Raw genomic sequence first — 43,700 nt, 5'->3', positions numbered from 1 at the left:
CTGCCCGGGTGACTGGGTAGGTCTACTCACCATTTCTGCCGTTTTTTCATCCCTCAGTGGCAGCAATTTTGTCTCAATAACAGATACCGTCTGCGCCATCGGTAAGGTCATATGTATCCCAGTGCAATCTTACCACCATGAACTTTTGCATTTATTAAGCTCACAATATAAATCGATTTATTCCTGAATTAGATGAGGAGTGTCGAGTAATATACTTTTTAAATAATTTTATAATTATATTAAGTTTAATGACACCAATTTTGTTATAAAAATATCTTATACAATTGAGTTGAGTAAGTATTAATATCGCTATTTATGTTTACAGCATAATATAACAACTTCTATTTATTATCTTTTTTTGAAATTATTTTTTGTTTTTTTGTGATTAATTCCGCGAATTTTTTAAAAAAAATTGCAACTTAATTTGGCACTGGTATCATAAAGTCAATTGAAAATTATATTTCAATTTAACCAGTTGAAACATTATCTTATTTTTTGTTATTTAGTATTTACCATTTCGTCGACGGTTTATATATATTTAAGATTTTTGAAAAAAATGATAAATTATCATAATGTTAATGCTTTTAATGTCATTATTCGAATCATTGTCTTATTCTCTCATTCTAGAAATAGTAAACCTTACTTAAGTTTTATGAAAAATATTATAGTGGTCGATTTACCCGATAGTATAAATAACATTAAGAATAAAAAACTCAGCCCTTCGCCAAAATGAGTCTTTTACCGATGCCCAGCATCTATTTTATGAATTTATTTATGGAGATGCCGACATAATCGTGACATTTGACTGCGTTTAAAAAGTTTCGCTAAAGTGCTTTCCAAAGAGTCAAAAATACATGTGTTACTTCTATATGATTATTTCGTAATAGTGGGATACTAAATCTGGCAAAAAGCCAGTTTAGTAAGGTGTTATCACGATAACTGTATTAAAATAAATAGATTAAATTAATCACAAAAAATAAATCCAATAAATTAGGTGTGGAATGACGGTTTTAATCATGGAAAATCCTATTTTCGAACTATCTAGATCACAGCAAGCCGTTTTCAAAATGGAAGCATTTCATTTGACTGGCTACCCGTTTTATTTGAGTGTTGCAGTACGTTTAAACGGGAATATTTCTCTGGACAGACTGACTCAGGCCGCTGAAACAACCCAAAATTCAATGGATATATTTCATATTGGATTCGTTAATGACCATGCGGAAACAGATCACTTGGCAACACAGTGGCATGGCATCCGGCGGCTCACTCCTCATGCGGAAGTCATACAAGTAGATTTTAGCGGTTATCCGGACCCTAAACGGGCTTTTGAAAGTTGGGCGGAGCGCCAGACGTTAATAGAAGAAGATTTATCACTGACACCAGTGCGCGTTTTTGCTGTGCGTTTTCAGCCGGAACAGACAGGCTGGTTTATTAAGGCGCATCATGCGGCTACAGATGGTGAGGGATTGTCAGTACTGATAGAACATCTGATGAGTGCGCTGGAAGAAGAAGAGCCGGATACGGAATATCTTCTATTTTCGGTCAACGCGGAGGGTGAGCGGAATTATGAAAATTCCCGGCGTAGGCAAAGAGATGAAGCGTATTGGCGAAGTATTTTCAGTGACAATACCGGTAACGAAACGGAATCCGCTAATACCGGTAAAATAGCCAGCCGTTATCCGATCGGTGACTATCGCAGGCTAACGCCTCGATCCCGGCGTGTACGTCACGAACTGAGTGAAGCTGAAAATGATATGCTGCGCCAGTTTAAAAGTCGTGGCGGCTCTATTTTCAGGTTGTTTTTCGCGGCGGTTGCGTATACACAAATGGTTATTGAAGATGGTAATGGTGCTTTATTGCAGGCACCGATGCTTAACCGCTGGAGTCATGAAGAGAAACGCTCTGCCTCTATGGCTGTGGCACCGGTTTTGATCCCCGTATCTCGTGAAGCGGGGGAGACGGTGACAGATTGTTACCATATGCTTAAGCCGCGTTTGCAAAAAGCGGTTGCCCACTCACGTTATGCGCCAGGCGCCCGATGGAATGAATTTGCATCACAAGATTGGAAACGAATCATTCCCGCTTTCGGGGTTTCTTATCAAACTGGCATTTTCCGGAAAACTGTCTTAGGTGCTGACGTATCAATTGATCATATGCAAGCAGTAGAAGCCCTGTTTGCGACCATTCATATCCATGACCGCTTTGAGGGTGGGAACTTCAAACTTGAAGGTGATTTCCGCAAGATATGGTCATTAGATCAATGTCACATGTTTCTGAAAACAGTCACTGATTATGCAATGGAAGCTGCCTGCGAAATTTTGGCGCAACAAGAAGTCACACAAACACCATTAGGTGAAAAAGAGCAAGAAACCCACTCTTGGAAAGAATCCCAGACAAAACCGATCGGCATTCATTTATACCATGCGTTTGAACGTTATGCTGATAACCTGTTATTCAAGCAGGGTGCTGATGCGGTAACTTATCGTCAGGGATTGCAATGGATTAACAAGTTCAGAGAACAGTTGCGTACCATACGAAATGGGCATGATGAGCACAATCCGGTATTTATTCTGGGAAGACGTACTCCTGAAACTGTGCTCGCTTATCTGGCTTGCCTGATTGAAAATGTGACGGTAGTTCCCGTTTGTCCGACCATGCCTTTAGCCAGATTATCGGCTATTGCCCGTAATTCGGGGGCATCTCTCTGCATTTATACGGAAACCGACCATCACCTTGCAGAAATGCTGGGCTTGCGTTTGTTACGTGTTTCCTTGGATAAGGCAGGGCTTGATGTTGCATTGAATCCAGTGACATGGACAGAACATACACACTGTCACCCTGCTTATATTCTCTATACCTCAGGATCGACCGGAGAACCTAAAGGCGTGGTGATTTCCCCGATGGCGCTGGCCAATTATGCGTTGGCGGCTAAGGCGGCTTACGCTGCGCAGACTCCATTTAATGCGCCTTTATTTACCTCCTTTGGTTTTGATTTAACCCAGACCGCTATTCTGGTTCCGGTTTTGTCGGGCGGATTTATCCAGCCTCATGAACAAGATATCCGTGATAACCCTGAATTGCTGCAAACGTTACTGGCTGATGAGTCATTGACGGGCGTTAAATGCACGCCATCCCATCTCTCATTGCTGATTGAGCACAGCCCGGAAAGAAGTCATCCGCTGACTTTTGTTGTGGGTGGAGAAAATTTGTCTTCTTCTCTGGTGAAGAAAGCACTCGATTATTTTCCTGTGGGAAGCAAAGTAATCAATGAATATGGGCCGACAGAAACAACAGTCGGATGCTGTATCTGCTCAGTGAGTGGGGGAGAAAGCTCTCCTGACGGTAATAACAAGATAAACACCGCAGTTATGCCTATCGGTACAGCGTTGGGTAAAGCAGAGATGTCGATAAAAGATTCTTGGGGGCAAAATATGCCCCGTGGATTCAGGGGTGAAATCAGTATCAGTGGTCCGGTGCTGGCCACGGGATATCTCAACGACAGTATCCAGACGCAGGAAAAATTTGTGTGCGGTGCTGATGGCTTAAGCCGTTGGTATCGTACTGGTGACTTGGGGTTACAGGACGAGCAAGGCATATTTCATTGCCTTGGGCGTATTGACGATGAATTTAAGATACGTGGCTACCGGATCCACCCCGCGGAAATAGAGAAAGCAGTGGAAAGTGTACTGACGAGTGTTGGGGAAAACGACAACTATAGTTGGGAGTTGAAGGCACTGAAACTGGTGGTTGATGAAGCGGATGGGTATGAAACAGTCGCTTTGTGCAGCAGTCAAGTCATACCGCATGACTGCCCGGAATTTCAACGTAGCCTGAAAACAAAAATTCCTGATGCTTGGTTACCAACGCTATACTGTACCGTACAACCCTGGCCGATTAATGCGAATGGTAAAGTTGATATGGCGGCGCTGACTGCCGCAGCTCAGGCAACGTTGATGGCGAGTGGTTCTTCCCAGCTCGGTTCAGCCAATACACCAAGCCAGAATGCGTCGGGAACCTATCAACTGCCAATCTGGTTAAATGCAGATTTTCTGAAACCTATCTGGCCCCAGACCGTCGATCTTACCACTTCATTTCTGGAACAGGGAGGAGACTCGATCAAAGCGATCAGGCTCGTTGCATTATTAGCCAGAGAAGGGATTCGGATTGCTGCAAGTGAACTGTTAACGTTGAATTCCTTGGGCTCTGTGCTTGAAAAAGCCTGCGTAGCGGCATTGGAAAATGAAGTCACCAATTCGGCTATCTCAGAAGAGATTGAAGCAAGCTGGATTAAGTTCTTACCAAGTACCCGTTGGTTCCGGCAACAATGTTTTAAACACGGCAATCGTTTGCAACAAGGCATGGTGCTTGAGTTGAAATCTTCGCTCTCGGCTGAAGAAATAAACGCGGCTGTCTCAATGGTTAAAGCAAGGCATAAAATTTTTGCTTTGAGAGCAAATCAAGATTTGAGTGAGTTTTACTTTGCATCTCCAGAACCGGAGGTGTATGACGGTGATACCGTGACAGAAGACGAGATTCTGGCGCCGGGTGAACACCTTGAAGACCGATTGAATAAATTGCAAGACCGAGTTTGTCTGGAGAAACAACCCAGCGTGCATTCGGTCGTATTTGATCCGGTTTCACACAAAAATTATCTGTTTTGGGTTTGTCATCACCTTATTTGCGATGTGCATTCATGGATTTTCTTATTGGATGAATTGGAGCAGGCTATTAATGATTCTTCATTCCAGACTGCGAACGCAGAGGAAACGATCCATGAGCAAGGCGCATTCCTTTGGGGTAAATGGTTAGGAGAGCACGTTCCTGAAGTGGATGATGTACCTTATGACGATACCTTCCATCACTCCTCGGTGACTCCGGTTACTTTGGCGCTGTCAATTTGCGGTCATGATTTGCGATTGATGGAGCAACGCTTTAAGGCTGAGCGTTCACAATTGATCGCGGCTGCTTTGATGGACGTTATGCAAGATAACGGAATATTGCCTCCGCTGCCTGTAATCCTGTTTGAAAACCATGGGCGTTTATTCTCTGAAGCAGGCATTCCCGCAACCCGGAACACGGAAATGGCGAATGCGGTGGGTTGGTTTACCGGCTTTAATCAGTTGGCTCTTAACATTTCATCAGAGCACCCATACCGACTTTCCCAAACTGCTTTTTTGCGAATATTAAAGTCGGGTCTCTATGAAGATAAACAGAGCTGGAAAGTGCAGTTGGGGCTGAGTCATCCGGGAAAACGACCACACATGTGCATCAATGATATTGGATCGGGATTAGAGGGACGCGGAACATGGGCGCATTTCGATCTGGTTCAGTCCTTGTCGGGAGGTTTCCGGCATCCTGACGAAAAGAGTGTGACCGACTTTGACATCCTCATTCGTGATTGCCGTGAGTCTGGTTCTGTTTTAGTTGAATTGAGGTTGGGTATTCCCAACGCTAATGGTGATGATGCGCAGCATTACTTGGCACAATTAAACGAAAAACTATTATTGAGCGAAAAGCAGCTATTAAACGAAAAACGCTTAGCCTGGTGTGATAGCAAACATGAGGTATCCCGTGATTTGCAGGCTGATCAGTGTTTGGAACAGCCATTAATACCTGCCGATTTTCCTCTTTGTCAACTCTCACAAGCGGAGCTTGATCTCATTATTAAGGGAGCCTCAGCATGAGAACCGCTATCGATTCAGCGAATACAGTATTCAACGCTAATTATATTGAAGAACTGCTACAAGTGACGCCTCAAGCGAATGGGTTACTGTTTCACGCATTAAAAGATGGAAACAGCGCTTATCACATTGGTGTGGCATTCAGCGTGAAGGTGGATGTCGATAAAGAAGCCCTCCTTGAAGTATGGCAGCAGATACAGCAGTCACAGCCCGCTCTCAGGTCGGTTTTTGTCTGGGAAGGTATTCGCACTCCCCATCAGGTTATTTATTCTTTGCCCCGAATTCCGTTTGAATACACCCGTGTTGATTCGACGGCTCCCGTCCCGTCAATTAAACAGCGTTGCCTTGATTGGCTGGCATATTCTAAAGCCACTCCTTTTGCATTGAACAAAGAAGTGTTTCGCATTGTTGGCTTCCACGATGTTAAGGCGGGAACGGTAAGTCTGGCCTTCTCTTTTCACCATATTCTGATGGATGGCTGGAGTAGTTCGCTGTTGATTTCCCTCTGGTTGCAGGGATTGCGTCGGCAAAAAATTGTTCCTCTGGATGCACGTATCTATTCACAACAACTCTGGCAGGGATTAAGCCGGGAAACGTTGATGTCCGGTCGCAAATATTGGCGAGAGGTGTTTCAACATTTGCCTGATGGAGAGTCTTCTGCAACAACCAAACTCTTGGATGAACCCCTGTTCCGAACTACTGGTCACAATGTGGCTGAGAAAGCAATAAATGAAAAAATCGTCGTAAGTAGCCTATGGAGCGAAGAACGTAAATCGGCTATAGAATCACTTTGCCGCCGCGCGGGGGTAACGTCGGCCAGTTTTATTTATCTATGCTGGGCATTGACGCTGGCTAAATTCACCTTCCAAAAAACCATTACGTTGGGCTGTACATTTTCTGGCAGAGGCGGAGCTTTGACGCAGGACATTGACCGTCAGCCCTTAGGTCTGTTTATCAATACCGTACCGCTTATCCTTACGCTTGAAGGTAAGTGGAATATAGAAGCTGCTTTGCGTTCTGTTTTTCAAGCGCTACAGCAGGCGCAACAATATGAAAAAACGCCGCCTTTATTGATCCGTGAGGAAGCGGGAATACGTGAAGAACTCTATGACTCTATTGTGGTTTTTGATAACTATCCCATTGATGCCACATTGAAGGATACCCGTTGTGGCGCATTCGTGACGGATTTATACAGTGAAGAAACGACGCATTTCGGTTTGACATTAACCGTTTCTGGTGTGGAACAATGGTTAGTCGAACTCAGTGCCGGAGAGGTTTTCACGGGGGCATCTGATGCAGTAAAAATGGTGTTTAATGGGTTTGAATCGTTGGTGGAAGATCTGATTAATCACACCACAGATACCTTGATTGAAGATCTCATCTTAAAATTTAGTACAGAGAGCGCTGAAGAAGTGTCTTTGCGCATCGGGGAGATCAACGAACAAACGCCGGATATCAATTTATTGCTGACAGGTATTTATCAGCGTCTTAGCGAGTCTCCCCAAGGAATCAGCCTGGTCGATGGACAAAATAACATCAGCAATTGTGAGTTATTGAAAGGAATTAGTAGCGTACAAGAACAGTTACGATTATCGGGTTTTATTCCGGGAGACAGAGTTGCTGTCCATCTTGAAAAAGGATTGTTATCGACTCAGGCAATACTCGCAATATTATTCAGTGGGGGCAGTTACTTCTATGTCAATCCGAAAGATCCACTGCAACGTAAAAAGATGCTGTTAACTTTGGCAGATTGCAGCATTGTTTTATGTGGTGCTTCCTTTAATAAAGAACTAGGTTTTAATAAAGAACCAGGCGCAGAGAGCGGGCGTTATTTGCTGCTGGATATTGAGGAAAAGAGTTTACAGCCATCTACGGCGGAGCCAACGCTATGGACTAACCGACGGCCTGAAGATGAATTTTACTTTATATTCACGTCGGGAACGACGGGTACGCCTAAGGGGATTGCGATTCGTAATGAATCGGTCGCAAACCTGCTGGACTGGTTTATTAAAGAGACGGTGCTGACAGCCGCTGATAGAGTGCTTGGGCTGACCGATCTGAATTTCGACCCCAGCGTAGAAGATTTATTGGGGAGTTTTGTTGTTGGTGCCACGCTGATCTATCCATCGCCGAATGTGTTACTGGAGAGACAGGCATTCATTGAGCTGTTGCAGTCTGAATCCATCACCTTAATCAACTTTATTCCCGGAGCCATTGCACAGCTTATTCAGGATGCACCATTCTTGCCTGCCATGAGATTGTGGATATTTGGGGGTGAAGAATTACCCAAACGTCTTCGGGATGATTTGTTGCAGCAAGGGTATGCCGTTAGCAACCATTATGGTCCCAGTGAGACGACGGTGGATTGCCTCAACGCGAAACAATCTCTTACTGCGGATGTTGCCATCGGTTGGCCAATTCAAAATGTTATTGCCTACTGCGCTGATATATTTGGCAAACCATTGCCTGCCGGTGTTCGTGGTGAGCTTTGGGTGGGAGGCAAGGCGGTTGCCCGTGGTTACACGACGAACCCCGTTGAGACGGCGAAATATTTTGTTAAATCTAAGTACTTGGATCAATACAGTAAGCATCCTTTTTATCGCACTGGCGACATGGTTACTTTTTCCAGTGAGTCAGGTTTTCGCTATCTGGGGCGGATTGATGACCAGGTGAAGGTGAACGGTATTCGCATTGAACCGAGTGAATTGGAGCGTGTTGTTGAGACATTAGATGTGGTTAAAGCCTGTTGTCTATTGCCCGTAACAGAATCGCCCGCAATAGAATCGAAGGGAAAGCGCCAGTGGTATCTTTTTGTTGATAGCCATGAACCCCCTGCGATGTTGGAGCCTCGGGTACGAGAACATATCCGGCGTAACTTCCCGGAATCGTGGTTACCTTCACTTATTGCGGTTGTCGATGGGTTTGAACGTACCATTACCGGCAAAATTAATCGCCGAAGCTTACAGGAGTATGCTGCGCAACAACTGCAAACAAAACCGGTGGAAAATCATGTGCCATTGGCAGATCCGGTGGTAGCTAAAGTGCAGGCGGTTTGGAAAGCGGTGCTGGAAAGCCAAATGATTGATATAAACATCAATTTCTTTGATGCTGGTGGTAACTCGATAAAGATAATTGCACTCCAATCCCAGTTGCAACAAGCGTTCAATCAGGAGGTTCGTGTCACTGTCTTATTTGAGCATCCGACGATTTCCTCATTCTCAAACTGGATTAAACAGAACCGGTTGTCACCTGAACAGGTGAACTCAGACAAACAATCATCCCAAGAGCATATGCTGTCGTCATTCCAATCCGGCAAGAGCAGATTAGCGGACAGGCGACGCAAAGCCAAAGGAAGTACAGGAGAGCCTGTTTAATGAATGACGATGTATTTTATGTGCTCATAATAAATATTAATTATCACATGGGAAATAATGATAGGTCTTTATGGTCTTAATATTTCTTTTATTTACTGTTAATTGATAAAGTATATTTTCCATGTGTTTTTCATGTTAATTTCTCGAAATTAACATGAAGGTTACTTTTTGATAAATAAATTATTGCATGAATCAACTCTATTTTATTTTAAAAAATAGAGTTGATTGCGCTGTCAAAGTTTTTTGCGGAAAAATATAAATTTTACATTGGTTTTAAGGCTGTGACTTAAGGGCGGTAGCGTATCTAAATAACACTTATGGAATCGGATATTCTATATTTTGTTTTTATCTTTTTAGACAAGCTGATTTTCAATCATTAAAAGTGGGGGTAATCGTTGAAAATATCAATTATTGGTGCCGGTGTTATGGGATTAGACACGGCAATAACATGTGCTGTATATGGGCATAATATATTACTTATCGATATATCCTCAGAGGTTCTGAGAAATCTCGCTTCGCGAATTTCAAGTGAATTTCGTTTATATCGGATGCTTAAGCCTGAATTTAAATCTCTGGATATATCAGAATTGAAAGAACGGATTCAATTTACGTCATCTTATGAAGAGATTAGAGAGTGTGACTGGGTAATTGAAAATGTCAATGAAGAGTGGGCAACTAAACAAGATGTTTATAAAAAAATAGCACCATACATTAAGCCTGAAACTTATATTGCTGCAAACACAAGTTGTATATCCATCACAAAAATTGCAGCAGCGTTACCTTTTCCTCAAAAAGTACTTGGCCTCCACTTTATGAATCCCGTGCCCATAAAGAAATGTGTAGAAGTGATTAAAGGTTTCCATACTTCCGAACAAACATTGACTGAGGCAAAAAAATTCTTACAGAGCATTGAGAAAAATCCTGTTGTTGTAGAAGATTTTCCCGGATTTGTTTCTAACCGGCTTTCTCACTTATTCATGAACGAAGCGGCATTTCTCGTACAGGATAATCTCGCCAGCCCACAAGATATTGATCGCATCTTCAAAGAAGGTTACGGACATGCTATGGGGCCATTAGAAACCGCAGACCTGATTGGGCTGGATACGGTTGTTAACTCTTTGCAGGTTCTCTATGAAAGTTATCAGGACCCGAAATACCGTTGCTGTCCTCTGCTAAGGAAAATGGTTGAAGCGGGAAATCTTGGTAGAAAAAGTGGTAAGGGCTTTTTTAATTATAAAAACGCGGAATATTAATGATGGATGACTTAGCAAATAAGCCAGTAAGCAGTGATACACCGGTAAAATGTATCATCTGGGATTTAGACAATACTATATGGGATGGGGTTCTTTCTGAGGGGGATGATCTTAATTTAAAGCCAGGAATAGAAAAAATCATCGACCAATTGGATCAAATGGGTATTTTGCAGTCAATAGCAAGCAGGAATGAAGCGTCTGATGCTTTGGAAATGCTGAGTGAGTTTAATTTAAAACACTATTTTATTTATCCTCAAATTCATTGGGGTGCTAAATCTTCCTCGATTGAAAATATTCAGAGAAATTTAAATATCTCAGCGGATACATTTATTTTTGTTGATGATCAGATTTTAGAAAGGGATGAAGTTAATGCTAAATTCCCGCAAGTCACTTGTATTGATGCCTTGGAATATCAGTCAATACTTCATTTGCCTAGAATTGCCAACATGGAAATATCGGATGATGCAAAATTAAGAAGGCAGCGTTACCAAGAAGATATTCTGCGTAAAGAAGAGGAAGATGAATTTATTGGTACATCAGAAGAATTCCTCAGCCAACTCAATATGAAGTTTTATATCGCCAAAGCCAAACACGAAGATCTCCTCCGGGCTGAGGAACTGACACAACGGACTAATCAGCTTAACTCAACAGGCATAACTTACAGTAGAGAAGAATTAAATGAATTAATTCACTCAGATGAGTATGGTGTATTTGTTTTTGAATTAGTGGATAAATATGGCTCTTACGGGAAGATAGGTCTGGCATTAGTACACTATAAAGAAGAGGTTGACTATATTAAATTATTATTAATGTCCTGTAGAACGCTTTCTCGTGGAGTGGGAAGTATAGCATTGACTTATATTATGCAGCAGGCAAAAGCAAAAGGGCATAAATTGTATGCTGAATTCAGACGTACACCTCGTAATCGGCAAATGTTTGTGACTTACCAATTCTCAGGGTTTAAAGAAATAGAAAAGCTCGCTGATGAGACGATGCTCTTTGAAAACGAATTAGAGCAAGTACCTGACTTCCCTTACTATGTTGATGTCATTATAAATTAATAGGATATGATAATGAAAGACCTGGATACAATCGCCAAAGAAATTCGTGAATTTATTGAAAATAATATCTCTGTATTTGATGATGATGTTGAGTTGTCGGATGATACTAATATATTTACAAGTGGTTTGGTCAATTCACTTTTTGCCATGCGTTTACTTTGTTTTATTGAGGAAAAATGTTCTATAACCGTACCGGATGAATATATAGAACGTGAAAATTTTGTTTCAATCAACTCAATGCTGAACTTAATTAATAAAATAAGAGAGTAAGGTTTATATGATGGGACATGAACTCCATTATTTGGTGGAAGCTGCAAAGCAATTTTCAGATAATGTATTAAGACCAGCCGCAACTTTAATTGATAAGCAGGGTAAAGTGCCCGGTGAAATTATCACTGAAATGGGAGCGCAGGGCTTTTTAGGCGCGATGTTGCCCAAAGAATATGGCGGGCAAGGTATGGACCCGCTTTCTTATGGTTATTTGACTGAAGAAATCGGTAAAGGATGTAATTCAACACGCGCATTATTAACGGTTCACACAAGCTTAGTGGGTGAAACGCTTGCAAAACTAGGAAGCCAATCGCAAAAAGAAAAATATTTACCGCCAATGGCGAAAGGTGAAAAAATCGCATGTTTTGCCTTATCTGAACCGGAAGCTGGCTCTGATGCTAATGCCATCAAAACAAAGTATGAAGTGACAGAAGATGGGTTCAGAATTAATGGCAGCAAAAAATGGATTACTTATTCAGGGATTGCTGATTTATTCCTCGTATTTGCCCGTTGCGAAGAAAAAGTGAGTGCATTCATCGTCGAATTTGGGGTGAAAGGGTTAACGAGAAAACCAATGCTGGATTTGATGGCAAGCCGTGGTGCTTATTTATCAGAACTTTATTTTGATAATGTAGAAATACCAAAAGAGAGTTTAGTCGGGCGTGAGGGTGAAGGGTTTAGCTTTGTCGCTAATACAGCCCTCTATTTTGGTCGTTACAGTATCGCCTGGGCGGGGGTTGCTATTGCCCATGCCGCGTTGGAAGAGATGGTGACTTATGCGCGTAAGAGGCAACAATTCGGCCAAAAAATCGCCCAGCATCAACTAATTCAAGGCATCATTGCTGATTCAGCTACGGCATTTTATGCCGCAAAAGCCACTTGTGAAAAGATTGGCTATTTAAGGAATCAGGGTGATCACAAGGCCATTATGGAAACGAATATAGCGAAATATAATAGCTCGGCAGTCGCTATGTTGGTTGCCAATAACGCCGTTCAGGTTCTCGGAGGAAATGGACTATCCAGCCGCTATCCGGTAGAAAGGTTATATCGTGAAGCCAAGGTTCTGGAAATTATTGAAGGAACTAATCAAATTCAGCAAATGATAATCTCGCAACATGCCTTGCGTAGTTTTTATAGAAAAAATTCGATTATTGAGTGATATCTATAAGAGTACGAATCTATCAGCAAATCCCGAAAATTAAAAATTAGATATATAAACTAATCCGGGGAAATCTGAATACTTAAATTCGTAATGAATTTGATGCCTTGAGCCAATATATCATTTTCTTCTTTATAGAAATGATTAATTATTTAAATTGAATAAGCCAGCTCTTTTCATTAGCAAATGATCATAATAAAGGTTAATTATGGTAAATAATCTTACTGGTCTTGAAATTGCCATAGTTGGAATGGCAGGTCAGTTCCCTGGTGCAGATAACGTACATGATTTTTGGGAAATGCTCCGTGATGGAAAAGAAGGTATTAGCAGATTCACGCAAGAAATATTAGAAAATAATGGCGTATCGGCTGAAGAATATTTACATGAAAATTATGTTCCTGCCAAAGGTGTAATCAACAATCCATATCATTTTGCAGCCGATTATTTTGCAATTAATTACTCAGATGCAGAAAAAATGGACCCGCAAACTCGTTTGATGATTGAAACTTGTTGGCAGGCACTTAACCATGCTGGCATTGATGCCAAAAATTATCCGGGAGAAATTGGTGTTTACGCAGGAGCAGGTAATCAGTGGTCATGGTTTAAAACATTAAATACGGAATTCAGTTCTGCGGCAGAACAGTTCCATGTCGCAACATTAAATGACTCTGCATTTTGTTCCCGTATTTCCTATTTACTGAATTTGCGCGGCCCGTCAGTCACGATACAAACAGCATGTTCAACTTCATTAGTTGCCGTGCATACAGCGTGTCAGGCTCTGCAAGCCGGAGAATGTGAGGTTGCTTTAGCGGGGGGCGTCAGCGTAACGCATCCACATCAAGCTGGCTATATATATCAGGAAGGGATGATAAATAGTGCAGACGGCAAAACACGGGTCTTTGATGAACACGCGGGTGGTACGGTGTTCAGTAATGGCGTTGGTGTTGTTGTACTAAAAAGATTGAGTGATGCGATAGAAAATAACGATAGAATTTATGCCGTTATCAAAGGCAGCGCAATTAATAATGACGGCAGTGACAAAATAAGTTTTACTGCCCCTAGTACTCAGGGGCAGCAAAATGTTATTCAGGCTGCATTAGATGTCGCAGAAGTTGATCCTGACAGCATTAGTTATATAGAGGCACACGGGACAGGAACTTTACTGGGAGATCCGATTGAAATTGCCGCCTTGAAAGCGGTTTTTAACGGGTCACAATCTTGTGCTATAGGTTCCGTCAAATCAAATGTGGGGCATTGTGATACCGCCGCAGGGATAATATCACTGATAAAACTCACATTATGTGTCTATTTTAAAACGTTAGTGCCATCCATTAATTTTGAGAAAGCGAATAAAAAATTAGAATTAGAAAAAACACCTTTTCATGTTAACACGCAAACAAAAAACTGGCTCAGTAAAACTGATGAACTTATCACTGCCGGAGTCAGTGCCTTTGGTGTTGGTGGAACCAATGCGCATCTTATTCTCCAGGAATTTTGGGAGAAAATGGAACCCATTTCGATAGAACACTTAAATTATAAAGAACTTCCGAATCGAATTGAGTTTAAACCTTTAATAAAACCAGATACTGCCCGTCATCTGCTCGATGAGCAGGAAGAAAATGTCATTTTTGCAGAAAAAATCGATATTAAATCTTTGTCTAAAGAGATATTGGATATTTTAAAAGTCTATTTTTCAAATAAGAAAATTTCGAAAGAGGATAATTTCTTTGATATCGGTGCCAGCTCTTTAGATATTGTTCAGCTACACGAAAAGATCAATAACCATTATGCAATAAAATTATCAGTTAATGATTTTTATCGCTATACAACCTGCCAGAAACTTTCTGAAAAAATACACAGCTTAATCAGTGAAGCACCAGCTAAGATCATCAATAAGTCGAAAAGGGCAGCAAGAGGAAAAGCATCAGGTAGCAAAAAGAGAGTATTTAATGATTACCCGGCACATGCCATTGCTGTCGTTGGCATGAGCGGCCGATTCCCCGGAAGTCATAACATACAGGAATATTGGAAAAATATACTATCTGGCAAAGAAGGTATTTCTTTCTTTACGGATGATGAACTGATCGATGCAGGATTTCCTGAATACATTTTCAAGAATAAAAATTATATCAGGGCAAAAGGCATTATTGAGCATTCACTGGATTTTGATAAAGACGCTTTTGGCTATACAGCACGCGAATCACAATATATGGACCCACAATTCCGTTTGCTGCATGAAATAACGTGGCAAGTGCTGGATGATGCTGGATATGGTAATCCAAAATATCGCCCTGTCACGGGTCTGTTCGCCTCTTCCGGCTCTAATTACGCATGGCTGGATTTGGTAAAAGATGAAGTGCAAGACACCACCGAACAATTTGGTATTGGGTTGTTAAATGACCGGGAATTTCTCACAACCAGAATCGCTTACAAATTGAATCTTACCGGGCCGGCCGTGACCGTTCAGAGTGCGTGTTCCAGCTCTGCGTTAGCGATAACGCTTGCGTGTCAGAGCCTGCGGGTCAATCAGTGTGATTTGGCACTGGCCGGAGGGGTTTCCGTCACCGTACCGATAAAAAGCGGTTACATGTATGTCAATGGAATGGTGAATAGCGCAGATGGTCATTGCCGCCCATTTTCTGAAGATGCCAGTGGTACTGTTTTCAGCGATGGCATTGGCATGGTTGCTTTAAAAAGGCTGGAAGATGCCATTGAAAATAATGATCATATTTATGGCGTCATCGTTGGTTATGGTGTTAACAATGATGGTCATGAAAAAGCAGGATTTACCGCCCCGAATGCAAACGGGCAGTCTGCCTGTATCAAACAATCTTTAGAAATGGCGAGTCTCTCTGCCAATGACGTTGAATACTTGGAAGCGCATGGAACGGCAACATTGGTTGGCGATGAAGTTGAATTAGAAGGCATCAAAGATGCTTTAAACGTCACAAGCGACAATCCCAAAACTTGTCATATTGGCAGCGTTAAATCGAACATTGGTCACACCGATAGTGCCGCAGGTGTTGCGGGGGTTATTAAAGCACTGCTGGCATTGAAGAATAAGAAGATCCCACCCACTTGCCATACTGAAACAGCGCATCATTTATCGTTGGAAGGTACACGGTTCCGTTTGATCAATACTGCCACTGATTGGGAAGATAACAATAATATCAGAACCGCAGGTGTGAGCTCATTTGGCATTGGCGGAACCAATGTGCATATGACCGTTCAATCAATCTCAGATCAAACCAGTGACGAGCAGGATCGTGCAGAACTCATCACGCTTTCAAGCAAAAGCAGAGAAGGGATAATTAAAACGGCAGAAGCCCTGAACCGGTTTTTGAGTGCAGATGTTCATACAAAGGCGCTTTCTGATATTGCTTATACACTCCAGATTGGAAGAGGAGAATATGAATATCGCACCTCGTTTGTTGCAGGAAATATAGAGGAACTCAACACCACATTATCTGATGTTAAAGAGACAAACAAGATCGCGGAAATTTCCTCTGACCACATACCGGGTATTGTATTTATGTTCCCCGGTCAGGGTGCTCAATATATCAATATGGCAAGGGATTTATACAATGAGCTGAGTATTTTCAGAATGCAGCTTGATGAGTGCCATGAATATCTATTAGAGCAATTTGGAATAAATTTACTCGCACTACTCTATGATGAGAAGGGTCAGGAGAGTGCAGAAAAACTCCGTAACACTCAATTTACCCAGCCGGTTATTTTTGCCATATCTTATTCTCTTGCCAGGACTTTGGAAGCACTGGGAATAGAAATGAACGCAATGATTGGCCATAGCATTGGTGAATACGTTGCAGCCGCAATGGCAGGAGTCATGACATTGGATGAGGCCCTGAAACTCGTTGCTATCAGAGGCCTTATCATGCAGGAATGTGAGCCCGGAGCGATGCTGAGTGTTTCAACGGGCAGAGAAAATATTGAGCCTTATTTGACAGATGAAGTCACGTTAGCAACGGTAAACTCATCGAATGCCTGTGTTATCGCAGGGCCTCAGGGTGAAGTTGAGAAAGTTCAGAAGAATTTGATTGCACAAAATTACCGTACCCGATTACTGGAAACCTCTCACGCTTTTCATACCTCAATGATGAAGCCTGCTGTAGAGAAATTTAAACAGGCTTTGAGGGAGATAAAGTGGAAAAAGCCCAATAAAGCTTACATATCAAATGTAACAGGCCAATGGATCACGGCAAAACAAGCAAATTCTGTCGATTATTGGGTCTCGCACTTGTGTGAAACCGTCGAATTTCATCAAGGTATTCTGACTTGCCTGGAACAGTCTGAGCTGAATACTTTTATTGAAGTCGGGCCGGGCAGAACACTGTCTACGTTTGTTAAACAGATTGTTGCGGCAAATACAGATATCTCTGTTATTAATGTGATGCGTCATCCATTAGAAGAGGAAAACGACAGAGTTTATTTATTAAAATTACTTGGACAACTCTGGATGAAAGGCCAACCCGTCAATTGGCCGGCCATTTACCAAGATCTGAATCCAAAACGAGTGAGTTTACCCGGTTATCAATTTATTTCAGAGAATATGGAGCTTGGAAACTCCGGCGCCAGTTTGAATTATTCAGAAAAAGTATCTGAAATTCGAATCCCAAAAAATAACATTTCAGAATGGCTCTATGGTGAAATATGGCAGGATGCTCTCTTACCAAATAAATCGAGCCAATCTGACGTGAAAATGGCGCTCTGTTTTGTGCCAGATATTGAGTGGTGCGAACCTCTTTGTCGTCATATGAATATTGACGAAAAAGCAGTAAGGTTTGTGTTATCAGGTGATAATTACACCACTGCGAACAATGTTATTACATTGTCAGCAGGAGAAGCCAGCCATTTCGAAAGGCTGTTTAATGAATTAAAAGAGAATCAATTACAACCTGATTCGATAATATTTGCCTGGCCTTTATCGGGAAGCCATGAAGTAAAAAATACATGGTTTTCTGCCATTACTCTGCTTCAGGCATGGACAACAGTCGGAAATATGTGTGATTTCCGTTTGTTGCTGGTTAATACAGAACAACCTGAATCCAATATGCTCAATGGCTTAGTAAAAGTCATTACGCAAGAAGTCAGCAAATGTCATCCCAGATTAGTACAAATTGACACGACTGAATCGATTGAAAAAACCTGTGAGATATTAACTGAAGAATTATTAGCAACAGATGAGCGCTTTATTGTTCGTCGGACAAAAGAGGGTTGTTCAAAACAAGTCTATGAGCGGCTTGCAGTAAATCCACTGAAAGAACACTCGCTCCTTAAACCGCAGGGGATATACCTTATTACCGGAGGATTGGGAGATTTAGGGCTTTTATTTGCAGAGTATCTCCTGAAAGAATATCGGGCGACAGTGATACTTGCCGGACGAAGGGAATTACCTGATCAGCATGAATGGAAACAAGCCATTAAATCGCATTCGCCATCCTTCGAAATATTGCAGCGGCTCGATAAACTTTCCGATCTTGGTACAGGAAGCTTGGCTTATTATGCTGCCAATGTCGCTGATAAGTCTGCAATGCAACGTTTATTAGCGACGATCGCTGAACAATATGGTGAATTGAATGGCATTATCTGTGCGGCTGGTGTCACGGAAGGAAACTCATTTCAGGGCATTAATAGGATAACGCTGGACGCCTGTTTACCACAATTAGAAACCAAAGTTGAGGCTTATAAGATTCTGGCAGAATTAACAGAAAATCAGCCGCTGGATTTCTGCCTGCTTTGTTCTTCAATTGCTGCGGTGCTGGGAGGATTGAGTTTTTCTGCATATAGTTCTGTCAGTGCGTTTGCTGATTCTTTTGCGAAGCAACAAAACAAGAAAGGTAAGCCCTGGATTAGTGTTAACTGGGACGGATGGGTTTTCGAACGTAATGATGCGGGTGATGCGCTGGGCTCCTCATTGAGTCAGCTTTTAATCGAACCTGATGAAGGAATTAAAATTTTAGAGCGTGTTTTACAATCACCATTAAGAGGTCAAATTATTGTTTCAACTGGTGATTTAGATAAACGTTTTGCACAATGGGTTAGCTCTTATTTAAAAACGTTCGACATTAATAAAGTCAATAAATCTCAACGAAAAACGATTTCCAAAGCTCAAATCGTAGAAACTGTCCTTTCGGTGTGGAAAGACTTTTTAAAAGTAGCACATATTAACCGTGAAGATAATTTCTTTGAATTAGGTGCTAACTCATTGGATCTGGTTCAAGTCAATAAAAGATTAACTGATGCACTCAATATCGATATTTCCGTTGTTGATATGTTTAGTTATCCCACTTCTGATCTATTAGCTGACCATATAACCAATCAGTTTGGAACAATCAGCACCGATAACGTTCAGGATGAAAACGTTGAAGATATTTATGACAGTGCTTATACAACTGAAAGCATGATTAAATCGGAAGCGATATTTGATAAACACATTGCGATTATCGGCGTAGCCGGAAAATTCCCGGGCGCTGAGGATATTCATGAATTTTGGGATAACTTATGCTACGGAAAAGAATCAATCAGCACAATGAGTAAGGAAGAGCTAATTGAAGAAGGCATTGATTCAGCATTATTAGACAATCCGAATTACATTCGTGCCAAAGGTATTATGCCTCATTCGGGTGAGTTTGATGCTGAATTCTTTGGCTATACCCCTTACGAAGCGCGTCAAATGGACCCGCAAGTACGGGCTATGCATACTTGCAGTTGGCAGGCATTGCAGGATGCGGGAATATCGGTAAAAAACAATAAGCTAAAAATCGGCTTATATGCGGCTGCATCAGGGAATTTACAATGGTTAGTGCAGGCAATGGCAACGGCGGAAGGCAGTGCTGGTCAATATAGTACTATGGTGGTTGCTGACAAAGATTATATGTCGACGAGCGTGTCATATAAATTAAATTTGTCCGGGCCAAGTATGGTTATCTCAACGGCCTGTTCTTCATCGCTTGTTGCCGTTAGTGAAGCCGTTAAATCACTGCGTGCGGGAGAATGTGATGTCGCTCTGGCAGGAGGCGTTTCAATTACCTTGCCAATCAAAGCGGGCTATTTATTTGAAGAGGGTATGATTTACTCTAAGGATGGAAAATGTCGCCCATTTGATATTCAAGCAAACGGAACGGTATTTAGTGATGGCGTTGGTATGGTAGCTCTGAAACCATTAAAACAAGCAATAGCAGACAAGGATAATATTTATGCGACTATTATCGGCAGTGCAATTAACAATGATGGGGGCATGAAAGTCGGTTACACTGCGCCAAGCACAAAAGGTCAGATTGACGTTATTCAGGCTGCATTACGAGATGCGAATGTATCATCAGAAAGTATCAACTTTATAGAAACACATGGTACGGGAACGAATTTGGGTGATCCCATTGAGTTCAATGCGCTGAAACAGGCTTTTTCAACGGATAAAAAGAACTATTGCAGAATTGGCAGTGTGAAATCAAATATAGGTCACCTGAATTTTGCTTCCGGAATCACCGGGCTGATTAAAGCCGCATTATCCATCAAACATAGAGTGCTGCCACCTACGATAAATTTCGCCCGTCCCAATAAAGAAATGGATATTACGAACAGCCCATTTATCGTTAATAACCAATATACGGAATTACGTGATAGTCAGAACCCAATCAGGGCAGGTGTCAGTTCTTTTGGCTTGGGTGGAACGAATGTGCATATTGTACTTGAAGAATTTCAGGCTGATCAGAGCAAACCGTCCAGACAAAACGTCAATAATCGATTGCCATTAATCTTGTCAGCACCGGATGAGAAATCATTGCAATCCTATAAAAAACAATTAAAGCAGGTAATTCAGAGCGATAACCAACAACTGAATGTGAGTGATATTACTTATAGTCTGATGTTAAGGGAACCAATGGCATCACAATTTGTTGCTACAGTAAACAATCGCGATGAATTGATTCAGGCACTGTCCTCAACAGAAAAAGACAATATTAATATATCACTTGGTATTAAGAGAAAAGTGGTATTTTTGTTCCCTGGTCAAGGTGCTCAATATAGGGCTATGGGGCAAGATTTTTACAACAACAATGTGCTATTTAAGCAGTGGTGTGATAAAGGATTTTTAATCGCGAATGATTATTGCACAACTGACTTGAAAGCGCTGCTTATTAATAGTTCTCAGGATGAACATGTTGATGAAACGGAATTTGTCCAACCGTTGCTGTTTATTATCGAATATGCGCTGGCACAAGTTCTGAAATCTTATGGTATTACCCCCGATGTAATGATAGGCCATAGTTTGGGGGAATACGTGGCAGCGACACTGGCCGGAGTATTCTCATACGAAGATGCGGTTAGAATTATCTGTATTCGCGGTCAATGTATGCAATCGACAGAAGCGGCGGCTATGCTTGCTGTAATGTCATCAACCGAGAAAGTGAAAGAAATAATAACTGAGGATATTGAAATTGCCTTAGACAACAGTAGTGAACTTTGTGTTGTCGCGGGATCTGATGATGGAATAACGCAATTCGAGGAAATTTGTCGCGGGTTATTAATTAAAACGAAACGTCTGGAAATTAAAAGAGCGTTCCATACCTGTTATATGGCCCCTGTTCTGGACAAATATGGCCAGGCTTTCAGCGAAATCACACTTAATAAGCCCCAAATTGATTTTATATCGAATGTAACGGGTACGTGGGTTGATAACAACAAAGTCATAACCAGTGACTATTGGGTTAATCATATTCGCCAACCTGTACGCTTTAAACAATCTATCGCGACAATCTTAGAAAATGAAAAGTGTCTGTTTATAGAAGTCGGGCCAGGAAGTGGGCTTTCTACTTTCGTTCAGAATCACTCAGACTATGGCGTAAATCATGCTTGTATCTCATGGCAAAGCCATAAAACCAGAGATATGAATCACCATAATGAGCTGATAGAAAAATTAGCCCTGATCTCCTTACATGGTATTGATGTGAATTGGCAGCAGGAGATAAATGTTCAGCAACCTGAATTGATTCATCTCCCCCCAACACCGATACGCGGAAAAGCATACCCGACAGATATAAAAAGATTGCAGGCATTATTTTCTGGCAATTCCCCTCAAGTTGTTGAAGAAAAGGAAAGGAAAGAAGATCACGCTAAAGTGACCAACACAATCAGAGCGACCAACACAAATATCAACTCGCTGGTACAGGAACGGGATAGAGTTATCAACGAGTTAGGTTCTATTTGGAAACGCATTCTGGGTATTGATAGCGTTGAAAACAGTGATGACTTTATTTCTCTGGGCGGGAGTTCTCTCTCAGCAGTGCAAGTGGTGGCAAAAGCGAAGGCTATAAATCTACCAATTAACATGAATATGTTGTTGTCGGGCCAAACCCTGGCTGAGATAAGCCAGATATTAGATAATGACCTCAAGATTGAATATAACGGCTGGAAATTCAATGAGAATTTTTCACCTGAGTTATATCCAACGTATGCCAGTTGCTTGTATTCGGCAGTCAGAGAAAAACTGAAACATGAACATCATCTAAATTGCGATGATGCCATTATGCAGGTTTCAGATGGCAGCCACTTAATTGGCATTGTATTACAACAGGCTGAAAATAAGGTTAAATTATCTAATCAGGAGGTTAACTTTGGTAACATGCTTGGCTGGCCTTCATTAGAAGAAAATTATGCTTTCTCTTATGCTAAGAAATTCTTTGAAGATTATGAATCCTATCAGAACTACTGCGAAAAAGAGTTATCTCTTGGGAATGTCGTCATTGTAACAGGAAGTGACTATTATCTGCCTTTTTCACCTTCATACGGTTTATCAGAGGCGGAATATATAACAAGGCCACTATTCCAGGATATCGTGCTGGAAGATGAGACAATCCCGCATGTTTTTGTGCTGGTTGGAAAGACCGATTCAGGGTATCAAATATATGATGGAAGCTTCCAATACTTTGGGGAGATCAACGCACAGGAGTTTGAGAAGACGGTTATTGGATTTAAAGGCTTAGATTTTATGAAGTCACATGAAGTCTTTAATAAATCCCGGCCTTATTTAGTCATTACCATCAATTGCGATGGTGATTTCCCTGACAGCCGTGAACAAAAGGAACTCATTCTAAAGAATCTGATTAATGATTTTAGAAGAAAAGAAGAGGTTAAATACAATGAAAATGAGTTTTCTTGTTATATAGGTCTGGCTGCAATAGAAAAACTTATTGAAACCCCAGAACTATTAACAAACAGTACCGCTAATGATTTGGAGGAAATATTCAAGCGTTGGAATAATCAGATTAATTCACTAAGGAATTTTTTAATTCTCGTAAGACCAGAACATGCCGAACAATTCGAAAGCTCATTCTCTTTTATCAATGGAAGAATGAAAGAGTTGATTGCCTCCTGTCAGGATAATGATCATGACAGGAATAGGTTAAATTGCTTGAATCTCATAAAATCGGAATTGGATTCTGTCATTGATCTTCTCGGTTAGTAAAGTAGTTTAATAAATCCTTCACCTTTTAGGTTGTTTTTTTAGTGAAGTGCATCACTCCAGTCATATAGCTGACTATATGACTGGAGGTAGTGACATGATGTAACCCGGAGTGTATTGGGTATCGTTAAATTCAAAAACCATGACTTAGAGCCTGCTGGAAGGTTCTCGTAGGTGTATCGCATTAAATTTTAAAAAATAATTATGAGGGGTATTATTGGATGAAAATCAGATTGCTTGTTATTTTCTTCAGCATCATATTTATGACCGCTTCTTTTGCCAAAAGTGAATTAACCAACGATGCTGAATTTAAAAAGCAACTTATTGACTATATGGAAATGGGTAAAATACCAGGTTTGTCATTGGTCATTATTGATAAGCACAACAAAACCCACCTAATAACTTTAGGCAAACAGAACGAAAATCACGATGGAGACATTACGCAGGAAACAGTTTTTGAATTGGGATCGACGAGTAAAGCTTTTACTGGATTAATCGCGGCACAACTCATTGAGGAAGAAAAAATAAAACAAGAAACAACGGTTTCTTCTATCCTGCCTTCTCTCTCATTTTATTATGATAATCAGCCCATAGAGGTCAGCTTTATTCAACTGTTGCATCATTCATCGGGGGTTCCATTTTCAAGTGTTGACTTTATTTATGGTGGTAACAGCAGTGATTCTCTGGAGAACATGATCAATCGTATTGGTCGGATAGACCTTCAGAATAACCCCGGAACGCTTTATTCCTATGCAACGATTAATTATGATATTGCAGCCAGAATGATGGAAGTGGTGACACAGCAACCTTATTCTGAGCTATTAAATAAATATGTGTTAACCCCGCTGAAAATGAATGATACCTCAGTTGATGTTATGGTTAATCATAAGGCAACAGGATATCAGATAAGCTATCTTGCTCCCAGACCATATGATGCACCGTTCTTCATTTCTAATGTTCCTGCCGGATATATTCAGATAAACGCAATTGATATGGAAAAATGGCTACGTTTTCTTCTTAAGGATAACGATTCACCATTAAGCAAATATAAAAAGCGTATATTTGAGCCCAATATGCAATTATCGACGAATGAGGGTGAAGATGTTCATTATGCACTAGGATGGTCTATAAATAACAATAAGATATATCATACTGGAATGAATCCGAATTTCTCCAGTTTTATTGGAATGAATACTAAATCTAATGTCGCTGTTGCTGTTATGGCGAATGTTAACAGTAATGTCACGTTTACTATTGGTGAACAAATCTTAAAACAACTGTCATCGGGAGATGGGACGATAAACCTGACCTCTACCAATGATATTGAATTGTTTGATACGTTTGATAGATTATTTTTAGCATCAAGTGTTTTCCTTTTCCTGTTCTTGCTAATAATAATATTCAGAATTTATCGTAATAGTATAACTAAAAAGAGTAAGCGCCTGTCTGGGGCAAAGAAAGTCATCGTTATAATCTCAATCTTAGCCTGTTTGAGTTTGACGCTGTTAAGTTTCGTTTTCCCCTCAGTTTTATTAAATATGTCTTGGAATTCATTGATTATCTGGATGCCAATGAGTTTTATACTAATGTCAACATTATTAACTTTGACTTTAATCATGGGGCTGATTCATTTAATCATCATATTTTTTCGCCATATATCCTATGTTAAAAGCCAAAATAAATAGGCTTATGTTAATGAGCTGGTGAATTATACCGTGATATACGTATTTTGACAGATTATTTCAATAATGCCTTTATCTCCGATAAAACATAGAGTCGGAGATCAAGTTGTTTAAATTATCTATATAAAATTGGGTTGTTAATATATGACGAATTCATTTGATATAGCTATCGTTGGCATGGCTTGTAATTTTCCTGATGCAACTACACCACAAATGTTTTGGCAAAATCTTATTTCAGGGAAAGAAAGTATAAAAAAATTTACTCATGAAGAGTTGATAAAGAATGGGTACAGCAAAGAAGAGATCAATGATCCTAACTTTGTACCTGCTAAAGCGATACTTAATGATTACAAGTCCTTTGATAATAATGTATTTGGTTATCTCAAAGACGAAGTTGATAAAATGGACCCACAATGCCGGTTATTACACGAATGCTGCTGGCATGCCCTGGAAGATGCCGCATATATTCCCGACAATAATAAAGACAGAATTGGTTTATTTGCCGGTGCTTCGATCAATTTACCGTGGATTTCTAATCAGTTAAAACAGAAGCTGACCCCGGCTGAAATCTTTGATGCGGTGAATTGGAGCCTACCGGAATCTATCATTACCCGAATAGCTTATCGATTAGGTTTAAATGGGCCGGTGATGTCAGTGCATACTGCCTGCTCAACTTCTTTAGTTGCCATTCATACCGCCTGCCAATCAATATTAAGTGGAGATTGTGATCTGGCTTTGGCTGGTGGGGTTGCCATTTCATTACCTCAGGAATCAGGCTATACATACCAGCGGGGAATGATTCGCTCGGCTGATGGGCACTGTCGTCCATTTGATGCGCATTCGAATGGTACTGTAGGTGGCAATGGAGTGGGAATTCTGCTTCTGAAACTCCTTGATCGTGCTTTGGAAGATAATGATCAAATCCATGCGGTTATAAAAGGGTCATCAGTTAATAATGATGGTCAACGTAAAGTGGGGTTCACGGCGCCAAGTATAGAAGGGCAAGCAGAGGTTATTGCCAGTGCGTATATGTTGGCTGGCGTGGAGCCTGAGGATATCAGTTACATAGAATGTCATGGAACAGCCACTGAAATTGGTGATCCCATTGAAGTGACCGCACTGGCACGTGTATTCCAAAATTCCCATCATGTTTGTTGGTTGGGTGCGGTAAAAAGTAATATTGGTCATTTAGATGAAGCCGCCGGTGTTGCGGGCGTCATCAAAACCATTATGTCATTGAAGAATAAACAATTAGCGCCCACTCTGCATTACAATAAGCCGAATGATAAGCTGCATTTAGATGAAACACCGTTTAAAGTGGTAGCCAGCCCTATGGATTGGACAGTGCCTGTGGGGAAAAAAAGAATGGCAGGCGTCAGTTCTTTTGGTATTGGGGGAACGAATGCGCATATCGTGATTGCCGAAGCTGATCAGCAAGAAGAAGTACAAGAAAAAGTACAAGAAAAAGTACAAGATAATGGACAGCCGAATGTATTTTTAATTTCAGCAGAAACGCCCACCGCGCTACAAAATAATCAACAGAATTTGCTGAATGCGCTTAAAGGTTCTAATCCGTACCGCTTAAATGATATTGCATATGTTTTGCAGGAAGGAAGAAAACATCACCGTTATCGTAAAGCGTTTGTTGGTTCAACATATCAGGAATTATGTTCAGCTTTGGAAAGAGAGACGACGAACCCCGTAAAAGCAAAAGATTCAGAACAGAATATTGTGTTTATGTTTCCCGGGCAGGGAGCACAGTATTCAAATATGGCACTGTCACTTTATGAAAATCACGTATTATTCCGTTCAATTGTTGACTCATGTCTGCTTTTGGCTTCTGAGTATCTTGGTGAGTCCCTGCAAGACAAATGGTTTAATTATGGCGATGGTGATTTTCTTAGCGAAACACAATATGCACAGCCAGCCATTTTTATTATCGAATATGCGCTTGCCAAATGTTTAATTGATATAGACATCAAACCCTCAATGCTCATCGGTTATAGCTTTGGGGAGCTGGTTGCTGCAACTATTGCTGACGTTTTTACATTAGAAGACGCATTAAAGTTTGTTGTAAGACGCGGACAACTCATGCAAAGTCTGCCTACTGGCGCCATGCTGAGTATCCCACTGCCTGCATCAGAGGTATTGCCGCTTTGCCCTGATCACATTGTTATCGCAATAGATAATAAAGATTCTTGTGTCGTTTCATCTGATGAACAATCCATCGAAGAATTTTCTCAGGTATTAAAGAAAAAACGCATCCTGACGACGCCCATCAAATCCAAACATGCAGCACATTCCCCCGCAATGACGAAAATAAAGGAGGAATTACTGCAAATACTTTCTGGCTTTACGTTAAATGCGCCGAAAACAGCAATCATGTCCTCTGTGACGGGTAAAATACTTTCTGCCGGAGACGTAAAATCAATTCACTATTGGGCTGAACAAGCGGAAAGAACGGTGTGTTTTGTTCAGGGAATGGAAAATATTCTTAATACCAGTAATCATTATGTGTTGATTGAAGTGGGAGTGGGAAGAGATCTCGTTAATTTAATTCGCCGATATACGACACCAGAATCCTCGCAATCAATCATACAATTACTGCCGGAAGATAATAAAGCTAACAGTCATCCTTACTTATTCTGGGCTGGATTAGGGAAAATATGGCAACAAGGCGTTAAAATTCAATGGAGCAAAATACGCACATCACCAGATTGCAAACGTATTTCATTGCCCGGTTATGCTTTTGACAGAAGTACCTACTGGCCTGAAAATGCGAATTTCTTACATCTGTTTTCTGGCAATGAAAGTATAGAAACGAGTCAGACACCTATTACCAAGAATGAAAATATATCAGATTGGTTTTATCAATCTGTCTGGCAACAGGATCTTTTAAGAAACCTGAAGCAAGAGAAAAACGTTAAGACAGCGCTTTTATTCAAGTTAGGGGATAATTCTGAGCAAAGTACCCTTTACGAACAAGCATTAGCCAATCATTATCACAAAGTTATTCAAGTTAGTCTTGGTCAGCAATGTAAATTGGAAATTGGAGCTCCAAGTACCATTCGTGGTCTCAACAGTGAAGATCATGCAAATTTATTCAAATTTCTTAACAATAACCAGATTTCAATTGAAGACATTATCATTGATTGTACCGGTGTAAACCTGGCGGTTAATGAACAATTGGCTTCGGTACTTTATTTACTCAAATCACATCGCGCATTTTGCAATATAAATCATTTAAAGAATATTACCTTACTTATCCAGAATGCACGTGAAGTTTGTAATGAACCTGATATTGATCCGAATGCGGCTGCGATGCTGGCTATCAGCACGATTATTCGACAAGAATTCCATGAAATATCTTGCCGGGCTATCGATGTTGGTCATGTTGATGATTGCTCTGCTGAGATGCTAATACGCGAAATCGAAGAGGGCGGAAATAAAACGGTTATCTACAGAAATAACCGGAGATGGACTGAAGCATTCTTACCATCTATTCCCTTTGTGAAGGATGAAACCTCCCGCTTGAAAAAAGAGGGGGTGTATTTACTCATTGGTGGGCGTGGTTTTATTGGTCACACATTCTCCCAATACCTTGCTACAGAGTATAACGCTAATTTGGTTATTTCTTCACGCGCCAAACACGAACATGACCAGAAGTGGCAATCTGTCACCGATGCTGCAAAAAACCTGGAGTTTGTTCAGGTTGATGCGAGTGATCATGACGCCATGAAAAAACTTATCCATGATTTGGTTGCCAAATATGGCCGTATTGATGGTGTATTTTACTTGGCGGGGTTAAGCGATGACGCTTCGTTTAGATCAATAAGTGAAACGGAGATAGGGTATATTGATAGCCATCTCGTTCCTAAGCAAAAAGGGATAACGGTATTAGAACAAGTTTTGGAACCTGTTGATTATGACTTTTGCCTGATCGTTTCTTCTTTGGCACCTATTCTCGGAGGTGTAGGGTTTTTCGCATATGCGGCCGCCAGTGCCTATTTAGATTCGTTTGTATTACGCCATAATCGGAGAAATAGAAAAACATGGGCATTAATCAACTGGGATGGCTGGGAATTAGCAGAGAAAGAAAAAATTAATGCGGGAGTGGGCAGTAGCCTGTCACACTTGCTTGTAACAAGAAGTGAAGGAATTGCTTTATTAGAAAAGGTACTCAATTATCGGGAAAAACAAGCCATTGTGATCTCAACTGCGGATATCAATGCACGTATTGCCCAATGGTCGGCTCCTGCTATCCACGATAATGAGACAGCCATTCAACATGGGAATTACGCAAAAAGACCTGATTTAGATTCTGAATATGTCTTACCAAAAAGTGATATTGAGAAAAAATTAGCCTCAATTTGGCAAGATTTTCTGGGAATTGAACCGATTGGCTTAAAAGATGATTTCTTTGAACTGGGCGGTAATTCACTCAAAGCGATAACATTATTATCGAGGGTACACAAAAATTGCAAAATAGATGTCTCATTAACACACTTCTTTAAGAACCCGACGATCGAAGACATTGTTATTTTATCTGCTTCACAGGCAGAATCAGAGTATCAAATGATATTGCCAGCAGAAGCTCAGGAAACCTACCCGCTATCATCCGGACAGCGACGGCTTTATCTGCAACAGATTATGGATAAAAATTCGGTTGCTTATAACGAAACAGCCGCATTTAACATTGTTGGTAAACTAGACAGGGACAAGTTTAACAAAACACTTCAATTATTATTTAAACGACAGGATTCACTGAGAGCATCATTTATTCTTTATGATGGCGAACCAAGACAAAAATATCATGATGACATTGAAATAAATGTGGAATATTTAAAGCTTGACTCATCCAATATGAGTGATGATGAGGTGAAAATTAAGGTTAATAGTCTTATTAAGCCATTTAAATTAGACGAGCCACCATTGATAAGAGTGACCCTAATTGAAGTTCGGAAAGGACACTACATATTCTTCTTGGATTTACACCATATTATTTCGGATGGGCTTTCTCAAGATATTTTCGTAAGGGACTTTTTAGAGCTTTACCAGGATAAGGAACTGAAACCGTTAGAAATACAATATAAAGACTATACGGTTTGGCAACAAAGAATGGTCAATGATAGTCGTATATTGAAACAGAAGGCGTTTTGGTTATCAACGTTAAAAAATGTACCGGAGCTTAAATTACCTATAGATTATGCCCGAACAAACGAGGTCGGTAATATAGGTGGCCGGATAGATTTTGTGATTGATAAAGCATTGAGTGATCAACTTGATGAGCTGGCAGGGTGCGAAAATATCACAAAATTTATGCTTTTCATTTCGTCTTATGCGCTTTTGATGAAAGATATATCCGGACAAGATGAATTTGCCGTAGGTACACCAATATTGGGACGACCGCAAAATGAACTACAAGATATCATTGGTATGTTTGTAAACTTGTTGCCGATTGTCTTTGAGTGTAACGGTGAATTACCCTTTAAGCACTTTGTCAAAAGGGTAGCTGAAAGAACGATAGCCTCATTTGAGAATGCTGACTTTCAGTTTGAAAATATGGTGAAGGAGCTTAATATTAAGCCAAGGTTAAATAGAACACCGATTTTTGATACCGTATTTTCCTATATGAATATTGGAATGGCAGATTTTGTATTACCTGAAGTTAAATTCTCTCGTTATGATCTCCATCAGGAAAATACCCGATTTGATATTACCTTTTTTGTTAAGGAAAATTATTCAGGCTATGAATTTAACATTGAATACAAAAAGAATTTATTTAAAGAGGAAACAATGGAGTATTTCAAGTATCGATATATTACATTGTTAAATAACATTATCGCTTATCCTGATAAAGACATTAAATTTATATTGAATGCAAACAATGAAAATCATCATGATGAAGTGACGGAGAGTGATTTTCTGGATTTTAATTTTTAGCCATATCTGTTTAATACCAAAGCATTTTCAAGTTTTTTAATGGCTGTAAATACATTCCCAGTCCGTAAATGATTATGTGGCTGGGGATGTTGAATTACATCAATAATCCGACAACATCTTATTTATAGAGTTAATATGTTAGATAAAATTCATTTAAATACACCGATAAATGCGAAATTGAGATTATATCTCCTGCATCATGCGGGGGGATCTCACATGTTTTACAGAACATGGCAACGAGAATTACCTGATTGGATAGAGTTCATTGCGATAGAACTTCCTGGTCGGGGATTGAGTTTTGGCAAAGCGTGCCTGGAATCGATGGAAGACATTTTAGAGGCGTTATTGCCTGTGATTAAGACCGATAAACCATTTGCGTTTTTTGGGCATAGTATGGGGGCATTAATTACTTATGAATTGACTTTAAAATTGCAAGCGCGCTGTATATACCCACTGTGGATTGGCCTATCTGCATTCAAACCACCTCATATAAAAAGAGCAGAATTAGTTCATCGCGACTTAATGACGGAAAATCAGTTTTTAGATTATTTAAAAACATTAGGGGATGTCAGTGAATTAATTGAAGATAAACATGCAATGAAAATCATGCTTGAAATAATCAGGAAAGATTTTAAAGTCATTGATGATTTTATCATGAGTGAATCAAAAATTGATAATAAAACCGCAGTAGGTTTGTTTTATGGTAAAAAAGATTCAGAGGTGACATATGAAATGATGAAAGATTGGCCGGGCTATATTTCAGGTCGATGTACAATCTATGGATTCCAGGGTGGGCACTTTTATTTACAAGAAGTTAAAAGTGAAGTCATCAATAAAATAACATTTGAAATAAATAAAATCATATAGGAAATAAAATGAAATACGTCATTATTTGGACATTAATTTTACATCAGAAATGGAATGCGCTTAATCGGAATGAACGGAAAAAATTGCAAAATGAACATTTGCCAGAGATATTAAAAAAATACAGTTCATCCATTAGCCTGAGAACGATAGATACTGAGGGTTTTACCGCAGAGTTTCAGGATTTTGTTATTATAGAAACAGAAAATTTAAGTGACTATTATTGTATGTTGCAGGATATGAGAAACACACGAGTCTTCTCTGAAGGGTATTTGAATATCTCTAAAGTTTTCATGGGAATTGAAAACGCTCATGAGGTTTATAACGATGATTGATTTTAACTAACTTTATGGATTTTAAATACATTCTTTGAAAAATGTCAATGAGAACGTTAATTAGGTCAGCTAATTTATGAGATCAATTGAGTCAACACTCAAATGATAGGATATCGATATAATGAATGTAAAAAATGAATTAAATACAAACATTGATAAAGAATATTTTTGGAAGAGAATAATTAATGATCATGAACCCTCTGAGTTTGAAAAATCTCTGATATTCAATCATGATGGCGTGAACCGACAAAAAATAGTGTTTTCACGTGAAGAATCACAAAATATCTTATCCATGGCGAATGGTTCAGATAAACGATTAAGTACTTTACTGATATCACTGATGGGTTTTGCTCAGTCAATAATGCAGAGAAGCCAAAGCTCTTTAATTTTAACCACAAGTTATCTCGATGATGGTGAAGAACCTCAGATAATATGTATTCCGACAAAATATTCACCTGAACAATCTTTGGCCGATCTCATAAAGACAGTATCAAAAGATATCCAGAATTTATTACAGTATAGAATAGGTTCATTTCACGAAATTTGTGAACAACCTAAATTTTTCACATCGTGTATTCTATTGAAAAACTGTCAGACGGTGAATAAAGAAATTTATAATTTATCTGTTTCTCAAGTATTTTTTGAACATGATGATGAAATAATAAGTTGTGAAGTTTATTCACCTTATCATGTTAATTATTATACCGAAATTATTAAAATGGTCGTGTTGTTGAGCCAGCAGATTCGTTCTCAGAAGTCGCTCGGTGCGCTCAAACTATCGGAAGAATCGGGTGTATATGCCCATCACTTTACACCTGAAATTGACAGTCATTCTACTATTCATTCTTTATTTGAAGAACGAGTAAAACAGCATCCTTTGCGCACAGCGATCACAGATGAACATTGCACCCTCAGTTATATCGAATTAGATAAATTAAGCTCAATGTTTGCCACTACATTGTTAAGCCAGGGAATTAAACAATATGATACCGTCGGTATTCATATGAATCGTTCATGTGCCGCCATTGTTGCTATGCTGGCTGTTTTAAAAATAGGGGCTAAATATTGTCCGCTTGATATAAATTGGCCTGCTTCGCGAAAGAAACATGTTAAAGATACCGCCTTGATTAAGCATGTCATTGTTTCTGATGAAACGATCTGTGAGCTTGAAGATTGTCAGAATATTGTTTATGTATCGCTTGATAGCGATACCAATATTGATATCGGTGAACAGTATCATATAACGTCAGAAGATTCTGCTTATGTTATTTTTACGTCTGGTTCAACAGGTGCGCCAAAAGGTGTTGAAGTTTCGCATGCTGCTGTCATAAATCTGGTTTTAGGATTACATGACAGAGTTTATCAACATTATCAGGGTACTCTGAATGTAGCCATGATGTCTGCACTGAGTTTTGACGCCTCAGTACAACAACTATATCCGGCATTGTTACTCGGCCATACTCTTCATATGGTGCCTGAGTCCGTCAGGCGGAATGGAAAAAGGGTGGTTGAATTCTGGGGCAAGAATGCTATCCAGATTGCAGATTGTACACCGACACATTTACGTATGATCCGAACACAATTCGCAGAACATTCAATTCGTTGTACGGTCAATCATCTTATGATTGGTGGTGAATTGTTGGAAAAACATAATTGGTATAATTTTGCCAAATGTTGGGAGTCGGTTCCTAATGCTTCTAATGCTTACGGCCCGACAGAATGTTGTGTACAATCCACTTCTTTTGAATTTAACGAGCAGAGTGAAATTCAAACACCGACAATTCCCATTGGTTTTCCGATGCCGGGTGAAGAGATTATATTGATTGACGACTTTTTAAGACGGTTACCTGAAGGCGCAATTGGTGAAATTGCCATTGCTGGAAAGGGGCTTGCAAAAGGCTACATAAATCATCCAGAGTTAACCGCCGAAAAGTTTATTACTATCGAAGGTAAAAAATATTATAGAACCGGTGATCTTGCCCAATATTCAGGAAAGAATGGCTTAATTTATCTTGGCCGATCTGATAATCAGGTCAAAATTAATGGTTATAGAATTGAATTGGGGGAAATAGAAGTCATTACTCAAAAAACGATTAATGAACAAATCAATGGGCTTGAGCCCGGTTCGAAAGCGATTTGTGATGTTTTTGTTATGGTTAACTCCCAAGACTCAGACAATAAATTTTTAGTGGCTTATATATATACCAATATTGAATTTAACGGAGAGGTTTTGAAGAAAGCATTGGTTGAACGTTTGCCAGGTTACATGGTTCCGAGTTATTTCATTAAGGTTGAAGAATTCCCGCAAAATAACAGCGGTAAAATCGATGTGGCGAGGTTGCCTGATCCCAGAAGCATCGCAAGAAGCATTGAAATGAAACCTTGTAGTAGTGAAGTTGAGGTCAATATATTATCTCTGTGGTCTGACGTTTTAAAAATGAATAAGGAAAATATCAGTTCAGGTGATAATTTTTTTGATTTGGGTGGTTCTTCATACACATTGTTACAACTGAGTATTAAGTTGAATGAATTTTTTAATAAGGAAATTGAAGTTGTTGATTTATTCCAATATACCACAATAGAACAACAAGCAATTTTTATAGAATCTCATGGCAAGGCAAATAATTTGGTTGACGATAATCAACTTGAACAATTTGATAATGCGATAGGAATGTTTAATCATTGAGTGTAAATGGTCAAAAATAAAATGATGAACAATCAGTATATGAATGGATTTCGTGAACTTTCGATTCGTATTTATTTTTAATTTTCATTGGTGATGACATATTATGAGTAAAGAAGAAAACCCAATTAATGATAAATTATCTCAAAAATTAACAGGTCTGGAAATCGCTATTGTTGGCATTTCCTGCCGGTTTCCTGATAGCCCAACGGTCGAAAGTTTTTGGAAAAATTGTCTTGAGGGTAATGACTGTATCACCCGGTTTTCTGATGAAACGTTAGCTAAGAATGGTGTTCCTGAACATGAATATAAGCACCAGAATTATGTCAATGCGAAAGGTGTGATTGAAAATCCTTTACGGTTTGATGCTGAGTTTTTCCAATACAATAAGCGCGAAGCGGAATTACTTGAGCCACAAATCAGGCACCTTCACGAATGTAGTTTTGATGCATTAGGTTCAGCAGGTTTAGTGCCTTCAGCTTATAAAGGAAAAGTAGGCTGTTATTTGGCAGCCAGTGCTCAGTTACAGTGGCAAATGGCAGCTTATGAAGAGAGCAAGCAAGATGGAGTCGGTTTATTTTCTGCATTTAGTCTTATCGAAAAAGATTTTGCGGCCACGCGGTTAGCGTATAAGTTGGGGCTGACTGGTCCGGCCGTTGCACTACAAACCGCTTGTTCTTCTTCATTAACCGCAGTGCATATGGCAGCTCGTGCATTATTACTGGGCGAATGCCAGTTGGCTTTAGTGGCTGCCGCCGCTTTGGTGACACCAAATCAACAGGGATATCTCTATCTGGATGGCATGATAGAATCACCGGATGGTGTTTGCCGCCCTTTCGATGAACAGGCCAATGGCACTGTGGGAGGCGAGGGCATTGGAGCCATTGTGCTGCAACCGTTAAAGCAGGCTCTTGCAGAAAAACGGCCTATTATTGCTTTGATTAAAGGAAGCGCGATCAATAATGATGGTGCAAGAAAGATTGGCTATACCGCGCCAAGTATTGAAGGGCAAACAGATGTTATTCGTAGTGCAATCACAGTATCCAAAATTGATCCTAAATCAATTTCATATATTGAAGCACACGGAACGGCAACTAAATTAGGTGACCCAATTGAAATTACTGCGTTAAAAAATGTATTCCATGATTGTCCGGTGGGCAGTATTGCAATAAGTTCAACTAAATCTATTATTGGGCATCTTGATAGTGCTGCTGGTATGGCGGGTTTAATTAAGACGGCATTAATGCTGAAAAACAAAATGCTTTGTGCCAATAAGTATTTCAGCACACCCAATCCTAAATTAAAGCTGGAATCATCACCTTTTTACATTAATAAAAATAGCCAAGAGTGGCATAGCGAATCAATCAGAAGGGCGGGCGTCAGTTCTTTTGGTATTGGAGGGACAAATGCGCATGTCATCCTCGAAGAGATGCTCCATGAACCATTGAAACCTGAATCACCTGAACAAGTGGCACTTTTGCCGTTGTCTGCTAAGAATGCATCAAGTTTATCGATGATGGAAAATGAGCTGCTAAAACTTCTTTCAGAGAAAAAGCATAAATTGTCTGATATTGCTTATACCCTGCAACAAGGGCGGGAACACTTTGATTCCCGATCTGTATTGGTTTGTTCCGGGAGTAAGACATCCAGCACCTTATCTGATTTTATTCACGGAAAAGCAAAACATTCAGCCAAGAGGATCGTCTTTTTATATCCGGGGCAGGGAACACAATATCCGGGTATGGCTTATGCCTTATATCAGCAGGAAACAATATTCAGAAATAGCTGCCAGGATTGTTTCGATTTATTATCTGAAGATACTCAAAAAGAGTTGCATGATTTTTTTGTGAATATATCTGAACAGAAGAGCGTATCCAACGAAATAACCCAATTAGCTATTTTTATTGTTGAATATGCCATGACATCTTTACTGCAACATAAAGGATTTAAACCGTTTGCCTTACTTGGGCATAGTTTAGGTGAGTATGTTGCGGCAACAATATCTGGCGTATTTTCCCTCAAGGACGCCCTACACTTAGTCAGTCAACGGGCAAAACTCATCGAAATGATGTCACCAGGGATGATGCTGAGTGTCGCATTAGGAATAGAACAGATACGCAGTTACCTTGATGAAAAATTTGATATAGCTGCAATTAATGGTAAAGAATCTGTCGTCATTTCTGGTAATGCGGCTAATATTGAGAGGCTGGCATCTGCTCTTCAAAATGATAATATCCAATGCAGAAGATTAAAAACCTCTCATGCATTCCACTCCAGAACGATAAATGAGATTCAGACAGAATATGCCAAGGCGTTAAATTCAGTCAATTTTAACCATCCTGTGATACCCATTCTTTCTAATTTAACAGGTAGCTGGCATTCTGAAGAAGGTATCAGGCAATCTGCATATTGGTTGTCACATCAACGAAATACAGTTGATTTTTTAGGTAGCATAGAAACATTGTCAGAGTTCCATGACCTTGTTTTTATTGAAGTGGGTCCGGGTAATACTTTATCCAGTTTCATACATAAATATTATCAAAACGAAAATGAAAATAAACCATTAATCATTAATATGATTAAACACCCTAATTTAACAGATGATGATCATGAGTATTTTTATCGTCAGCTTGGGAAAATATGGTGTAATACCGAAGGTATAGATTGGCAAAATATCAATCCGCTACAAGGGCATTTGATTCATATGCCAGTGTATCAGTTTGCCAGAACGGAGTATACTCAACTCAGGGATAAATTAGTTTCTGGCATCAATGTAAATAGTGATAATAATACGTTAAATAATAATAAACTCTATTTCCCTGGTTGGCAGCGAGAACTTTATCCTCAAATAGAAGAAGGAAATATAGATCAACCGGTTTTTATTCTTTGTACTCAATCAAGTCATGCCGGTTATCTTGCTTCAAGCAAAGCATTGTGGCCTGATAGCACAGTGATTTTTATTGATGATTCAGATAGTCTTAAATCATTAACACCATTACCTGAAAGTAGATTTCTTCTGATCCCTGAAAAAGAAAGATGCGAAAATGATCCCATTGAATACTATTTGCAATGGGTTGAAGGTCTTCGCATCATTTTAACTCTGCTAGAATTGCAAGCTGCACGATTTATTCTTTTCACCCCTGAAATTGAAAACGTGCTGGGATGTGAACAAGCGATACCAACGATTTCATTGTTAAAGGGGTTGGTTCAATCAATTTCTCATGAGTACCAACAGCATCAAGTAATGCAAATAGATTTATCTGGAAATGACGTACAGGATGACAGATCTAACTTGCTGATACGGGGTCTTGTGAATTCAGGTAAATATAATCAAGTTGCAATACGGCATGGTCAGTTATGGCTTCCTGAATTCAAACCATTATCAATAACGCCTCTGAATAGTGTTGAGAAATCACATGGATTACAAGAAGGGGATTTAGTATTTATTAGTGGGGGTCTTGGTGGTATAGGATTAAAGCTGGCAGAATCATTAGCAATTCAGTATCGTGCACGTTTTGTTTTAGCCTCTCGCTCACCGTTTCCGGCAAGATCTGAATGGGATCTTATAAAGAAAGATCCAACACAAATGGAAACAATGAAAAAAATTGAGAGTATCGAAAAAATAGAACAAGTTGGGAGTGAAGTTTATATTCATTCTATTGATGTCTCTTGTGAAAAAGAGCTTCATTCATTGCTGCAATCAGTTGAAAAGGAATTGGGACCATTCAGTATGGTGATACATGCAGCAGGATCTGATGCTGGTGCATTGATTGCGCAACCTAATCTCACATTGCATCGTGATATCATGGCTGCCAAAGTCATGGGTGCTAATAACTTGCTTTCCTATTTTAGTGACAAAAGCCTTCGTTCCATGCTGTTTTGTTCTTCTTTGCTATCTTATTACGGAGCTTATGGACAATCTGCGTATGTTGCGGCTAATGCTTATTTAGAGGCGATTGCAGACGACCAGAGGTTTCCTTTCAGGATTTGTTCCATCTCTTGGGATCGATGGTTAGAAGTGGGTATGGCGGTTAATACTATAACAAATCCCAATACAACGCTCGGTTTAACTAACCAAGAAGGGCAAGATGTATTTCTTCAGATAATTTCCCATTATCCTAATAAATTTTCAGTGTCAGTATTACCCATAAAAGACAGAATAGAACAAGATGAGCTTTCACGATTAAATAATAAAGATCATGTATACAATATAAAACATTCGCGTGCTGAGGATTCAATAAAAGAGATTATTATAGAAGTATGGAGACACCAACTGGGTCTTTCTGAACTGGATGAGTATATAAGCTTTTTTGATTTAGGCGCGACCTCACTTGATATTGTTCAAGTTAATGAAAAATTAAAGAAGAAGTTAAATATGGATATTCCCATTGCAATGATGTTTACTTATAGTTCTGTAGTTAAACTCCAAACTGCGTTGCAGAATATAATCAATAAATATAGTGGTACGCATCAAGATAAGGAAAATATAAATCAAAATGATAGAAGGAGTTTAGCTAAAAAACGCATGAATAAAAGGTTACGCAATAATTGAAGTTGTATTGCCAAATGTACTTAATCATTCTAGAAAGAAAATCTTGAGTTCTATTCTGAGGGTTTATTAAATGAAAAAATTATCTGTCTTATTAGTCGGAGGATATGGCATTGTTGGGCAGCAAGTTGCGCAGATTTTAAATCAGCATGCTCCTGAGTTGGAGTTAATTATTGCAGGAAGAAATATTCATAATGCCAGTCAATTAGCCCAAACATTAGGAAATGCAAAGGCAGTGGCTCTTGATATTGATAATATCGATTTATCAGATGAAATAAAAATTGACATAATATTAGCCACTGTTAATGATCCAAAAGATAATTTATTGCATTTTGCAAATAAAAATGGCATCGCTTATATAGATATAACGCGTTGGACTGAACGATTGCAGGTTGCACTAAGCAAGGCTGTAATCATGAAAAATAAAAAACCAAGCTCAATGATTTTTGCGTCATCGTGGATGGCGAGTGTGGTTGCAACACTTGCCAATAATATGAGTAAATCATTGGTGAACGTCACGAGTATTGATATCAGTATACTCAGTGCTTCGAATGATCAGTCAGGCCCGGATTCATTTGATTATTTAGATAGCCTTGCGACGCCATTTACTGTAAAACAAAATGGGCGATATCAGAAAACACGCCCTTTTTCGGATGAACGTATTATCTTATTTGATGATAATTGTCGGTATAGTGTTTTTCGCATAGATATGCCTGATCAATTTATTTTGCCTTTAATAACAAATGCTCAAACCGTTGCCACGAGAATTGGTTATGATAATCATAAGGCGAATAAGATCTTATCATTTTTTATAAAAAATGGTATTTGGAAATTGATATCAGGTGATCTGTTTAAAAAGTTACGTAAAAAGATTTTTTATCATCCCGGTACCGGAGATCAGCATCAAATTCGGATTGATATACATGGAACTGATGAAAAAGGGGATCGAAAACACATATATACCCATATTAAAGACCCGAAGGGACAAGCACATTTAACCGCTACAGGCGCTGCTGCTTTAGTTATGCAGTTGGCTGAGCACATTCAACGTGATCAAGATGATATCTTGATGATGGGAGAAGAGTTTTTATGTGCTGAAAAGCTTAAAGCCCTTTTACAGTCAGAAGATATCATTCTTAATGAGAAAAATGAAATATTGACGTAATTCCTTTTAAGTTATCTTAAGTGACTGGAATAAGAAAGCTGATTAAACGAACCTTCCAGTCACATAGTTAACTATCAAAACTTAATTCATCTCATTGTTAATAAAATATCAGGAGAGGATTTAATTATGCCGTTGTCTGAAATAAAGTTAAGTAATCATTTCAATATATCTCGCAATGTGATTTCCAGTTTAAGAACACTAAGGAAATTGGATAATTATCACTGGGCTATTGCACTTTCAAAAGATTATCTTGTTGTAATAATTGCGATATATTTAAGTGTTGGTATAAGTTTCTGGTTCTACCCACTCTCTTTATTGATGATAGGTTCGACACAACGGGCGTTCACTAATATATTACATTATTCATCTCATCATGTTTTAGCTAAAAACAAGTTCCTGAATTATATCGCCGGGACTTTTTTATCTGGGCATTTGGTATTTCATTTGCTTAGCACTTATAAAGATCCCCATGTCAGGTATCATCACGCTCATTTAGGTGACCCAGAAAAAGATCCTGATTATAAATTCCATATAGATAGTGGATTATATGATTTTAATCAAAATGATAGGGAGTTTTTTATACAAAATATATTATTAACCCTTTCAGGATACAGAACATTCAAATATATAAAATATGTCATAGAAGACATAATTAAATCAAGGAGGAATAAAGAGTTAAAAAAAGACGAAGATAAAGTTATAAAGAAAAAATCAGAAAATAAAAATGATAAAGAATCAACTTACTTTTTTATTTATTGGATTATCATACTTTCAATTATCATTTATTCTGGTTACTTCCTGTATTTTATTCTACTTTGGATAGTTCCATTATTTACGGTTACAGTAGCTATTGGGTGGATTATCGGCATAGCTGAACATTATCCTCTGCCCGCATCCGAAAAGGAGGCATTATTGCTAACACGAAATACAAAAGGTATTTGGTGGGAACGCTTCTTGTTTGGAAGACATTATGATAATTATCACTTAGTGCATCACTTGTATCCGGGTATTCCTCATTGGAATATCAAGAAAGCACATATATATTTATTGAATGATCCCAATTATCAAAAATGGGATGATTTGTGGGGAGGGATATTTATCCGTGAATATCCGCATCAAGAAACAATGCTAAGCTATGCATCAAAGTATAGAAAATTCAAAAAAGAGAATAAAGAGGGGAGTTTTGCAAAACGTCTACTTTCTATTTGAATATTTTTTATATTAAAACGGTTTAATCTAAAGGGCTTTCAGGGCCCTATTGTGCTTTTTGGGTATCAAGCAATCAGTTTCGGGATATCATAACGATTTGTATTATTTATTCTGTAACTGATTGTCTTTCACGCCCGGTTAATTAACAATCAGTTCTTTCGTTGAGTGAATAAACTTAATGTTTCAACGTTGAGTAAGGTGCTAAGAAGATATTCTATTTATTTTAAAATTAAAAACCCCGCTGTAGTATCTTATACTCATATTCTTGAGCATTAAGTTGCGTTTGTAGTTGCATCATAAATGCATCTTGATGTTTAAATTCATTGCAAACAAATAAATCAAGAGCAGCGTACTGATATTCAGGCCATGTGTGAATAGTAAAATGTGACTCTGCTAATATTAGTGCACCACTGACACCCCATGGTTGGAATTGATGGAAGTTATGAGTCACAACATTCAGCTGACATTGTTGGGCAATATCAAGCATGATTTTTTCAATGGCTGATACAGATTTCAGTACCTCTGCATCACAATCTTTCATATCTATGATGATGTGAGTGCCGAGTTGTCGTGTATTATCCGGTGAACTTACTTTTTCCTGACCACGATATTGAAATTTAGTGCCGTGGCACTTATTACAAGTTGCCTTTATGAGTTGTTCTATCGTTAATATGTTCTTTCCGTGTCCAATGGTTATCATGTTATTACATGATTTACATTGGTAAAATTTTATACGAGGGTTAATTTCTCCAGTATAGATTTTATCTGAATAATTATTTCCCCCTGAGATCGTCGGGTATGTTTGAGGTGTAACAGCAAGAACATAGAGATCGCTGACATTACTGATAATACTTCCGCCATGATATTTATTGAATTGCGGATAAATATTTTTGATAAGAAGATTCTGATTGTTGAATAACCTTTGAACTTCTTGGTTTTCCATTGGTTTTTTTTGACCAAAGGAGAGTAAGATCTCACTATTATCATTTTTAGTGAAACTAATTGCCCGTGATAAAAATAGTTTTAATCCGCTCAATGTATAAGGTGGATCAGTCAAGACGATGTCAAAATTTTTAGTGTATATATTAGCGAGTTTTAGATCTAAGTATTCAGTATTAATGACAAAATTATTCTGTTCTGCGACATCTCGAATAAAAGTTAGCAGGTCTTGATCGATATCTTTGACAAAAATATTTTTTGAGCAATCGTAGCCGAGCTTTTTAAATGCCATCATCAGGGCTAAGGAAGTCAAATCATCATCACCCAAAAATAAAATATTTTGTTTAAATACTCGTGGATTATTAAGTAATAGCATTACCCGGCGTATTGATGTCTCTAATGTCGCATGTGCTTGATCTAACAAAACATTGACTTGAGGCCTGCTGTTATATATAGGCTCCAATAAAACGGAAAGCTCTTTCTCGAATTCTTCTCGTTTCTCTTCTGATGACAGCAAGTTATATTTATTTATATCAACTGATTTATATCCCAGTTCATCTTGTACATATTTTACACCCATGGAGTTTAATTTAAATACACCTTTATTTTCAGCATAATCGTATTTTATTAATTCTTTTTTAAATGCAGAGATGATAGGAATAGGCAATCTACTATTTAATGAAAGATCTTTATTTGATGTGTGGCCATGTAAATATATATGTATTAATAACTCCTCTAAAATGTCAACTGAGTGCGACAGATTCATATTATTTTTTATAGCATATAGATTGTTCATTATAATCTCTTTTTAATTTAACGTTTAATTATAGATTTTTAATCTAAATTAATATTTTCCTCCTAATTCTATAAATTTACCCTCCTATAAATTATATATTTTAAATTCCATTATATAGACTAATGTCAATTTCAAATAGTTATTATTATTTCTGAAATAATGATCGCGATTAATATATCAGTTTGGATTCGAGATAAAATGAAGGTCATGCTCCTAATAGAGAGCATAAAAATCTGTGGGTCATGCTTCCAATAGTT

The 43,700-nt window shown here is 39.1% G+C and carries 16 protein-coding genes; 15 read left to right on the top strand and 1 reads right to left on the bottom strand.

From position 1 onward, the window contains the following. Positions 1 to 1,001 precede the first annotated feature (1,001 nt). The 15 genes from AAC147_RS09330 (at position 1,002) to AAC147_RS09260 (ending at position 41,708) form a co-directional block, all read left to right on the top strand. Positions 1,002 to 5,684: an AMP-binding protein gene (locus AAC147_RS09330; protein WP_231571376.1), complete on the top strand. Its 4,683-nt coding sequence runs from the start codon at positions 1,002 to 1,004 to the stop codon at positions 5,682 to 5,684. Next, entirely contained in the window at positions 5,681 to 9,055 is a 3,375-nt protein-coding gene (locus AAC147_RS09325) for an AMP-binding protein (protein ID WP_231571374.1), read from the top strand. The genes AAC147_RS09330 and AAC147_RS09325 overlap by 4 nt, the downstream gene beginning before the upstream one ends. 395 nt (positions 9,056 to 9,450) lie before the next feature. Then, on the top strand, positions 9,451 to 10,308 hold the full coding sequence (locus AAC147_RS09320; RefSeq protein ID WP_047680377.1) for a 3-hydroxyacyl-CoA dehydrogenase family protein: 858 nt from the start codon (positions 9,451 to 9,453) through the stop codon (positions 10,306 to 10,308). Next, positions 10,308 to 11,369, top strand: coding sequence for an HAD-IIIC family phosphatase (locus AAC147_RS09315; RefSeq protein ID WP_081988982.1), 1,062 nt, complete (start codon positions 10,308 to 10,310; stop codon positions 11,367 to 11,369). The genes AAC147_RS09320 and AAC147_RS09315 overlap by 1 nt, the downstream gene beginning before the upstream one ends. Positions 11,370 to 11,381: 12 nt before the next feature. Then, complete coding sequence (locus tag AAC147_RS09310) at positions 11,382 to 11,639, top strand: acyl carrier protein (protein WP_047680374.1); 258 nt, start codon at positions 11,382 to 11,384, stop codon at positions 11,637 to 11,639. A gap of 7 nt (positions 11,640 to 11,646) precedes the next feature. Next, entirely contained in the window at positions 11,647 to 12,798 is a 1,152-nt protein-coding gene (locus AAC147_RS09305) for an acyl-CoA dehydrogenase family protein (protein WP_047680371.1), read from the top strand. A gap of 208 nt (positions 12,799 to 13,006) precedes the next feature. Then, on the top strand, positions 13,007 to 23,278 hold the full coding sequence (locus AAC147_RS09300; protein WP_047680369.1) for a type I polyketide synthase: 10,272 nt from the start codon (positions 13,007 to 13,009) through the stop codon (positions 23,276 to 23,278). Between the two features lie 221 nt (positions 23,279 to 23,499). Beyond that, entirely contained in the window at positions 23,500 to 24,963 is a 1,464-nt protein-coding gene (locus AAC147_RS09295; protein ID WP_047680367.1) for a serine hydrolase domain-containing protein, read from the top strand. Between the two features lie 141 nt (positions 24,964 to 25,104). Continuing rightward, on the top strand, positions 25,105 to 30,903 hold the full coding sequence (locus AAC147_RS09290; protein WP_047680365.1) for a type I polyketide synthase: 5,799 nt from the start codon (positions 25,105 to 25,107) through the stop codon (positions 30,901 to 30,903). A gap of 135 nt (positions 30,904 to 31,038) precedes the next feature. Next, complete coding sequence (locus AAC147_RS09285) at positions 31,039 to 31,770, top strand: thioesterase II family protein (protein ID WP_047680363.1); 732 nt, start codon at positions 31,039 to 31,041, stop codon at positions 31,768 to 31,770. A gap of 8 nt (positions 31,771 to 31,778) precedes the next feature. Beyond that, entirely contained in the window at positions 31,779 to 32,102 is a 324-nt protein-coding gene (locus tag AAC147_RS09280; protein WP_047680361.1) for a darcynin family protein, read from the top strand. A gap of 121 nt (positions 32,103 to 32,223) precedes the next feature. After that, complete coding sequence (locus tag AAC147_RS09275) at positions 32,224 to 34,788, top strand: non-ribosomal peptide synthetase (RefSeq protein WP_047680359.1); 2,565 nt, start codon at positions 32,224 to 32,226, stop codon at positions 34,786 to 34,788. A 103-nt stretch (positions 34,789 to 34,891) separates the two neighbouring features. Beyond that, entirely contained in the window at positions 34,892 to 39,337 is a 4,446-nt protein-coding gene (locus AAC147_RS09270; RefSeq protein ID WP_047680357.1) for a type I polyketide synthase, read from the top strand. Between the two features lie 70 nt (positions 39,338 to 39,407). Then, positions 39,408 to 40,499 carry a saccharopine dehydrogenase family protein gene (locus AAC147_RS09265; protein WP_047680355.1) on the top strand — a complete coding sequence of 364 codons (1,092 nt, stop codon included), beginning with the start codon at positions 39,408 to 39,410 and terminating at the stop codon, positions 40,497 to 40,499. 126 nt (positions 40,500 to 40,625) lie between these two features. After that, complete coding sequence (locus tag AAC147_RS09260; protein WP_047680353.1) at positions 40,626 to 41,708, top strand: fatty acid desaturase family protein; 1,083 nt, start codon at positions 40,626 to 40,628, stop codon at positions 41,706 to 41,708. Positions 41,709 to 41,937: 229 nt separating this feature from the next. Here AAC147_RS09260 and speD read toward each other — a convergent pair whose 3' ends face one another. After that, positions 41,938 to 43,443, bottom strand: coding sequence for an adenosylmethionine decarboxylase (speD, locus tag AAC147_RS09255; protein ID WP_047680351.1), 1,506 nt, complete (start codon positions 43,441 to 43,443; stop codon positions 41,938 to 41,940). Between the last annotated feature and the right edge of the window lie 257 nt (positions 43,444 to 43,700).

Origin of the sequence: Xenorhabdus sp. NBAII XenSa04, assembly GCF_963866145.1 — a bacterium.
GTDB lineage: Bacteria > Pseudomonadota > Gammaproteobacteria > Enterobacterales > Enterobacteriaceae > Xenorhabdus > Xenorhabdus indica.
The sequence above is the reverse complement of the archived record's forward strand: the minus strand, read 5'-3'. Positions and strand labels throughout refer to the sequence as shown.

Bases quoted from the DNA above. Each gene is read 5' to 3' on its own strand.
- AAC147_RS09330 (WP_231571376.1), top strand. From the start codon at position 1,002: ATGACGGTTTTAATCATGGAAAATCCTATTTTCGAACTATCTAGATCA.
- AAC147_RS09325 (WP_231571374.1), top strand. From the start codon at position 5,681: ATGAGAACCGCTATCGATTCAGCGAATACAGTATTCAACGCTAATTAT.
- AAC147_RS09315 (WP_081988982.1), top strand. From the start codon at position 10,308: ATGATGGATGACTTAGCAAATAAGCCAGTAAGCAGTGATACACCGGTA.
- AAC147_RS09310 (WP_047680374.1), top strand. From the start codon at position 11,382: ATGAAAGACCTGGATACAATCGCCAAAGAAATTCGTGAATTTATTGAA.
- AAC147_RS09305 (WP_047680371.1), top strand. From the start codon at position 11,647: ATGATGGGACATGAACTCCATTATTTGGTGGAAGCTGCAAAGCAATTT.
- AAC147_RS09300 (WP_047680369.1), top strand. From the start codon at position 13,007: ATGGTAAATAATCTTACTGGTCTTGAAATTGCCATAGTTGGAATGGCA.
- AAC147_RS09295 (WP_047680367.1), top strand. From the start codon at position 23,500: ATGAAAATCAGATTGCTTGTTATTTTCTTCAGCATCATATTTATGACC.
- AAC147_RS09290 (WP_047680365.1), top strand. From the start codon at position 25,105: ATGACGAATTCATTTGATATAGCTATCGTTGGCATGGCTTGTAATTTT.
- AAC147_RS09285 (WP_047680363.1), top strand. From the start codon at position 31,039: ATGTTAGATAAAATTCATTTAAATACACCGATAAATGCGAAATTGAGA.
- AAC147_RS09280 (WP_047680361.1), top strand. From the start codon at position 31,779: ATGAAATACGTCATTATTTGGACATTAATTTTACATCAGAAATGGAAT.
- AAC147_RS09275 (WP_047680359.1), top strand. From the start codon at position 32,224: ATGAATGTAAAAAATGAATTAAATACAAACATTGATAAAGAATATTTT.
- AAC147_RS09270 (WP_047680357.1), top strand. From the start codon at position 34,892: ATGAGTAAAGAAGAAAACCCAATTAATGATAAATTATCTCAAAAATTA.
- AAC147_RS09265 (WP_047680355.1), top strand. From the start codon at position 39,408: ATGAAAAAATTATCTGTCTTATTAGTCGGAGGATATGGCATTGTTGGG.
- AAC147_RS09260 (WP_047680353.1), top strand. From the start codon at position 40,626: ATGCCGTTGTCTGAAATAAAGTTAAGTAATCATTTCAATATATCTCGC.
- speD (WP_047680351.1), bottom strand. From the start codon at position 43,443: ATGAACAATCTATATGCTATAAAAAATAATATGAATCTGTCGCACTCA.